Genomic DNA, 40,533 nt, shown 5'->3' on the forward strand with positions numbered 1-40,533 from the left:
CGCAAGCGGGTGCATGTCGTTCCTTCTCCCGCATGCGGGTGCATGTCGTCCCTTCTCCGCAGCGCCGGATGAGGGCGCGTTCGCACGCCTGCGGCGTGCCCCCCATCCGCCTTCGGCACCTTCCCCCGCTTGCGGGGGAAGGAAAAGAGAGGATGCCCCCCGCTTGCGGGGGAAGGGAAAGCAAGATGCTCCCCGCTTGCGGAGGCGGGCCAAAGACAGCGTGTCTCCAAGAGCGGGCCTTTCGCGCGCTGAATAATGTCTATACAGCCTAGAACTCCGCGCCGTAGCGGTCGAGGCCCTCGCGCAGCAGGTAGCGCGTGGCGAGCGCGCGCTGCTCCAGCGGGAAGTCCTGCATCACGTCCACCAGCTGGCGGAACGAACGGCAGCGCGCGGCGCGGCTGGCGGCGTCGTCGCCGGTGGCCGACATGCCGATCATGAAACCGTCGTGCAGCAGCATGGCGCTCACGCCGGCCTGGCGCAGCACCTGCTCGGCCGCGGCGGCGTCGTAGGGACGCGGCACGCCCTGGCTGCCCGAGACCGCCAGCGCCAGCACCGCATCGACGAAACGCTGGCGGCTGTCCGGGCCCAGCGCATTGGCGGCGCGCTGCAGCCCGAGCAGGCTGCGATCGGCATCGGCGTCGAACAGCGCGCACAGGGCCTCGGCCTCGCGCTCGTCGCGTGAGGCGGCGTGCACCGCCTGGTAGACGCCGTCGATGTCGCGGTCGGGCGCGCGCAGGATCACGTCGCCCACGCCCTGGATCACCAGCGCGGGATCGATCGCGGACAGGTCGATGGCCGGGCCCTGCTGCGCGGCCAGCGGCGCGGCCGGCACGGCGAGACAGGCGGCGAGCCACCAGGTGGAGGGGCGGAAGGGTCGGCTGGGCATCGGCGCGGCTCCGGGTCGGACGGCGGGAGTCTAGGCGGCGCGGGCTGAATCCCGCGTGCGCGCCGCGGCCTCAGCTGGCGCGCCGCCGGACCGGGATGCCGTGGGCGGGGAAGCGCGCGACCTCGGCGCCGCCCTCGCGGATCGGCGCGCCGTGCTCGGGCGCCCAGGCCAGCGCGGTGAGGACTTCCCAGGTGACCGGCAGCGGCGCGCCGGGCGCGGGCCGCAGGGCGTCGTAGGCGCGCGCGGCGCGGGCGAAGCGACCGCGCCCGGTCAGGGAGCGGCGGCGCTCGGCCAGCGCATTCGTCGCGCCCATCGCGCGCAGCGCGCGCATCAGCGCGGGCAGGTCGGGCTGGTCCTGGCGCAGCGCCTCGCGGTCGAGCACCGGATCGCGGAAGCCGGCCTGCATCAGCGCGTCGCCGAGCCCGGCGATGCCGACGAAGGGGCTGACGTGCGGGCGTTCGTCGGCCTCGGCGAAGGCCGCGCGCAGCTCGCCCAGGGTGCCTTCGCCGAAGGTGGACAGCAGCAGCATGCCGCCGGGCCGCAGCACCCGGCGGAAGCCGGCGAAGACCGCCGGCAGGTCGTCCACCCACTGCAGGCACAGGTTGGAAAACAGCAGATCGACGCTGTCGTCGGCCAGCGGCAACGCGCGCGCGTCGGCGCAGACGCGATCGACCGCGCGCCGCAGCCCGAGCCCGGCGCGCAGGCCGCGCCCGCGCGGCGCCTGCGCCTGCAGCATCGGCAGGGCGAGATCGAGCGCGAGCACGCGGGCGCGCGGCCAACGCGCGCGCATGGCCTGCGCCGCCCGGCCCGGTCCGCTGCCCAGGTCCACCACCGTGGCCGGCACGCGGTCGTCGAGGTACATCAGCGATTCCAGCAGCCAGTCCTCGACCTCGCGCTGCAGCGCGGAGGCATCGGCGTAGCTCGCCGCGGCCCGGCCGAAGGCCTGGCGGACATGGCGGGGATCGAACACGCTCATGCCGCGCCCCCGTCGTCGGCCAGCGTCGCCTCGAACGCGCGCAGCGCCGCCGCCACTTCTTCGGCGTGGGTCAGGAACGGGGCGTGGCCGGCGTGCGCGAGCACCTCCACGCGCGCGCGCGGCGCCAGCGCGCCGGCCGCCTGCAATGCGCGCGGATCGACCAGGCGGTCGCGGCGCCCGCCCAGCCACAGGCTCGGCATCGCCAGATCGGGCAGCACGGCGCGCAGGTCGCTGCGCTCGAGCAGGTCGAGGCCGTCGGCGAGCGCGCGCGCCGCCGGCTCGCCGCGCGCGAACAGCGCCTCGCGCAGGGTGCGCATCTCGTCGCGGGCGGCATCGGAACCGAACGCCTCCAGGGCGACGAAGCGCTCCAGGGTGCCACGGTAGTCCGCGCCGAGACCCTGGGCGAAGTCGCGGAAGACCTGCGCGGCCATGCCGTGCGGCCAGTCGTCGGCGCGCACGAAGCGCGGGCTGGCGGCCAGCATCGACAGGCCGCGCACGCGCCCGGGGTGGGCAGACGCCGCCTGCAGCGCGAACAGGCCGCCGAGCGACCAGCCCAGCCACAGCGCGCGCGGCAGCCGCGCGGCCAGCGCGTCGGCCACCGGCGCCAGCGCAAGCGGCAACGCCGATGCGCGGCTGTGGCCGTGGCCCGGCAGGTCCACCAGGTGCAGGGTGTGGTCGCCGCGCAGCGCCTCGACCAGCGGCGCGAACACGCCGCCGTGCATGGCCCAGCCGTGCAGCAGCACCACATCGGGGCCCTGCCCCAGGGTTTGGATGTGCAACTCGCTCATGCGCCCTTGTCCGTTCTCAGCGCCCGGGTCTTCGCTTCGCTGCCGGCGGCCGGTCGCGCCACCACCCAGGCGAAGGCGACGATGCCCGCGATCACCACGACCGCGCCCGCCAGCGCCGCGCCGCTCGGCCAGTCCTCGCCCAGCAGCAGCACGCCCAGCAGCACCGCGAACACCACCTCGGCGCCCTGCATCGCCTCGGCCGCGCCCAGCGCCAGCGGTTGGTCGCGCACCATGCCGGTGGCCTGGAAGAACAGGATGGTCGCGATCACCCCGGCGAACAGCGCCACGCCCGCGGCCAGCCAGACGTGGGCCATCGCCGGCGCCCCGGCGCGCGCGCCGGCGTAGATCGCGACCAGCAGCCACAGCGGCTGGCTGGCCAGGGTCAGGCCGAACACCCGCTGGGTGGCGTTGAGCGGCTCGCCGCTGCGCTCCAGGTGCAGCAGCAGCAGGCGGTTGCCGAGCGGGTAGCTGATCGCCGCCACCAGCACGCAGCCCAGCGCGATCCAGCCGGCGCGATCGAGCCCGCCGGCCTGCTCCGCGCGGGCGTGGCCGAACTGCATCAGCAGCACGCCGGCCAGGATCATGGCCGCCACCGCCAGCCCGGCCGGCGGGATGCGCCGGCGCGCGTCGCGATAGAGCAGCGGCGCGCACAGCATGCCGGCGATCACGGTGAACTGGAACGAGCCCGCCACCAGCCAGGACGGTCCGCTGGCGGCGGCGTAGCTGAGCATGCAGTAGAACAGCACGAAGCCGATCCCCGCGCAGCGCAGCCATGCCCAGGGGTGCGCCGCGATCGCCCGCAGCACCGGCCGCGCGCCGCCCTGGAAGCGCATCAGCGGCAGCATCAGCGGCAGGGTGATCAGGTAGCGCAGCGAGGCCATCCACGCCCAGTGCCCGCCTTCCGAGGCGCTGGCGCGGTTGAGCACGTAGGTCATGGTGAAGAACAGCGCCGAGGCCAGCGCGATGCCCACCGCGGCCAGGGCGAGGCCGTTGCGCGGCGGCGCGCTCATGCGCGGGGGCCGGCGGCGGGCGCGAGGCGATCGCGCGCGGCGGCCAGGGCCTCGACCAGCGCGTCCACCTCGGCATCGGCATGCGCCGCGCTCAGGGCGATGCGCAGGCGCGCGCGGCCCTCGGGCACGGTCGGCGGGCGGATCGCGGCGACCCAGAAGCCGGCCGCTTCCAGCGCCTGCGACCAGGCCAGCGCGGTGGCGTCGTCGCCGCACACGAGCGGCTGGATCGGAGTCTCGGAGGGCAGCAGGTCGAAGCCGTGGCGGGCGGCGCCGGCGCGCAGCCGCGCGATCAAGGCCTGCAGGCGCTCGCGGCGCCAGTGCTCGCGCCGCGCCAGCCGCACCGCGGCGAGCGCCGCGGCGGCCAGCGCCGGCGGCAAGGCGGTGGTGTAGACGTAGGGCCGGGCGGTGCCGGCCAGATGCTCGATCAGGTCCTCGTCGCCGGCCACGATCGCACCGTAGCCGCCCAGCGCCTTGCCCAGGGTGACCAGTTGCAGCGGCCGCGCGAGGCGGTCCAGCCGCGCGGCGGCCACGCTGCCGCGCCCTTCGGGGCCGAGCACGCCGATGCCGTGGGCGTCGTCCACGTACAGCAGCGCGTGCTGCGCGTGCGCGGCCAGCGCCAGCGCGCGCAGCGGGGCGAGGTCGCCGTCCATGCTGAAGACCCCGTCGGTGGCCAGCACCGCGGCGCCGCCGGGCGCGGCGCGCAGCTGCCGCAGCGCGCCTTCGGGATCGGCATGCGGATACCGGCGCAACCGGCAACCGGCCAAGCGCGCGGCGTCGATCAGGCTGGCGTGGTTGAGCCGGTCCTGCACGCACACGTCGCCCTCGCCCAGCAGCGCCTGCAGCACCGCGAGGTTGGCGGCGTAGCCGCTGCCCAACAGCAGCGCGCGCGGCACCTGCAGCCAGTCGGCGACCTCGCGCTCGAGCGCGGCGTGGTGGGCGTGGTGGCCACAGACCAGGTGCGAGGCGCCGCCGCCCACGCCCTCGCGCGCGGCGGCGTCCTGCAGGGCGTTGCCGACCTGGAAGTGCTGCGCCAGGCCGAGGTAGTCGTTGCCGCAGAAGTTCAGCAGCCAGCGGCCGTCGACCTCGGCGCGCACGCCGTCGCGGCGGGCGACGGTGCGGCGCGTGCGCAGGCGCGACTGCGCGCGCAGCCGCTCGCGCTGCGCGGCGATGCGCGCACCCAGGCGTTCCCGCTCAGGCATGCTGCTGGGTCCAGACCGCCATCGCGCCCCAGCCGATCGCCGGCAGCAGCAGCAGGCGGGTCAGGCCCAGCCACGGCGGCGGCGCCGCGGTCCCCGGCGCGGGCGCGCGCGCGGCGTGCGCGTCCTCGACCGACTTGCGCGCGATCAGCAACGCCGACAGGAACAGCGCCAGCATGTACAGCGTGCCGGCACCGCTGCCGCGGTAGAACAGCACCACGCCGGCGCCGATCACCGCCACCGCCGCGAGCCGCAGCACGGCGCGCGGGCGGTGGCCGCCGGCGCGCCACTCGACGACGAAGTGCAGCACGCCGATCGCCGCGACCAGCAGCAGGTACAGCGCGGCGCCCCAGGGCATCACGCCGCGCGGCTCCTCGCGCATTCGACGATGTCCGCGTGCACGGTGCCGCCGCCTCCATGGGCGATGCCGTCGTGGCCGTCGGCATCCACCGTCACCTGCATCGGCTTCAGGCCCAGGCGCGCGAACAGCGCCAGGTCGCGCTCGGTATCGGGGTTGCCGGTGGTCAGCAGCTTCTCGCCGTAGAAGATCGAGTTGGCGCCGGCGAGGAAGCACAGCGCCTGCAGCTCGTCGCTCATCTCCTCGCGCCCGGCCGACAGCCGCACCATCGATTTCGGCATCAGGATGCGCGCCACCGCGATCGTGCGCACGAACTCGAACGGGTCCAGCTCCGCGACCGTGTCGCGCTCGGCCAGCGGCGTGCCGGCGACCTGCACCAAGCGGTTGATCGGCACCGAATCCGGGTGCGCCGGCAACGTGGCCAGGGTGTGCAGCAGGCCGGCGCGCTGGGCGCGCGACTCGCCCATGCCGACGATGCCGCCGCAGCAGGTCTTCATGCCGGCGTCGCGCACGCGGGCCAGGGTGTCGAGCCGGTCCTGGATCTCGCGGGTGCGCACGATCGAGTCGTAGTACTCGGGATCGGTGTCGATGTTGTGGTTGTAGTAGTCCAGGCCGGCCGCCTTCAGCGCCTGCGCCTGCTCGCCGCTGAGCATGCCCAGGGTGGCGCAGGTCTCCAGGCCCAGCGCCTTGACCTCGCGGATCATCGCCGCGACCTTGGGGATGTCGCGGTCCTTCGGCGAGCGCCAGGCCGCGCCCATGCAGAAGCGCGAGGCGCCGGCCGCCTTGGCCTGGCGCGCCTTCTCCAGCACCGCCTCGGTCGACATCAGCTTGGTCGCCTGCACGCCGGTGTGGTAGCGCTGCGCCTGCGGGCAGTAGGCGCAGTCCTCGGGGCAGCCGCCGGTCTTCACCGACAGCAGGGTGCTGACCTGGACCTCGGCCGGGTCGAAGTGCGCCCGATGCACGGTGGCCGCGCGGTGCAGCAGCTCGGGGAAGGGCAGCGCGAACAGCGCCTCGACCTCGCGCCGGCTCCAGTCGTAGCGGGGGGCGTGGGCCGCGGCTTCGGCCTGCGGCCGGGTTGGGCTGACGGCGGACATGGGCGTTTTCCGACGGACGCTGGGAAGCGGACCCGGCAGTCTGGAAACCATGCCCGCCCCTGTCAACTCGATCCGCCCCCGTGCGGTTGACGGCTGGCCCGCCCGGCTGGCGCGATCGCTGTGGCGGGCGCGCTGCCCGCTCTGCCGCGAGCCGGCCGCCGGCGACGGCCTGTGCGCGCCCTGCGCGCGGGCGCTGCCCTGGCTGGGCCCAGCCTGCCCGCGCTGCGCCGCGCCGCTGGCGCCCGGGGACGGCACCGGCCCGGCCTGCGGCGCCTGCCTGCGGCGGCCGCCGCCGTTCGGGCTGGCGCTGGCCGCGTTCCGCTACGGCTTCCCGCTCGACCGCCTGCTGCCGCGCTTCAAGTTCCACCGCGACCTGGCCTGCGGGCGCCTGCTGGCGCAGTGGATGCTGCCGGCCTGCGCGCAGGCGCCGCGCCCGGACGCGCTGGTGCCGCTGCCGCTGCACCCGGCGCGCCTGCGCGAACGCGGCTACGACCAGGCGCTGGAACTGGCCCGCCCGCTGGCCCGCGGCCTCGCCCTGCCGCTGCGCGCCGACCTGCTGCGGCGCGTGCGCGCGACCGCGCCGCAATCGCGCCTGGACGCCCCCGCGCGGCGGCGCAACGTCCGCGGCGCGTTCCGCGCGGCCGGCACGGGCGCCATGCCACGCCACGTCGCGCTGGTGGACGACGTGATGACCACCGGCGCCACCCTGGCCGAAGCGGCACGGGCGCTGCGGCGCGCCGGCGCCGACCGCGTGGATGCGTGGGTCTGCGCGCGCGTGCCTTGACCCTGTCGCGGGGCGGGCGTATCCAGGGGTGTCCCCGCGCGCAAGGAACCGTCCATGACCGCCCCGCCCCTCGTCCACGCGCTGCACCGCAGCTGGTGGGTGTTCCTGCTGTACGGCCTGGTCGCCATCGCCTTCGGCGCGGCCATGCTGCTGTGGCCGGATCTTTCCGTGATCGCGCTGGTGCTGACCTTCGGCGCGCTGTCGCTGGCCGACGGCGCGGTCAGCCTGCTCAGCATCGCTCGCCGCGACCTGGCGCTGCCGCGCTGGCTGCTGGCGCTCTACGCGCTGGTCTCGATCGGCTTCGGCGCGCTGGCGCTGCTACGGCCGGCGGAGATGGCCACGGCGCTGCTGTGGGTACTGGCGCTGTGGCTGATCGTCGCCGGCGTGGCCCGGATCGTGTTCGCGATCCAGATACGCAAGCTGGTGCGGGGCGAATGGCTGCTGGCGCTCAGCGGCGCGCTGGCGATCGCGCTGGGCATCCTGTTCTTCGCCCGGCCCGGCATCGGGCTGATCGCCATCGCGGTGTGGATCGCGATCGGCGCGCTGTTCTACGGCGCGCTGCAGGTGGCGGTGGCGCTGCGGCTGCGCAGGCGCGCGCGGCCGATGTGAGCGGCGGCAGCCCTGGCTGTACCGGCATCCGGCGCGCAGTGCCCGCCTGCGGGGGGAACGCTGCCTTTTCCTTCCCCCGCAAGCGGGGGGCATCCTGTCTTTCCCTTCCCCCGCAAGCGGGGGAAGGTGCCGAAGGCGGATGGGGGCACGCCGCAGGCGTCCGAAGCGGCCCTCATCCCTTGCGGGAGAAGGGACAATATGCCCCCGCTTGCGGGAGAAGGGACAATATGCCCCCGCTCGCGGGAGAAGGGACAGCATGGGCCCGCTTGCGGGAGATGGGACGACTTGGCTCTGCTTGCGGGAACAGGCACAGCTTCGGCGTTGCGGGTCGTAACGCCGATACGCGCTGGCGCCTAGCGCAGCGCCAGGTCGATGGCGAGGCCGGCGAAGACGGCGGTGCCGACCCAGTGGTTGTGCAGGAAGGCGCGGAAGCAGGCGGCGCGCTCGCGGCCGCGCGCGATGGCGAATTCCCACACCACCAGCGCCGCGGCCGCCGCCAGACCCGCCCAGTACCAGGCGCCCAGCGCGGCGAGCCGGCCGACCACGGCCAGGCCGGCGAAGAACAGCGCGTACAGCACGCCCTGGATCGCCAGGTCGTGGCGGCCGAACAGGATCGCGGTGGACTTGGCGCCGGCGCGCAGGTCGTCCTCGCGATCGACCATCGCGTACCAGGTGTCGTAGCCGACGGTCCAGAACAGGTTGGCCGCGTAGAGCACCCAGGCCAGCGGCGGTATCGCGCCCTGCACCGCGGCGAAGGCCATCGGGATGCCCCAGCCGAAGGCGAGCCCCAGGTACGCCTGCGGCAGGTGGGTGTAGCGCTTGAGGTAGGGATAGGTCGCCGCGAGCGCGACGCCGACGAAGCTCAGCAGCACGGTCAGGCGGTTCAGCGTGAGCACCAGCGCGAACGCGGCCAGCATCAGCGCGGCGAACAGCGCCAGCGCCTCGCGCCCGGAGACCCGCCCGCTGGCCAGCGGGCGGTCGCGGGTGCGCTCGACCTGCGGGTCGAGCCAGCGGTCGGCGTAGTCGTTGATGACGCAGCCGGCCGCGCGCGTGAGCCAGACGCCGGCGGTGAACACGAACAGGACCCACGCCGGCGGCAGCCCGCCGGCGGCCAGCCACAGCGCCCACCACGTCGGCCACAGCAGCAGCAGCCAGCCGATCGGCCGGTCGCCGCGGGTCAGCTTCCAGTACTGGCGGAGGCGCTCGCGCCAGCGCGGCGCGGCGGGCGGGGCATGGCGGGCGGGTTCGGTGTTCAACGGCCTCGGGTTCCTGCGCGGGGGGACGCCGGCGACGTCGGGCGGGGCGGACTCGCGCGAAACGCCGCGATGATGGACAATACCCCGCTACGCGCCTGTAGCTCAGCCGGATAGAGTAGCGGCTTCCGAAGCCGTTGGTCGGGGGTTCGAATCCCTCCAGGCGCGCCATCCCTTCGTCGCGCACGCGACCGGGAGATGCCCGGCGCGGCCCGTCGGTCGCGCTGCGGTTCCGCTCCGGGACGCGGCCGCCCTCCCGCCACGGCTTCACAGGGACTTGATCCGGCCCAGACGGAAATGCGCGGGCCATCCCGTCGGCGCGCGCGCCCGGCGTCGCGCCGCCGCCGCCCGTCCCGCCCTGGATCGGTTGGTACGGCACGCGGACGCCTCCGCGCGCCATGCCGGGATCGACACTGCCCGACATGCGCATCAAGGACCCGTGCCGTGCCCCACTACGCGATCGCAGAGGAGCGCCGAGCGAGCGAACTGAGGTTCGTCGAACGCATCTACCGGATGCGCATGCTCGGCACGGCGCTGTCCATGCTGCCGATCGCCTCGGTCCTGGACGAACGCGCGGCCCCGGCCTGGGCCTGGGGCCTGTTGCTGCTCAACGCCTTCGCCTGGCCGCAGCTGGCGGTCCGGCTGGGCCGGCGCGCGCGCCGGCCGGCGGCGACGGAGTTCCGTTGCCTGGCGCTCGATTCCTGCTTCGGCGGCGCGTGGATCGCGGCGATGGCGGTCAGCGCCGTGCCCTCGGCGGTGCTGGTCACGGCCCTGACCGCGGACAAGATCGCGGCCGGCGGCGCGGCGTTGCTGGGCCGGACGTGCCTGGCCCTGCTGGCCGGCTTCGCCATCGCCTGGTGGGCGCTCGGCTTCCCGTTCGAGCCGGCGACCTCGCCGCGCACGCTGGCCGCGACGCTGCCGTTCCTGTTCCTCTACAGCGTGGCGCTGAGCCTGCTCAACCACCGCCTGGGCCGGCGGATCGCCGACCAGAACCGCGCGCTGGAACGGCTCAACCGCACCGACCCGCACATCCAGCTGCCCAACCGCCGGCATTTCGAGGCGCGCGCGCAGCACGAGTTCCTGCGCTACCGGCGCACCGGGCGGCCGATCACGCTGGTGCTGATCGACGTCGATCGCTTCAAGGAGGTCAACGACCGCTACGGCCACGGCATGGGCGACCGGGTGCTGGAACGGGTGGCGCGCATCCTCGAAGGGACGGTGCGCGACATCGACATGCCGGCGCGCTACGGCGGCGACGAGTTCGCGATGCTGCTGGTGGACACCAGCGGCGCGGCCGCCGCCCGGATCGTCGAGCGCGCGCGCGACCTGGTGCGGGCGATGCGCTTCGACGAGCACCCGGACCTGTGCTGCTCGCTGAGCATCGGCATCGCCGAGCTGACCGACGACGTGCGCACGCTGGAGCAGTGGATGGGCGCCGCCGACGCGGCGCTGTACCGGGCCAAGGCCGCCGGCCGCGACCGCATCGAGCTGGCCTGAGCCGCGGCGGGCGCGCCGTTACGGAGACGCCGCGGCGGGCGGCTTCGCGGGATGCCGCGCGAACGGCGCGGAAGCGCCGTCGGCGGCGATCAGCTCGACGGTGAAGGCCTCGCGGCTGCCGTCGGGCATTTCCATGCCCGGCGAGCCCATCGGCATGCCCGGCAGGGCCAGGCCGCGCGCGTTCGGGCGCTCGGCCAGCAGCCGCTGGATGTCCTCGGCCGGCACGTGGCCCTCGATGAAGTAGCCGCCGATCTCCGCGGTGTGGCAGGAGCCCTTGCCGTAGGGAATGCCCAGGCGCGACTTCACCTCGCCCAGTTCCGCGTGGTCGATGGTCTCGACCTCGAACCCGGCCGCGCGCACGTGCTCGACCCAGGCGCCGCAGCAGCCGCAGGTGGCGGTCTTGTGCACGACCATCCGCGGCCAGGTGGCCGGCGCGGCGACGGGCGCGCCGGCGGCCGCGGCCTGCGGCGCGGGGCGCGCGTCCATCGCGGCCGCGGACGCCGCGACGGGCTCGGGCGCCGGCGTCGCCGCCGGCTCCGCGCAGGCGGCCAGCGCGATCGGCGCGAGGCCGGCGAGCAGGGAAAGACACCATCGGGTCATGGTCGGCTCCTGTGCGGCGCGCGCCGCGTTCAGATCTTGAAGTCGTCGAAGGCGATCCGGTCGTCTTGCACCCCCAGCCGCTGCAGCAGCTGGCGGGTGGCGGCCAGCATCGCCGGCGGGCCGCAGAGGTAGAAGTCGCAATCGTGCAACGACGGGTGCGTCGCGAGCAAACCGGCGCCGGCGGCCTCGTGCACCAGGCCGCGCTGCAGGCCGTCGCCGCACTCCGCCGCCTCCGATAGCACCAAGTGCCAGCTGAAGTTCGCGTGCTCCCGCGCGAGCCGGCGCATCTCGTCCACGTAGGGCGCCTCGCGCAGGTCGCGCGCGCCGTACCAGAAATGGATGCGCTCGCTCGCCCCGGCGCCCAGCAGCGCGCGGATCATCGCCCGCAGCGGCGCCATGCCCGCGCCGCCGCCGATGAACACCTTCTCGCGCCCGCCGGGCTTGAGCGCGAAGTCGCCGAAGGGGCCGCTGTAGCGCACTCGGTCGCCCGGCTTGAGCGTGTAGACCCAGGCCGAGCCCTTGCCGGGCGGGTGGCGGCCGCCGCGCGCGCCGCCGGGGCTGAATCGCACCAGCAGGCCGAGACGGCCGCCGTCGGCCGCGGGCGCCAGCGACAGCGAGTAGGCCCGCCGCACCGGCTCGCGGTTGCGCAGCGTGGCCGGGAGCGCGAGCGCTTCGAAGTCGGCGCGATGCGCGTCCGGGTAGGCGATCGCCTCGCGCGGCAGTTCGTAGGCCGGCACGTGCACCTGCAGGTAGGCGCCGGGCTGGTAGTCCGGCCCGGGCGCAACGTCGGGGCGCAGCACGATCTCGCGCAGGAACGGCGCGACCGCCTCGACCCGCTCGACGGTGGCGGCCGATTCGGTCCACAGCCCGGCGCCGCCGGCCACCTCCACCTCGGCGTCGGCGTCCAGCGGCAGGTTGCAGGCCAAGCGGTAGCCCATGCGCAGGCGGCCAGCCGGCAGGTGCGCGCGATCGGCCGCGGTCGGTTCCGGCGCGCGGCCGCGCACGCGCACTTCGCACAGGCCGCAGCTCTGCCCGCCGCCGCAGTTGGACGGCAGTTGCAGGCCGTGGCGGGCCAGTGCGACGTAAACGGTCTCGCCGGCGGCCGCCGGCACGGTGCGCAGCAGGGCGCCGTCGGGCGCGAACACCGACAGTGCGCGCCGCGGGCGCCAGCGCCGCGGCACGAACTCCGGCAGCCGGAAGCTCACCACCAGCAGCCAGACGCCGCTGAGCGACATCCACAGCCCGCCGATGCCGGCCATCACCACCAGCGGGTTGTTGAAGTCGCTGCGGCCGGTGTAGTCCATGATGTGCAGCATCCAGAAGATGTCGAAAAGCCGCCACGTGCGGTTGCGGTGCACGAGCACCCGCCCGGTCTGCGCGGACAGGTAGACGGTGGTGTCCTCGGCGTCGCTGAAGTCCACGCGCCAGAACGGACCCTGGTGACCCCGCGCCTCGAGCGTGCGCTCCACCAGCTGCGGCGTGCCCGGCAGCCCCGGCCCGGTGTAGGAGGCTTGCGCGAGCCGCGCCACGCGCTCGGAATCGAGCGCCAGCGGCAGGCCGCTGCGCGCGTCCACCAGCCGCGTGCCGGCGGCGTCGCTCACCTCGTACACGGGCGTGGCGCCGAGCCAGGCCGAAGCCACGCCGCGCACGTCGCCGCCGGCGGCGAGCACCTGCGCTGCGGGCAGCGCGTCGCGCGGCCACGCAGCGGGCTCGGCCGGGTGCGCGCGCCAGGTGTGGCCCTGCACGCGGTCGTGGTCGAGCCAGGCCATCATCAGTCCGCTGACCATCCACAGCACGAACTGCGCGGCGACCAGCAGCCCGATCCACTTGTGCAGGCGGCGCATCCAGGGCGTCATGCCGGCGTCCTCCGGCGGAAGCCGTAGAACAGCAGCCAGACGCCGCTGAGCGCGAACAGCAGCCCGACCGCGGAGGCGACGCGCAGCAGTGTGTTGTTGACGTCGCTGCGGGCGTCGTAGTCCATGATGTGGAACATCCACAGAAAGTCGAACCAGCGCCACAGCCTGTGCCGGCGGGCGAGCAGCTCGCCGGTATCGGGCGAGAGGTACAGCGTGGTGGCGCCGCGGTCGGCGAAGTGCACCGCCCACATCGGCACCGGCCGAGTCGAGACCTCCTGCGGCGCCTGCGTCACCCAATCGGCACGCTCCACCTGCGCCTCGCCCTGGTACAGCGAACGCGCCAGCGCGATCGCGTCCGCCTCGGGCAGCGGGGTCAGCCGCTCGCCGCTGCGTGCGTCGGCCAGCAGGGCGCCCTCGGCGGTGCGCAGCTCGAACACGTCGCGGCCGAGCAGTCGCTTGAGCGCGATGCCCCGGGCGTCGGGATAGCGCGCCAGCAGCGCGTCCTGGGCGATGTAGCCGCCCTCGGGCGCCAGCGGCTCGCGGTGCGCGTGGGCGAGATGGTCGCCGTGGATGATGTCGAGCGAGATCACCGTCATGTAGACGCCGCTCACCGTCCACAGCAAGGCCTGGACGCCCACGACCAGGCCGATCCACTTGTGGGCGCGGCGCGCCCAGAACGCAGGTTTCATGCGTACCCCCGATGCGATGTCGGACATGCGCGGGGGGACCGGCGGGCCGGCCCCCCGCCCGCGTCACCAGCGATAGCTCAGCTTGGCGTTCCAGCGGCGGCCGAGCAGGTCGTAGGTCATCGTGTCGGTGTTGGCGTCGGTGTAGCTCTGGATGAAGGGCGCCTGCTTGTCGAACAGGTTGTCTACGCCCAGGGCGATGTCGAAGGCCTGGCTCACCGCGTACTGCAGCTGCAGGTTGTGGTAGGTCAGGCTGCCGGCATGGTCGCCGATGTCGCCGGGCGAGGCGTTGATGTCGTCGGCGCCGCCGATGTACTGCACGCTCCACGAGCCCGACCACGGGCCCTGCGCCAGCACCAGCGAGCCGAACGAGCGCCACTTGGCGAAGCTGCCGCGGCCGCCGGTGATCCTGCCGGCGTACTCGATGGTGTTGCCGCCCGGGAACGGGGTCAGGTCGTAGCGGTCGAGGTAGGAGACGTCGAGGTCGAAGGTGGCGTCGAGCCCCGCGAACGCGAATTCGTAGAGCATGCCGAGGTCGAGGCCCGAGATCCGCTCGCTGGCAGCGTTGACCGGCTGCGAGGAGAGGAAGTCGAGCTCGCCGGTGACCGGGTTGCGGGTGAAGTTGCTGTCGCTGCAGAACGGGTGCGACAGGCCGTCGCTGTTGTAGCACAGCGACAGCTTGGTGGAGCCGGCCACGCTCTGGATCGCGTTCTCGATACGGATGTCGAACCAGTCGACGGTCAGGGTCAGGCCGGGCGCGAAGGTGGGGGTCCACGCCGTGCCGATGGTGAAGGTCTTGGCGTCCTCGGGCTGCAGCTCGATGTTGCCGCCGGTGCGGGTCAGCACGGTATTGCCGAGCTGGGTGTAGCCTGCCGGCACGCCATCGGCCTGGCAGTTGCGGTAGATGTTGGAGGACGGGTCCGCGCCGCTCCAGCCGCTGCACGGGTCGGTGGTGGTGAGGTTGCCCTCGCTGACGCCGCCGAACAGTTCCGGGATGTTCGGGATGCGGAAGGCGGTGGCGTAGGTGGCGCGAACCTTCAGCGCGGGCGTCGCCTGCCAGTCGAGGCCGAGCTTGTAGTTGGTGTCGCCGCCGAACAGGTCGTAGTCGGAGTAGCGCAACGCGGCGTTGAAGGTGAGCAGCTCGGCGCCCGGGCGGCCCTCCAGCAGCGGCACGGAGACCTCCGCGAACGCCTCGCGCGCGTCGTACTCGCCGTCGATGCGCTGTTGCGCATTGCTGTTGGCGATGCCCAGCTGGGTCAGGATGTCCGGGTCGCGCCAGCCGCGGTCGGTGCGCAGCTCGACGCCGGCGGCGAAGCCCATCCAGCCGGCCGGCAGCTCGAACGGCTGGCCGCTGACGTTGGCGGTGAAGCTGCGCTGCTCGTTGCCGCCGCTGTCGCGGGTAGTGAACATGATGTAGTCGATCACGGCGGGGGTGAGGTCGCCGTAACCCAGGTAGTCGCCGCAGGGGATCGCCGCGCCCGGCGCGTCGCTGCACAGGGCGGTGTCGAGCGTCTGGTCGACGCGATCCAGGTTGGCGACGTTGGTGGAGCCGTCGATGCCGGTGTTGCGGCCGTAGTTGATCGCCGCGCTCCAGTTCCAGCCGTTGCCGAAGTGCCCGTCCAGCCCGGCCACCACGCGCCAGGTGTCGACGTCCTGGTAGAACTCGCGCGGGCCCGCTTCCTCCAGCCGGCGCCGCACCAGGGTCAGGTCCTGCCCGGTCGGGTTGGTCGGGTGGTCGGCGGCGATGCGGATCGGCCGGTACTGCCCGACCGAGCCGGCCGTGGCGAGCTGGTTGGAACGGCGGTTGGTGAACATCAGCTCGGTGAACAGGTCGACGCTGTCGTTGAGCGCCAGGTCGCCGAACACGCTAAAGCTGGTGCGCTTGATCGGATTGACCGCGTTGAGCGTCGGATTGCCGTTGTAGTTGTGGCGGCTGGCGTAGGGCTCGTAGAAATCGCCGTCGCCGCCCGGCTCCTGATTGAAGTTCACCATGCGGCCGTCGGCCAGCAGCGCGCGGCCGCCGATAGTGGCGGAGCTGCCCACGCACTGCAGTTCGCCGTTCACCTCGCCCAGGCCGCAGGGCGCGCGGCTGGCCATGTTGACCGCCTTGCCCTCGGAATAGTTCAGCGCCGCCATCAGCGAGCCGCGCTCGCTGGTGGTGCCCCACACGAGGTCGGCGGCCTGGTCGGCGCCGTCGCCCTGGAAGGTCTTGCCGTAGCGCAGACTCAGCTCCGCGCCCTCGAGGCCGCGCTTGGTGATGATGTTGACCACGCCGGCCACGGCGTCGGCACCGTAGATGGCCGACGCGCCGTCCTTGAGCACCTCGATGCGCTCGATGATCGCCACCGGGACGACGTTGAGGTCGACCGAGCTGTTGGCGCCGGTGCCGCCGTTGACGATGCGGCGGCCGTTGAGCAGTACCAGGGTACGGTTGATGCCGATGCCGCGCAGGTTGACCTGGGTGGTGCCGTAGCCGTTGCCGGTCCAGTAGGCGTTGCCCTGGTTGCCGGCGAAGCCGGCCGAGGCCGGCAGGCGCTGCAGCAGCGACTCCACCGAGGTGGCGCCGGAGCGGGCGATGGTTTCGGCGTCGACCACGCTGACCGGGCCCACGCCCGACAGCTGCGCGCCCTTGATGTGGGTGCCGGTGACGGTCACCGCGTCGAGCGTGGCGGCGGATTCGTCCTGCGCCGCGCTCGACTGCGCGGCGGCGGGCCCGGCGGCCAGCAGAGCGCTGATCGCCAGGGCGAGGTGATGGCGTTGGAACGGCATGGGAGGTTCTCCGGAAGACAGCTGGAATCGATCTGGCGTGGCGGGCATGCGCGAGGCGCGCGACGCGCGCGTCGCGGCAGGCATGCCGGGAGAGAGACGCAGATCAGCTGATCGGAGGTCGGAAGATCTTGCCGCTGCCCCGTTGCGGGGCGAGGATCTCGACGTGCAGCGGCGGCTCGCTGCGCAGGGCGTGGCGGCCGGCGAACGGCACCGTGACGTCAATGGTGCCCGCGGGATAGGCGCAGTTGCAGGCGCAACCGGCGATCATGCCGGCGCCGCAGTCGCAGCGCTCGCCGTCGGCGTGGCGATGGTCGTCGGCGGTCGCGGCGTCCGCCGCGGACGCCAGGCACGCGGCCGGATCGGACCCGGCGCAGGCGACAGGGGCGCCGTGGTCGCCATGGGACGCGCCGGTCGCCTGGTCCGCGCCGGCGTGGTCGGCCAGGTGTCCCGGCGCCAGCGCCATCCCCGCCGACGCCCACAGCGCCGTGCTGCCGTTGAGGCAGAGCAGCAGGCTCAGCAGGACGCGCAGGAGGGCGGGCTTGGCGTGCATTTCGGGCGCTGAATGGGCCGTGGCTATTTGTATATACCAACGCGGTCACAGTTATCACGCGCGTCGCGCCGGTGTCAACGCTTTCTTCACGGGAAGGGTGTATGCGCGCGAGTTCAGCCGGGGCCGGCGCCCGCCACCAGTTCGTAGCGCCCGCCGAGGAACAGCTGCTCGACGAAAGTCACGCATTCCGCGCCGCGCCAGGTCTGGCGCTCGATGCGCAGGCAGGCACTGCCGACCGGCGCCTGCAGCGCCGCGGCCTGCGCCTCGTCGGCGGCCACCGCGCCGATGCGGTGGCGCGCGCGCGTCCACGGGACCGTGCGCAGCAGCCAGCTGCCCGGGGCGGTGGCGGAGAAGTCCATCGTCAGCGCGCCGGGCACCGCGTCCGGATTGAGCAACCGCGTCTCCAGCGCGAACGGCCGGCCGTCGGCCAGGTGCACGCCGCGCAGTTCCAGCACCCGGCCCTGCGCGTCGGCCAGCGCCATCTCGTGCGGCGTGCGGCGCCGGGCCGCGCGCCGGCGCCGCGACAGCAGCCGGAAGCGGTAGGCGTGCCCGCGCTCGGCCACCTCCATGGGAATGTCCGGGATCTGCAGCGCCACCGATTCGAACCGCGGATCCGGCGCGCGCACGAAGCTGCCCGACCTGCGCCGGCGCACCACCAGGCCGGCCTGCGCCAGCGCGGTGAGCGCGCGGTTGACCGTCATCCGCGAGCAGCCGTATTCGGCCATCAGCTCGTGCTCGGGCGGGACCCGGTGTCCGGGCGGCCACTCGCCGCTGCGGATGCGCCGCTCGATGTCCTCCCGGATGCGCTGGTTGAGGGGAACGGCGACGGCGGTCTCCATGCGCGGGAGGCTTTCCGAAGGTGGGGACGAGCGCCGGCGCGGGGCGTCTGGACGGCGGCGAGGTCGCGCCATTATTGTATAGACATAAATCGCAGGCCAGGGAGATCGCCTTGAACGCACCGCTGCTGCTCCGCCCCGGCGCCGTGCCGCTGGCGCACTGGCGCGCCGTCCTCGGCGGCGCCTCCGTCGCGATCGATCCCGCCACCGCCGAGGCCGTGCGCCGCAGCGCGGAGACGGTGGAGGCGATCGTGTCCCGCGGCGCGCCGGTCTACGGCATCAACACCGGCTTCGGCAAGCTCGCCAGCGTGCGCATCGATGCCGCCGACCTGGCCGCGCTCCAGCGCAACATCGTGCTCTCGCACGCCGCCGGCGTCGGCGAGCCGCTGCCGGCGCCGGAGGTGCGGCTGATGCTGGCGCTGAAGCTCGCCAGCCTCGCGCACGGCGCCTCGGGCGTGCGCCCGGAAACGCTCGCCCTGCTGGAAGCCATGCTGCAGCGCGACGTGCTGCCGCTGGTGCCGGCGCAGGGTTCGGTCGGCGCCTCCGGCGACCTCGCGCCGCTGGCGCACATGGCGGCGACCATGCTGGGCGTGGGCGAGGCCTTCCACGCCGGCGAGCGCATGCCCGCGGCCGACGCGCTGCGCCGCGCCGGGCTGGCGCCGGTGGAACTGGCCGCCAAGGAGGGCCTGGCCCTGCTCAACGGCACCCAGTTCTCCACCGCCTGCGCGCTGGCCGGGCTGTTCGCGATCGAGGACGTGTTCCGCGCCGCGCTGGTGGCCGGGGCGCTCTCCACCGAGGCCGCGCGCGGCGCCGACACCCCGTTCGACCCGCGCATCCACGCCCTGCGCCGCCATCGCGGCCAGCAGGAAGTGGCCGCGGCGCTGCGCGCGCTGATGCACGGCTCGGCGATCCGCGCCTCGCACCTGGAACACGACGAGCGCGTGCAGGATCCGTACTGCCTGCGCTGCCAGCCGCAGGTCATGGGTGCGGCGCTCGACGTGATGCGGCAGGCCGCGCACACCCTGGCCGACGAGGCCAACGGCGTCTCCGACAACCCGCTGGTGTTCGCCGATACCGGCGAGGCGCTGTCGGGCGGCAACTTCCATGCCGAGCCGGTGGCCTTCGCCGCCGACATGCTGGCGATGGCGGTCTGCGAGATCGGCTCCCTCTCCGAGCGCCGCACGGCCATGCTGGTGGACCCGGCGCTGTCCGGCCTGCCGGCGTTCCTGGTGCCGCGGCCGGGCCTCAACTCCGGCTTCATGATCCCGCAGGTGACCGCCGCGGCGCTGGTGTCGGAGAACAAGCAGCGCGCGTTCCCGGCGAGCGTGGACTCCATCCCCACCTCGGCCAACCAGGAGGACCACGTGTCCATGGCCGCGCACGGCGCGCGCCGGCTGCGGCGCATGGCCGCCAACGCCGCCCACGTGGTCGGCATCGAACTGCTGGCCGCCGCGCAGGGCTGCGACTTCCATGCGCCGCTGCGCTCCAGCCAGGCGCTGGAGACCGTGCGCGCGCGCCTGCGCGACGCGGTGCCGGCGATGGACGAGGACCGCTACGTGCACCCCGACCTGCAGGCCGCCACCGCCCTGGTGACCGGCGGCGGCGCGGTGGCCGCCGCCGGCCTCGCGCTGCCCGGCCTCGACGACTGACCCCGCGCCCCGGAGGCCCCGATGACCCGACACGACCCCGCCCGCCGCATCCGCGCCCCGCGCGGCACGGCGCTGACCTGCCGGTCCTGGCTGACCGAAGCGCCGTTCCGGATGCTGCAGAACAACCTCGACCCGGAGGTGGCCGAGCGCCCGGAAGACCTGGTGGTCTACGGCGGCATCGGCCGCGCCGCGCGCGACTGGGCCTGCTTCGACGCCATCCTGGACACGCTCAAGACCCTCGGCGACGACGAGACGCTGCTGGTGCAGTCGGGCAAGCCGGTCGGCGTGTTCCGCACCCACCCCGACGCGCCGCGCGTGCTGATCGCCAACTCCAATCTGGTGCCGCACTGGGCGACCTGGGAGCACTTCGACGCGCTCGACCGCCAGGGCCTGATGATGTACGGCCAGATGACCGCCGGCTCGTGGATCTACATCGGCAGCCAGGGCATCGTGCAGGGCACCTACGAGACCTTCGTGGAGATGGGCCGGCAGCACTACGGCGGCGACCTGACCGGCCGCTGGATCCTGACCGCGGGCCTGGGCGGCATGGGCGGCGCGCAGCCGCTGGCCGCCTCGCTGGCCGGCGCCTGCAGCCTGACCGTGGAGTGCCAGCAGAGCCGCATCGATTTCCGCCTCAAGACCCGCTACGTGGACGAGCAGGCGGTCGATCTGGACGACGCGCTGGCGCGGATCGAACGCTACACCCGCGCCGGCGAGGCGAAATCCGTCGCTTTGCTCGGCAACGCCGCCGAGGTGCTGCCCGAGCTGGTGCGCCGCGGCGTGCGCCCGGATTGCGTCACCGACCAGACCAGCGCCCACGACCCGCTGCACGGCTACCTGCCGATCGGCTGGACGGTGGAGGAATGGCAGGCGGCGCAGGCGACCGACCCGCAGCGCGTGCGCGACGCGGCCAAGCGTTCGATGCGCGTGCACGTCGAGGCGATGCTCGCCTTCCATGCGCAGGGCATCCCCACCGTCGACTACGGCAACAACATCCGCCAGATGGCCAAGGACGAGGGGCTACAGAATGCCTTCGACTTCCCCGGCTTCGTGCCCGCCTACGTGCGCCCGCTGTTCTGCCGCGGCATCGGCCCGTTCCGCTGGGTGGCGCTGTCGGGCGACCCGGAGGACATCGCCAGGACCGATGCCAAGGTCAAGGCACTCATTCCCGACGACCCGCACCTGCACCGCTGGCTGGACATGGCCGGCGAGCGCATCGCCTTCCAGGGCCTGCCGGCGCGCATCTGCTGGGTGGGCCTGGGCCAGCGCCACAGGCTCGGCCTGGCCTTCAACGAGATGGTGCGCAACGGCGAGCTGAAGGCGCCGATCGTGATCGGCCGCGACCATCTCGACTCGGGCAGCGTCGCCTCCCCCAACCGCGAGACCGAGGCCATGCGCGACGGCAGCGACGCGGTCAGCGACTGGCCGCTGCTCAACGCGATGCTCAACGTCGCCGGCGGCGCGACCTGGGTCAGCCTGCACCACGGCGGCGGCGTGGGCATGGGCTACAGCCAGCACTCGGGCGTGGTGATCGTGTGCGACGGCAGCGAGGCCGCCGACCGCCGCATCGAGCGCGTACTTTGGAACGACCCCGCCACCGGCGTGATGCGGCATGCCGACGCCGGCTACGAGATCGCCAGGGACTGCGCGCGCGAGCAGGGGCTGAAGCTGCCGATGGCCTGATTCCGGGAACTGGCCGCCGCAGGCTGCTCGATCGAACGGCGAGGCCATTGGGGCGGTGGCTGGCCGGGGACTATTCGCCCATGCGGCATTACGTCGCCCTGGCCTGGCGGAACGGTCAGGATTGACCGGAATCGCCGTTCACCGCGCCAGCTTCAGGTGCCCGTACTTGCTGCTGCCGGTACGCAACTTGCGCTCGAGCCCGTCGATGGGCTGACCGGTCTCGATGGCGGTGGAGCTGGCCACGGACCGGACGATGGCGTCCTTGAGGCGCTGGCCCGATGGGCGCTCGCCGACTGGGCGGCTGGGCGTTTTCATGGCGGATATTCTACCTCGGATCGCCCCAGGACCAGCCTCCGACCCGCGTGCGCACCGCATGACGTGCGATGGGCGGGAAAGCGCCCGCCTCCGGTCCCGGCGGGTTCCGGCCGATCCGGAGGGTCGCATGGAGTCGCCCCCGCGGACGCCGAGCGCCGCGCGCCCGTGCCGCTACGGCGCACCGGCCTCGACGAACACCGGATTGGAATAGAACCACAGGTCCTGCCAGGGATCCTCGCCGGGCGCGTCGGGCAGCGGCTCGGCTTCGGTCGTGCTGCTGCCGCGGGCGCGGACGTAGCCGCCGCGGGCGGGCGCGGGCAGGTCCAGGGAGACCGACCACCAGTCGCCGTCGCGATGCATGCGTTCGCGGTCGAAGCGATGCACGCGCGTGCGCACGCCGCCGTCGGCGGCCGGCTCGCCGACGATCAACGCCATCTGTTCCAGCCGCGGGCGCTGGCCGTGCGCGTTCGGCGAGGCGGGCTGGCGCACGCGCAGCTCGACGCGCAACGGCTCGCCCGGACGCGCGGCCAGCCGGCCGCCCATCGCGGCGGCCCGCGATGCGTCGCCCTCTGCGCGCACGGTGAGCTCCAGGGCGTCGATCAGGTCGCCGGTGACCGCGAACATGCGCCCTGCGCGCAGGCCGTCGAAGATGTCGCCGGCCTCCGGGCGCGCCCAGACCCAGGTCTTGCTGTACTCGCCGGGATCGAAGTCGCGGCCGCCGTCGCGCAGGTTCTGGTGCGAGTCGGAGCTGGCGGTGATCCAGAAGCGCCGGCCCTCGGCCAGCATCGCGTCCCACGCGCCGCCGACGATGGCGGTCATCTGGTCGAAGCCGCCGAAGGTCGGGGCGGCGGCGTTGCGGTACAGGCCGCGCTCGCTGCGCGTGGCCTGGTGGCCGGGGGCGCCTTCCATGCCGATCGCCACCGCGGGCGCGGCGTCGTGCCAGGCGCGCAGCTCGCGCGGCTCGACCTCGCCCCAGGCGCCCACGCCGGTGGCGGTGCGCGAGGGGTGGTTGACGATGAGCAGCGGCGGCGCGGGCAGCGCGCGCATGTACGCCAGCGCGTCGAGCATCAGCGATTCGTCGTCGCGCGTGCCGTCCTGCAGCGGTTCCCTGCGGCTGTAGCGGCGCTCGATCTCCACCAGCTGGTCGCGCTCGTCCGGCCCCGGCGCGACGATCAGCGAGGCGTGCTCGGCGGCCGGCACGTCGAACTCCATGCCGTTGAACTGGATCAGCGCCGGCACCGCCCGCCTGGCCTGCTGCAGCGCCGGCCAGGCGTGGTCGCGGGTGACCGCCGAATGGCCCGGCCCGCCGTGATCGGTGTGCACCATCCAGCGCAGGCCGTAGGCCAGCGCCTGCCGGGCGTTGCGGGTGCGGGTGTAGGGCGAATCGCCGCCCGGGACCGGGCGCGGCGGCGAGACCGCGCGGTCCCAGCCCACGCTCCACTCGCTGTGGACGTGGTGATCGCCGGCCAGCCACGCGCGGCCGGCGTCGGGATCGGCGGCATGGGCGCAACCGCCGCAGGCGAGGACGAGCGCGAGCAGCGCCCGGGATACGGGTCGAGACATGGGGAGACTCCTGGTTGCGTGCGTCGCCGCAGGCGACGCGCCTGCGGCGACGCGGTCGGGGCGCTCAGAAATCGGCGCGCAGGCCGAGGCTGATGCGCTTGCCCGACAGTTCGTACATCGTCGGGAACGACGGGTCCATGGTGTAGCCGGTGGTGGCCTCGTCGGTGAGGTTGATGCCCTTCAGGCTGATCTTCACCCGGTCGCTGATGCGGTAGCCGATCGAGGCGTCGAGCTGGCCGTAGGCGTCGCGCCAGATCGGGTACATGTTGTAGCCGATGCTCTCGACGTACTCGTCCTTGTGGTTGTAGGACAGGCGGGCGTCGAAGCGGTCGTTCTCGTAGTACAGGGTGAGGTTGTAGGTCTTCTCCGACAGCCCCGGCATCGGCGTGGCGATGCCGAGGTCGGACTCGCCGGCCAGCGAGCTGTCGAGCATCGTGTAGTTGGCGTTGATGCCGAAGCCTTCCAGCGCGGGATGCAGCATCGAGAACGGCAATTGCGCGATCAGCTCGACGCCGTCCACCTCGTAGCTGCCGTCGGCGTTGACCGGCTGGTAGACGTCGAAATCGTAGATGCCGTTGAGGGTGCCGTTGGCGTTGTAGACCGGCACGTCCTCGACCACGCCGGTCAGCGCGTTGACGACCACGCCCTCGATGGTCTTGCGGAAGTAGGACGCCGCCAGCAGGCCGCCGTTGTCGAGATACTTCTCCAGGCCGATCTCCCACTGCCGGGCGCGGGTCGGCTGCAGGTCCGGGTTGCCGTCGGTGAAGCGGAACGAGCTCCAGCTCGCGGTGCGCTTGTAGGCGATGTCGGTCAGCGCCGGGCGCATCAGCGTCTCGGAGGCGGCGGCGCGCAGCAGCAGGCCGTCGGCCAGCTCCGCGGTGGCGTTGAAGCTGGGCAGCAGGTCGGTGTAGCCGCCGTCGCGCGAGACCGGCGCGTCGGTGTAGCCGGTGCTGCCGTCGTCGTGCTGCACCGGGTGGTAGCCGGAGGAGGTCACCGCGGTATCGACCCAGCGCGCGCCGGCATTGGCCGAGACCGGCACCCGGCCCAGGTCGAAGGCCAGCTCGGCCATCGCGTAGACGCTGGTCACGTCCTCGTCGACGCGGTAGTACTGGCCGTCCTCGAACGGGGTGACGAAGCCGGGGTAGCGGAACGCGCCGCGCGCGTATTCGTTCGAGACCTGGCGCCAGGCAAGGTCCTTGGTGCGGTACTCACCGCCGGGCACGATGTCGCCGATCCACTCCAGCGGGCTGTCGGCCAGGGTGCGGGTGTTGGCCCAGGAGCTGTCGCCGGCGCCGGGCCCGGCGATCTTGGCCTCGCCGTATTCGCGCTCCTTCGACTTGTCGGTGCGGCGCGCGCCGAAGCGCACGGTGTGCAGCGCGGGCAGGAAGGCGAGGTCCATGGCTCGCGAGAAGTTCGCCTGGGCGGCGTACTTGTCGTCGCTGACCCGCTCCAGGGTGGTCTCGTAGGCCTCGAACAGGTAGCGCTCCGGCGCGTCGTACATGTCGATCGTGTCCGGGTTGTCGCTGGGAATCGTCTCGCCGCTGCGGCCGGTCCAGCGGGTGCGCGAGGGCGCGTAGGCGACGTGCTTGAGGTTGGCGTAGTCGAGCGTCTTCTCCGCGCCCGAGTAGCCGGCCATCGCGTCGATCCGCCACAGATCGCCGCGCCAGTCCATCGCCACGCTGTACTGGCGGTAGTCGGTCTCGGAAATGCGTTCCTTGCTCAGGAACTCGTGCTGGGTCGCGGTGTAGGAGACGTCGCGCAGCACCACGATGCCGTGCCGGGCCAGCGTCTCGGCGTCGTAGTCGTGGATGGTCTCCAGCGTGCTGCGGCTGGAGGCGGAGTAGGCCGCGGCGTCGTACTCGTCCTCGGTGGTGTCGTAGCCGCCGAGCATGGCGTCGAAGGTCAGGCTGAAGTTCGCGCTCGGCCGGTACTGCAGCGAGGCGGTGGCGCCCCACTTCTCCTGCTCGTTGAGATAGACGCGGTCGCCGACCTTGTCCTGGAACACGATCAGGTTGCTCTCGTCGGTGTCGGTGCGGTCGTCGATGACCACGCCGGCGTCGCGCTCCAGCACCGCCTCGGCCTGCTCGCCGCGCACGCCGGAGGCGCCCAGGAAGCGCGACATCGGGCGGAAGTTGATGCCGGAGGTGGAATCCGTGCGGTTGGTGCGCTCGGCGTGCGAGAACGAGGCCAGCGCGCCCCAGTCGCCCCAGGTGTCGCTGGCCAGGAAGGAGAACTTCGGATCGTTCTCGCCGGAGATGGAGTTGCGCGCGCCTTCGACGGAGGCGACCAGCTTGCGCCCCGCGTAGTCGAACGGCCGCGCGGTCGAGATCTGCACCGAGCCCGCGATGCCGCCTTCCTCGTCGGCGGCGGTCGGCGACTTCTGCACGGTCACCTGCTGGATGATCTCGGAGGCGAAGATGTCGAACTCGACGTCGCGGCCGCCGCTGCCCGAGGCGGTGGCCAGGTCGTTGATCGCCACGTGGGTGTAGTCCGAGGGCAGGCCGCGGATGTTGACGCGGCTGCCCAGGCCCTTGTTGCGCTCGATGGTCACGCCCGGCATGCGCTGCAGCGCCTCGGCCAGGTTCTGCTCCGGGAAGTCGGCGACGTCGGTGGCGACGATCGAATCGGAGAACGCCAGGTTGGCGCGCTTGATGTCCACCGCGCGCTCCAGGCTGCGGCTGTAGCTGCCGACCACTTCGACCTTCTCCAGTTGCAGCGGCGCCTGCGCGCCGAGGGCCGCGCCCGTGGTGGCCGGCGATGCGCTCGGCGCCGTCGCCGGTCCGGCCGCCGCCGGCGGCGCGGCGGCGCCGTCATCGGGCTCGATGGTCACGGTGCTGGCGTTGAGCCGACGATGGCGCAGGCCGGTGCCGGCGAGCATCCGCGTCAATCCTTCCTCGATCGGCAGGCCGGCATCGACGGCGTGCGTGCGCGGATTGCCCGCGGCCTCGGCGTTGTAGACGAACTGCAGGCCGGTCCGGCGCGACAGCGCGTCGAGCGCGCGATCCAGCGGCTGCGCCGGAATGGCGGGGGTGGCGGTCGCGCCCGCGTCCTGGGCGAGGACGGGCGCGGCCGTCTGCAGGGCGAGGGCGATCGAAAGAACGAGAAGTCGGCGCATCGTGGGGTCCGGTGAGGGTTGGCGGGGCGCGTGCGGCAGCGCGCGCGTACCGGACCTACGAGTGCGCGGGGCGGAAGTCGGGCACCGTTTTTCGATGAATTTTTTTTGACACCGGCGGCGCCCGCGCTCAGTGTCGGGCGGCCACGCGGACGAGATCGCCTTCGACAGTGGTGGCCAGCCCGGGCTGCCCGTCCAGGAACGCGCGCAGCGACGCCACGTCGCCGCCGCGCAGGCTGCCGGTCAGGCGCAATCTTCCCGCCGCCGCGTCTTCCACCTGGATGCGCACGCGATTGAGCCGGTTGAACTGGTCGGCCACCTCCTGCAGCGGCTCGTCGCGGAACACGATCCGGCCGTGCCACCACGCCGTCATCGCGGCGACATCCTCGCGGCTCACGCTGACGGCGCGGTCGCGATGGGCGATGCGCGCGCGCTGCCCCGCGCCCAGGTCGGCCAGCAGCCGGCCGTCGGCGACCACGTGCACGCGCCCCTCGACCACGTCCACGCGCGCCTGCTCGCGCCGCAGCGAGACGTCGAAGGTGGTGCCGATGTCGCGGATGCGCAGGCCGGCGGCCTCCACCGCGAACGGGCGGCGTTCGGCCGCGACCACGAAGCTCGCCTGCCCGCGGGTCAGTTCCACCCGGCGGGCGAAGGCGTTGAAGCGCGCGGCCAGCGCGCTCTGCGCATTGAGATGGACGAGCGTGCCGTCGGGCAGTTCGATCCGGCGCGGCGCGCCGTGCGCGGTGGCGTATTCGATGGTGCGCGGCCAGCCCAGGTGCGCCGCGATGCCCAGCCCCAGCACCAGGACCGCGGCCGCCGCGAACCGGGCGCCGCGCAGGCGCGACCGCGGTGCGGGCGCGGCGACCGCCCTGCGCGCGGGCAGCGGCAGCGCGACCACGTTGCCGCGCGGCGGCGCGTCGCCGGTCTCGGCCGGCATCGCGCGGATCGCCTCGCCCAGCTCGCCGGCGATGCGCGCGATCGCCAGGTACTCGCGCAGATGCCCGGGCGAGGCGGTGAGCCAGGCCATGAAGCGATCCCGTTCTGCCGCGTCCAGGGCGCCCTCGCGCTGCCGCGCGTGCCACTGCGCCGCCGCCAGGGTGGCGTCCGCCTCCATGCGATCGGGCCGCGTCATTCCGCCTCCGCATCGTCTCGCTGCGCCTGCCGGCACAGGAACAGGCCGCGGACCACGTGCTTCTTGACCATGTGCGGCGACACGCCGAGGCGCTCGGCGATCTGCCGGTAGCTCAGCCCGTCGCGATGCTGCATCACCAGCACCGCGCGCGTGCGCTCGGGCAGCGTGGCCAGCACCGCCTGCAGCCGCCGGCGCCGCTGCGCACGCTCGGCCGCGCGCTCGGCGCCGTCCTCCTCGGCCAGTTGCGCGGCGACGTGCTCCAGCTCCTCGATCGGCACCGGCATCCGGCGCCGGCGCGCGGCCTGCTCGCGCGCCAGGTTCGTCGCCACGGTGAAGAGATAGGCCTCGGGATTGGCGATCGCCTCGCCCCGCGCCTGGTGGGCGCGCAACAGGCGCAGGTAGGTCTCCTGCACGAGATCGTCGGCCTCGTCGTGCGCGCCGCGGCGGGCGAAGAACCCGCGCAGCACCGGCCGGTGTTCCGCGAACATGCGCGCAAAGCGCCGTTTTGCCTGCTCGGCCAATGCGTCGGTCCGCCCCTGGAGTGCGCGGCACCTTAGGCGCCGATCATGACGAAGCGGTGACCGCTTCATGCGCGCTGGCGCCCAAGGGCCAGAGATGCTCGATCCGGAAGGCCGCAGGCGATGGCGGGTGGCGGAGCTGCCGGGGTCGCGAACCGCACCTCGTCGCCGGTATTCTGCGACTCCTGGGCGTTCCGACCTGTCCGACACGACGCGGCGCAGGCGCCGTCCGGCAAGAGACGAGGATGGAAAGCGAGACCGCTTCAAGGATGATCGTGCCGGCCTATTGGGCCGAGGCGCGGCTGCAATCCCGCCTCGGCGGGCGCCGCGCGACCGTGCGGCGCTTCGGTTGGTCCGACGAGAGCCAGGCGGCGGCACAGGCGCATGCGCAGGCCCGTGCACAGGAGGCATTGGATCGCATCGCCGCGGGCGAGGCCCTGCCACGGCGAGAGCGGCGCTCGAACTACGGCGTGCATGGCGTGCCGATCCGCGAGCAGATCGTTGCGCGCTACCCCGATGGTGCCGCCGTCACGCGCAACAGCTACGGCGCACGATGCCTCAACTCGCCCAACGTCCTGTTCACCGACGTCGACTTCGCGCGTCGAGGGTCGGGCGCTCAGATCGCGATCGCATTGCTCGGAGCGTCTGTCGGGCTGGCGATTGGCATCTGGATCCAGGACTGGATCTGGCCGATCGTTCCCGCGTTCGCCGGATTGATTCTTTCCATCTGGCTGGCGGAACTCGTCCGCAGGTACCGTACGCACGAGGATCGCGCATTGGCGCGGTCCTTGAGGCGCGCCGAGGCGTTTTCGGTCGCCCATCCGGACTGGCATCTGCGCGTGTATCGCTCGCCTGGCGGTCTGCGCGTGATGGCGCTGCACCGCACGTTCGACCCCCTGGACCCCGAGGTGGCTGCGTGCTTCGACGCGCTGGGCACCGATCCCCTGTACGCGGTGCTGTGCAAAGCGCAACACTGCTTTCGTGCCCGGCTGACCGCCAAGCCGTGGCGTGCGGGCATCCGCCGGCGCATCCGCCCCCCGTCGGCGGCTTGGTCGCCGGAGCAGGCCGCCCTTCCTGGTCGGTTGGCCTGGATCGAACGCTACGAACGCGCCGCCTCCCGTTTCGCCGCCTGCCGCTTCCTGTATGCGCTGGGGAATACCGCATCCGTCGACCCTGTGGCCGATCGCATCCGCGCGTTGCACGACGATGAGACCGGTGCGCTGACCGCGCGACCGCTGGCCTAGGCCGCTTCATTCACGGGAATCGCTCATGCGCCACCGAACGTCCGCGCACGCGAGCGCGCTGCACCGCGATGGCGTCCTTCGCCCTCGCGCAGGCGCCCGCGCTCCTTCGCATTCTGTCGGGGTCCGGCTTCCGCACCCGCTACACTCCCGACTCCCCGTCTCCCGAATACCCGCATGTACCGAATCCTCGCGCCCCTGTGCCTGGCCGCCCTGCTGACCGCCTGCAGCGTTCCCGCCGAGCGCGGCGCCGGGGGCGCGTCGGCCGGTACCGCCTCGCGCTGCCAGGAGCGCGGCGGCGAATGGAAGGCGATGGGCCGGGCGGGGGTGGAGCAATGCGTGCTGCCGACCGCCGACGGCGGCAAGGCCTGCACCGACAATGCGCAGTGCGAAGGCGTCTGCCTGGCGCCGGAAGGGGCCACCGACGGCAGCCGCGCGACCGGTACCTGCAGCGCGAACAACGACGTCTTCGGCTGCCGCCAGCACGTCAGCCGGGGCACCGTGGTCGCGATCTGCGTGGACTAGGCGGGGCGACAGGCGCATCCCGGCCGGGGAGCTGCGCCCGTCCGACGCAGGCCCGCAGACGAGATCAGTTCATGTGGAATTTGATATAAGTCTCACAGGAAGGATCCGATGAAGCTGGAATGGCACGAACGGGCGCTGCGGGACCTGGAAGAGTATGCACAGCAGGGGCGTGCGCAGGCTCGGGAAGTCGGAAGGGTCTGGTGGCTGCTCGACCGGGCCGAATCCGCTGGATGGACCCGTTTCGACCCAGTTCCACCCCAACTGACCGAGGGCAAGGCGATGCGGTGGTTCGAGGCGGGGCGCTTGTGCGTGTTCCTGCGGGTCACACCGCCTATCGTGCGCGTCGCCGCGATGGGGATCGAGATCGAGGCAGGCACCGCTCGATTCGCGCATATCGCCGCCGTGGCGGCATCGAGGGTATGACCATGAGCAAGGATTGGATCGGACACGACGAAGCGACCGCACGGTTGCGCACGATCGCCGGCGTCGATGAAGGCGCCGCCCTGCAGCAGCGGATTTCCCGCCTGGGCGACCTGCTGCGGCAGGTTCGCGAAGCGCACTTGAAGCTGCCGCAGACCGAGGCGGCACGCCTGATCGGCATTCCGCAATCGGAGCTGAGCCGGCTCGAGGCAGGCACCGGTGCCCGCGGGCCGACCTTCGCCACGCTGACCGCCATCGTCGACAGCTACGAACGGTACCTGGCGCCGTCGGGCGTGACCCTCGACCTGACGCTCAACGTCACCGTCGATCAGGAAGAGTCCGCCCACTACCCGCTCGCCGGGCACCTGCTCCGCGCAGGCTGAAGATGGGGCCTGCATGGCTGCCGGACGCGGTGGGCACCCTTGCCGGCATCCTGCTGGCGCTGCCGGCTTGGCGAGCCGGCGCCATCCTGAAGGAAATCGATGCCATCGAGCGGCGAGCGAATGTGCGCCAGGCCGCCGCGACCCGGCCGGACTACGTCGACGACGCGACTGCCTCGCGCAAGATCGCCGATACCATGCTCGGCGTCGTCCGTAGATGGAGCCGCGTGGACGACCTCATGCTGAAGTCGGGCGTCGTCCTGCTGGCGGTTTCCTTCGCCATCCGGCTGTTCTAATCCGCCCAGCCAGGCATGCGCGGCGAGCGCCCACGGCCGCGGCGGCGCGCGATCGCCTGGCGCGATTTCGGTATGCTGCGGCGTCCCCTCGCTGCCGCGTTGCGCCGCCCGTGCCCCAGGCCCTGCTCCGACTGCTGCTCTGCGCCAGCCTGCTGATCAACGGCCTCGGTTCGGCGGTGGCATCGGCGCACGTGGCCCTGGCGTCGGAGGCGCTGGCGCGCTCCGCGGCCACCGCCGACGCCCACGCGCCCGCCGGGACGGACTGTCCGCACGCCGCGGCCGCCGCCGACGCCCCCGCCGATCCCGGCGGCCCTGCCGGGGCCGGCGAGGTGGACTGCATCGAGCGGTGCCTGGATCTCTGCCTGCAACACGCGCCGCTGGCGCCGGCGCCGCCACGCGCCGGCCCGCTGCCGCCGGCGTCCACGCTACGCGGGCAGGACCGCCCCGCGCCCGCGTCCCGGGCGCCGTTCCCGCCGACCCGGCCTCCCATCGCCGCCTGACGCCGGGGCGCCCGCGCCCTGCCCGCGTTCGCGCGCGCCGCCCGAGCGGCGCGTCCTTCGATGTCGACGACGCCCCGCCCGTGCCGGCGGGCCGTCGCCAGGAGTCCGCCATGCATCACGATCCTTCCCGCCCCGGGCACTGGGCGCGCGCGCCGCTGTCGCGCCGCCGCTTCGTCCAGGGCCTGGCCCTGGGCGGCGTCGCCCTCGGCGCCGCGGGCCTGCGCCTGCCGGCGTTCGCCGCCGAAACCGACGCGCGCTCCGGCCCGCAGGTCCTGCGCGGCAGCGAGTTCGACCTGTCGATCGGCGCCTCGCCGGTCGACTTCACCGGCCGCACCCGCCCCGCGGTCACCGTCAACGGCCGCCTGCCGGCGCCGATCCTGCGCTGGCGCCAGGGCGACACCGTCACCCTGCGCGTGACCAACCGCCTGCCCGACCTGCCGACCTCGATCCACTGGCACGGCATCCTGCTGCCGGCGAACATGGACGGCGTGCCGGGCCTGAGCTTCGACGGCATCCGCCCCGGCGAGACCTTCGTCTACCGCTTCCGGGTGCGGCAGTCGGGCACCTACTGGTACCACAGCCATTCGCTGTTCCAGGAACAGGCTGGCCTGTACGGCGCGCTGATCGTGGACCCGATCGAGCCGCTGCCCTACGCCTACGACCGCGAGCACGTGGTGCTGCTGTCGGACTGGACCGACCTCGACCCGGGCCGGCTGTTCCGCCGGCTGAAGCAGTACGCCGAGTACGACAACGTCTACAAGCCGACCGTGGGCGACTTCATCCGCGACGTGCGCCAGCAAGGCTGGGCCGCCACCGTGGCCGACCGCCGCGCGTGGGGGCGGATGCGGATGACCCCGACCGACCTCTCCGACGTCAACGCGCACACCTACACCTACCTCGTGAACGGCACGGCGCCGGCGGGCAACTGGACCGGCCTGTTCCGCGCCGGCGAGAAGGTGCTGCTGCGCTTCATCAACGGCTCGGCGATGACCTACTTCGACGTGCGCATCCCGGGGCTGAAGATGACCGTGGTCGCCGCCGACGGCCAGCCGATCCACCCGGTGACGGTGGACGAGTTCCGCATCGCGGTGGCGGAGACCTTCGACGTGATCGTCGAGCCCTCGGGCCAGGACGCCTACACCATCTTCGCCCAGGACATGGGCCGCACCGGCTACGCGCGCGGCACCCTGGCCGCGCAGGCGGGCCTGGAGGCGCCGATACCGGCGGTCGATCCGCGCCCGCTGCTGACCCTGGACGACATGGGCCATGGCGGCCATGCCGGCCACGGCGCGCACGCCGGCCACGGCGGCGCCGGCATGCAGGCGCACCCGGCCAGCGAGTCGCGCAACCCGCTGGTGGACATGCAGACCATGACGCCCGCGCCGAGGCTGGACGACCCCGGCATCGGCCTGCGCGGCAACGGCCGCCGCGTGCTGACCTACGCCGACCTGCGCAGCGTGGCCGGCGACGAGGACGGCCGCGACCCGGGCCGCGCGCTGGAGCTGCACCTGACCGGCCACATGGAGAAGTTCTCCTGGTCGTTCGACGGCATCCCGTTCTCCGGCGCCGAGCCGCTGCGGCTCGACTACGGCGAGCGCATGCGCATCGTGCTGGTCAACGACACGATGATGGCCCACCCCATCCACCTGCACGGCATGTGGAGCGACGTGGAAGACGCCGACGGCGCCTTCATGGTGCGCAAGCACACCATCGACATGCCGCCCGGCACCCGGCGCAGCTACCGCGTGCGCGCCGATGCCCTTGGCCGCTGGGCCTACCACTGCCACCTGCTCTACCACATGGAAGCCGGCATGTTCCGCGAAGTGCGGGTGGAGGAATGAACATGCGGACCCGCCCATTCCTGCCGTTCCTCGCATCCCCTGCACCGCTGGCGCTCGCCGTGCTGCTGGCGCTGCCGCAGCTCGCGCCCGCGCAGCACGAAGGCCATGCGGGCCATGCCCGGCACGATGCGCCGACGCCGGCCCCTGCGTCCGGCGCGCAGGACCCGCACGCCGGCCATGCCCACGGCGCGCACGGCGCACGGGCGCAGTCCGGCCCGGACGTGCCGGCGCGCGACGACGCGGCCCCTGCGAGCGCGCACGACCAGGCCGGCCACGGCGCGCACGAAGGCCATGCGGACCATGCCGGGCACGATGCGCCGACGCCGGTCCCCGCGTCCGGCACGCAGGGCCCGCACGCTGGCCATGCCCACGACGCGCACGGCGCACGGGCGCAGTCCGGGCACGCCGGGCAGGCCGAGCCGGCGCCGCAGACCGGTCATGCAGGTCACGCCGGCCACGACGCGCACGCGACGCAGCCCGGCGCGCACGACGCCCATGCCGCGCACGGCACCGCGCCGACGCAGCCGCGCACGCCGATCCCGCCGCTCACCGCGGCCGACATCGCCTCCGGCTTCCCGGTGCTCGACCACGGCGCCATGGAACACGCCTCGCCCACCACCACGATGGTGCGGTTCGACCGCCTGGAGGCCTGGGACGCCGACCACGGCGCCGGCCAGGCCTGGGAAGCCGCCGCCTGGATCGGCGGCGACCTCCACCGGTTGTGGCTGCGCAGCGAAGGCGAGCGCAGCGGCGGGCGCACGGCGTCGTCCGATCTCGAAGCGTTGTACGGCCGCAGCGTGAGCCCGTGGTGGGACGTGGTGGCCGGCGTGCGCCACGACGTCCGCCCGGACGCGCGCACCTGGGCCGCGTTCGGCGTGCAGGGCCTGGCGCCGTACCTGTTCGAGGTCTCCGCCACCGCCTACGTCGGCGACGGCGGCCAGGTGCAGGCCAAGGCGGAGGCCGAGTACGACGTGCGCTTCACCAACCGGCTGATCCTGCAGCCGTGGGTGGAGGCCACCGCCTCGCTGAAGGACGAGCCCGAGGCCGGCATCGGCTCCGGCCTCGGGAAGATCGAGGCCGGCCTGCGCCTGCGCTACGAGATCAGCCGCCGCTTCGCGCCCTACGTGGGCCTGGTGCACGAGCGCGCGTTCGGCGCGTCCGCCGATCTCGCCGAGGCCGCCGGCGGCCACGCACGCGACACTCGCGTGGTCGCCGGCGTCCGGCTCTGGTTCTGATCCCCGCGCCGTTCCGACTCCCTTTCCCCATACCTTCCGGAGACACCTGCCATGCGTACCACGACCTTCGCCACGCTCGCCCTGCTGATCGCCGCCACCGCACCCGCCGCCGCGCAGAACCACGACCATGCCGACCACGAGCCCGCACCCGCGGCGGCGCCGGCGGCCGGCGAGTTCGAGCGCCTCGACGCCAACCGCGACGGCTTCCTGCAGCGCGCCGAGCTGCCGGCCGACCACCCGCTGCTGCCGCACTTCGAGATGTCCGACCGAGACCGCAACGGCCGCCTCGACCGCCGCGAGTTCGACGCCGCGCAGCGGATGCGCTGACCGGCGGGCCGGCGCTCAGAACATCCGCAGGTAGCCCACGACGGCGTGCGTCCGCACGCCGTCGCCGCCCAACGGACCGGCGCGCAGGGACGCGCCGGCGCGTTCGGCGCCGAGATCGAGGAAGACCGCGTCGGCAGGGCCGAGCCGGCGGGCCAGGTGCAGGCCGACGCCCAGCGACACCGACGCGCCCGGCGCGTAGGCGGGCCGGCCCGTGCGCGCTTCCTCCGCGCGCACGCCGTGGTAGTAGCCGGCGGCGCGCGCATCGAGCCGCGTCGCGACCGCGCGCGGCGCCAGCCGCCAGCGGCCCAGATCGAACGCCCGCTGCGCGCGCAGCGCGGCGCGGCGGCCGTCGCTGTGGCCGGAAACGTCGGCGGTCCATTCCAGCGCCGCCTCGAACGCGCCGCGCCGCCAACGCAGCGAGGCGCCCGCCCACAGGGGAGCGCCGCGCTCGGCCATGCCGGCCAGCACCGGCGCATCGTCCGGCGCGTAGCCGTCCTGCGCGAGCGACGCCACCGCCGCCAGCGCGAACGCCTCGCCGGCGGCGAGATCGAACGAGGCGGCGTCGCCGTGCAAATGCAGTCGCCGGCCTTCGTAGACCGCGAACGGCCTCCAGCGCGTGCGCGCGGAGGCACCGCGGTAGGGCCGCTCGGCGTGCGCGATCGCCAGCCCGAGTCCCGTGCGCAACGGCCCGGCGGCAGGCTCGGCCGCCGCGGCGGCCAGCGACAGCGCGAGTGAGAGCGCGACGGCCGCTGCGCGACGGCGCATGCTCATTGCAGGCGGTCGAGCAGCGCCTGCGCGCCCTTGTCGATGCCGGTCCTGGCCGCGTCCAGCGCGCCGAGGCTGGCCCTGACGTTCATCGCGTTGGGATACTGCTTCTCAACGTAGGCCATCAGCAGTTGTCCGCTGGAGGCGTCGAGGATCTCCACCGCATAGCTGACCGAGCCCGACATCAGCCCCTCGCGCCCGCGCAGCGCCTGCACCGCGTTGTAGGGCCCGCCGCCGAGGTCGAACTTGGTGAAGGTGCTCAGGACCGGCGTGTTGGCCTTCGCGCCGGTGAGCGTGAGCCGTACCAGCAGCGCGTCGGCATTCGCGCGCGGCGGGATGTCGTAACGGCGGCGCAGGACGTCGATGAAGCGCCCGTGCATGTGCAGGGCCAGCTCGCGCCTGCGCTCGCGGTCCATGTCGCCGAACTGGTGGTCGGCCTGGTCGTAGAGGGAGACCGGCTCGACGATCGCGCCCGAGTAGCGGCCCCAGTCCACGCCCGGCGCACGGTAGAGGAAGGGCGTGCGGCCGTCCTCGTCGGCGGCGTTGGGCCGCATCAGCGTGGCGGACTCGACGCCCTGGTAGCGGACCGGCTGCGTCGTCGCGCAGCCGGCCAGGGCGAGGCAGGCGGCGGCGAGCGCCGCCGCGGGAGCGGGAATTCTGGACATGGGCTTGACCTCGGGGAAGGGCGACGGGCGCCTAAAGAGAACCGTACCGTACGGTCCATTATTGAACCGGCATTCCGCCGCCGTCAATAAAAATGTACAGTCCGGTCCTCTTTTGGGGAGAAAGGCGATGAAGGTCCGCACCGAGGCCAGGCGGGAGGCGATCGTCGACGCGGCCGCCGAGCTGTTCGGCGAGCTGGGTTACCAGGCCGCCTCGATGAACGAGCTGGCGCGGCGCCTGGGCGGGTCGAAGACCACGCTCTACGGCTACTTCCCCTCGAAGGAGGCCCTGTTCAGCGCGGTGGTACGCCAGCACGCCACCTCGCACATGTCCGAGGCGGCCGCGGAGCTGCAGGCCGGGGTCGAGGACGCGACTGGCCTGGAGGCGGCGCTGCACCGCTTCGGCGAGCGCATGCTGTTCGTGCTGACCAACGACCGCCGCGCGCTGACGGTCTACCGCATGGTGGTCGGCGAGGCCGGGCGCTCGGAGCTGGGCGAGCTGTTCTACGCCGCCGGTCCGAGCGAGGGCATCGCGGCGCTGGCGCGGCTGTTCTCCGCGGCGATGGCGCGCGGCTGGCTGCACAAGGCCGATCCGAAGACGCGCGCGCTGCAGTTCCTGGCCCTGATCACCGCAGAGATCAACGCGCGCGTGTACCAGCGCGACCCGGCGCCGCTGTCGCTGGCGCGCATCCGCGCGATGGTCGGGCGCGCGGTGGCCATGTTCCTGCACGGCGCCGCGGCGCGCGGCTAGGCGGCGCCCTCTCGCGACGCGCATCGGGCGAGGCTACAGTCTCCGCATGTTTCCGCTCTGGGTCCCCGCCCTCATCCTCGCGCTCGTCCTGGCCGCGCTCGTCTCGCTGGTGGCGGTCGCGGTCCAGTTGCTGCGCCTGCTGCATTGGGCGCTGCGCGCCGACGAGCGCACGCCGCAGACGCGGCCGCGCCTCGCCGGCCCGCTCCTGGCGCTCGCGTTCTCGGGCCTGGCCGTCGTCGACATGCCGCTTTTCGGGCCGCTGGAGATGCTGTCCGAGTTCCTCCCGATCTCCCGCTACTGGCGCGCGCAGGACGAGTACTCCGTGGCCCTGCTGGTCCTGACGGTGCTGTCCTGGATCTACGGGAACCGGGCCATGGACTGGGCGTGGCGGCGGATCCGCGGCCGGCGCGCGGACGGCGTGGCCGGCTAGCGCGCGTCGTGCCGGCGCTCGCGACGGCGCCGGACCGGCATCGGTGCCCGGTCCGCCGCGGCGGACGTGCGGGGTCCTCTACTCCGGGGCCGGGCCGGCGATCTGCTGCAGCTCGCCCAGCCCGCCGGGGGCGAGGTCGCGCAGCAGGTCCTCGAAGCCGCGGCCGACCAGGCGCTGCGCGCGGCGCAGCAGGATCGGCACCGGGCTCGAGGGTTCCTGGCGGGCGTAGTACTCGCACAGCTCCTCGATGCGCTCGACCACGTCGGCCGGGCCGGCGATGCGCCCGGGCGCCCGCGCCGCGGGCGCCGCGGCGCCGCCGGCATCCTCGGCCGCGCCGTCGCCGTCGGCCTGCGCGTCGTCGGCGGCAACGCCGGAACGCGCGGCCCACTGCGCCTGCAGGAAGCGGTCGAGCTCGTACAGGTCGGCCAGCAGCGGCTTGAGTTCGGGCGCGCGAATGGACAGCCGCTCGGCGAGCAGCGCGTCGATCGCGCGCGCATGCGCCAGCGCCTCGCGCGCGGCCTGGGCCGACGCCGCCAGGTGCGCCTCGGGGCAGTCCAGGCAGCAGGCCTCGATGTCGGCGAGCGAAGGCGGCGCGTCGCCGTCGCCGCCTGCGGGCTTCAGGCTGCCGCCGGCGATGCGCAGGTCGCGCAACGAGTACGGCCCCAGCCGGGGCGACTGCACGAACGGCGCGGCGCGCAGGTCGCGCAGCGCGCCGAGCGGGTCGGCCAGCGGCATCAGCGCGTTGACGCGTGCGGTCGGGTCGTCGTCGTCCTCGGCGTCGAGCTGCGGGTGCACCGGCCCCCACAGCCCGTCCAGCAACGCATGCACCAGCGCCAGGCCGTCGCACCAGCCGGGCAGGCCGCGCAGCCGCAGCCAGGCCGTGCACAGCACGATGGCCACGCGCAGGTCGCGGGTGCGCTCGAACAACGCCAGCGCCGACAGCGCCACCTTGTCCCAGTCCGGCTCCTCGGCCGCGACCACGCTGTCGCCGAACACGCGTTCCTCGCGCGGGGCGGCGGCGCGCTCCAGGACCATGAAGTCGGCGTCGTACTCCAGGTCGGGGCCGGCCGGCGCGTCCGCGTCGAGCGGCGCGGCCAGCGCGGCGATGTCCACGGCGGCGTTCATGGGCATTGCTCCGGCAGCGTGCGGTTCATGTCATGGGGCCTGCAGGCATTCGGGCGCCGGGAAGTCCGGATCGCACTCGGGCTGCTGGTCCTCCGGCAGGCGGATGCCCGCGCCGATCACGCCGTAGGGGCGGTAGTTGGAGGCATCGGCGCCGACATCGACGTAGCCGACGTCGCGGCGGCTGCTGCTCTGGATGCGCCCGGCCCAGATCGAGGCCGGCACGTTCACCGCAAAGGCGCCGATCACCGGCAGCACCGAGCCGTCGGCGCGCACCGCGTAGAAGTACGCCGGCGGCAGGCCGATCGCCTCCACCCGCTGCGGATCGACGCCGACCACGCGGATCGGCGCGTCCTGCGCGCCGATGCGCCCGCTCGCGGCCCAGGTGCCGGCGCCGTTGCGCAGGGAGACCTCGCCGGACTGCAGCAGATCGCCCTCCACCCGCAGGTAGGTCGCGGCGGTACCGGCGTCCACGGTGTAGGCGCTGCCGCCCAGCGAGGTCAGGGTCAGCGAGCGGCCGTTGGTCAGGCTGAAGCCGGCGCGGGCGACGAAGTCGCCGAGCGCATCGACCTGGTTGTCCATGAACCGCCCGCCGTCGCCCAGCGCCACCGCGCCACCGGCCTGGCCGCTGAGCGTCCGCGCATCGATGGCGCCGCCCGCGCCGCCGGCGATGCCGCCGCCGGCCTCCAGCCGCACGTCGGTGGCAGCGAGCCGGCCCTCGATCGTCAGGTCGCCGGCGACCGTCAGCATCGCGCGCGCGCCGCCCTCGACCGGGCCCGCGATCCGCAGCGGACCGGCGACGGCCAGTTCCAGGCCCTGCGCGGCGTACGCGCCGAGGGTGCCGATGCGGTTGGCGCCGCCCAGACGCGTCGAGCCGACGGAATCGCCGGTCAGCGTGCCCGCGGCCAGCGCGCCGCCGGTCTGCGCGATGTCGCCGCCGCTCGACAGCGACAGCGTGCCGCCCGCCTCCACGTCGTGGCCGAGGCCGAGGCCGGCGGCACCGGCCAGCGACACCTCGGCGCCGCGCAGCGCGCCGGCGGTGTCCAGGCGGCCGCCGAGCGAGGCCAGGCGCAACGCGCCCGCGCCGGTCTCGATGGTCTGCGCGGGCAGCGACAGCGTGCCGCCGGCGACCAGGCGCACGTCGCGGTCGGCGCCGGAGGCGAGGCCGGCGACGACGAGATCGCCGGCGTCGCGCACCGACACTGCGCCGCCGGCGAGCGAGACCGCGCCGGCGAAGTCGTTGCCGGCGTGGTCGAGCACGATGTCGCCGGCGCCGGCGTCGATCCGGCTGGCGCCGCCCACGGCCAGCGCGCCGGACTGGCCGATGCCGCCGCCGGCGCGCGCGTCCAGCTCGCCGCCGATGCGCCCCTCGCCGAGCGAGAGCGCGCCGCCGCTGGCGACCCGCAGCCCGTCCACCGCCAGCGTGCCGAGCGCGAGCGCGTTCGCGTCGCGGATCGCGGCCGCGCCGCCGGCCAGGTGCACGGTGCCGGCGAAGTCGTTGCCGGCCTGATCCAGCGCGATGGCGCCGCCGCCGGCATCGAGCGCGGCGTCGCCGCCGACCGAGAGCGCGCCGGACTGGCCGATGGCGCCGCCGCCGCTCGACGCCGTCAGCGCGCCGCCGATGCGGCCGGCGCCGAGGCCGAGTTCGCCCGCGGCGACGACCGCCAGCGCCCCGGCCACGTCCACCGCGCCGAGCGAGAGCGCATTGGCATCGCGGATCGAGACCGAACCGGCGCGCAGATCGACCGGCCCGGCGAAGTCGTTGCCGGCCTGCGCCAGCGTCGCCTCGCCTGCGCCCGCGTCCACCGTGGTGCGGCCGGCAGCGACGATGCGGCCGCCGCCCTGCGCGATCGCGGCATCGCGCGCGGCGAGGCCCAGCGCACCGCGCGCATCGACGTCGTGGCCCAGCGCCAGGCCGTCGCGGCCGGTCAGGGTCACGTCGCCTCCCGCCAGCGCGCCGGCGGTGGCCAGCGCGCCGCCCTGCGAGGCCAGCGTCAGCGCACCGCTGCCGGTATCGATCGCTTGCGCCGGCAGCGACAGCGTGCCGCCGGCGACGAGGCTCACGTCGCGGTCGGGCCCGGAGACCAGCGACGCCACCGTCAGATCGTTGGCGTCGCGCACGGCCACCGCGCCGCCGCGCAGCTGCACCGCGCCGGCGAAGTCGTTGCCGGCATGGTCCAGTGCGATGTCGCCGGCGCCGGCATCCAGCGCCGCGGTCCCGACCCGCCATGCCGCCGACTGCGCGATCCCGCCCTCGGCCACCGCGACCCGCAGGTCCTGCGCGGCCAGCGTCGAGTCCGCCGAGAACGCGTTCGCGT

General features: G+C 73.8%; 38 protein-coding genes, 1 tRNA gene and 1 pseudogene. 17 read left to right on the forward strand and 23 right to left on the reverse strand.

Translation table 11 applies throughout. The features are described 5' to 3' along the window. Window positions 1–268 precede the first annotated feature (268 nt). The 7 genes from Z164_RS0117500 to bioB all read right to left on the reverse strand — a co-directional run bounded on the left by Z164_RS0117500 (window position 269) and on the right by bioB (window position 6,308). Window positions 269–886: a hypothetical protein gene (locus Z164_RS0117500; protein ID WP_024891975.1), complete on the reverse strand. Its 618-nt coding sequence runs from the start codon at window positions 884–886 to the stop codon at window positions 269–271. 70 nt (window positions 887–956) lie between these two features. Beyond that, complete coding sequence (bioC, locus tag Z164_RS0117505) at window positions 957–1,862, reverse strand: malonyl-ACP O-methyltransferase BioC (RefSeq protein ID WP_024891976.1); 906 nt, start codon at window positions 1,860–1,862, stop codon at window positions 957–959. Beyond that, complete coding sequence (bioH, locus tag Z164_RS0117510; RefSeq protein WP_024891977.1) at window positions 1,859–2,641, reverse strand: pimeloyl-ACP methyl ester esterase BioH; 783 nt, start codon at window positions 2,639–2,641, stop codon at window positions 1,859–1,861. The genes bioC and bioH overlap by 4 nt, the downstream gene beginning before the upstream one ends. 5 nt (window positions 2,642–2,646) lie before the next feature. Beyond that, entirely contained in the window at window positions 2,647–3,660 is a 1,014-nt protein-coding gene (locus tag Z164_RS0117515) for a multidrug resistance efflux transporter family protein (protein WP_052338512.1), read from the reverse strand. Beyond that, a complete protein-coding gene (gene bioF / locus Z164_RS0117520; RefSeq protein ID WP_024891979.1) occupies window positions 3,657–4,859 on the reverse strand; it encodes an 8-amino-7-oxononanoate synthase in 1,203 nt (400 codons plus the stop codon). Before bioF ends, Z164_RS0117515 begins: the two co-directional genes overlap by 4 nt. After that, window positions 4,852–5,238, reverse strand: a complete 387-nt coding sequence (locus tag Z164_RS0117525; protein ID WP_024891980.1) for a hypothetical protein — start codon at window positions 5,236–5,238, stop codon at window positions 4,852–4,854. Before Z164_RS0117525 ends, bioF begins: the two co-directional genes overlap by 8 nt. Continuing rightward, window positions 5,214–6,308 carry a biotin synthase BioB gene (gene bioB, locus Z164_RS0117530; RefSeq protein WP_024891981.1) on the reverse strand — a complete coding sequence of 365 codons (1,095 nt, stop codon included), beginning with the start codon at window positions 6,306–6,308 and terminating at the stop codon, window positions 5,214–5,216. The genes Z164_RS0117525 and bioB overlap by 25 nt, the downstream gene beginning before the upstream one ends. A gap of 49 nt (window positions 6,309–6,357) precedes the next feature. Between bioB and Z164_RS0117535 the strand changes: the two genes are divergently transcribed. Both Z164_RS0117535 and Z164_RS0117540 read left to right on the forward strand, forming a co-directional pair. Further along, entirely contained in the window at window positions 6,358–7,092 is a 735-nt protein-coding gene (locus Z164_RS0117535; RefSeq protein ID WP_024891982.1) for a ComF family protein, read from the forward strand. A gap of 54 nt (window positions 7,093–7,146) precedes the next feature. Continuing rightward, window positions 7,147–7,701, forward strand: coding sequence for an HdeD family acid-resistance protein (locus Z164_RS0117540; RefSeq protein ID WP_024891983.1), 555 nt, complete (start codon window positions 7,147–7,149; stop codon window positions 7,699–7,701). A gap of 353 nt (window positions 7,702–8,054) precedes the next feature. On the opposite strand, the gene ubiA is transcribed toward Z164_RS0117540, so the two are convergent. Further along, window positions 8,055–8,957, reverse strand: a complete 903-nt coding sequence (gene ubiA, locus Z164_RS0117545) for a 4-hydroxybenzoate octaprenyltransferase (RefSeq protein ID WP_024891984.1) — start codon at window positions 8,955–8,957, stop codon at window positions 8,055–8,057. A 91-nt stretch (window positions 8,958–9,048) separates the two neighbouring features. Here ubiA and Z164_RS0117550 point away from each other — a divergent pair. Together Z164_RS0117550 and Z164_RS0117555 are read left to right on the forward strand one after the other, a co-directional pair. Next, window positions 9,049–9,125 (forward strand) — tRNA-Arg (locus tag Z164_RS0117550). A 273-nt stretch (window positions 9,126–9,398) separates the two neighbouring features. Then, a complete protein-coding gene (locus tag Z164_RS0117555) occupies window positions 9,399–10,451 on the forward strand; it encodes a diguanylate cyclase (RefSeq protein WP_024891985.1) in 1,053 nt (350 codons plus the stop codon). 18 nt (window positions 10,452–10,469) lie between these two features. Here Z164_RS0117555 and Z164_RS20935 read toward each other — a convergent pair whose 3' ends face one another. From Z164_RS20935 to hutC, 6 genes are all read right to left on the reverse strand, one after another. Continuing rightward, entirely contained in the window at window positions 10,470–11,051 is a 582-nt protein-coding gene (locus Z164_RS20935; RefSeq protein WP_024891986.1) for a DUF411 domain-containing protein, read from the reverse strand. 29 nt (window positions 11,052–11,080) lie between these two features. After that, window positions 11,081–12,907: a 2Fe-2S iron-sulfur cluster binding domain-containing protein gene (locus Z164_RS20940; protein ID WP_024891987.1), complete on the reverse strand. Its 1,827-nt coding sequence runs from the start codon at window positions 12,905–12,907 to the stop codon at window positions 11,081–11,083. Then, window positions 12,904–13,596: a PepSY domain-containing protein gene (locus Z164_RS0117570; protein ID WP_024891988.1), complete on the reverse strand. Its 693-nt coding sequence runs from the start codon at window positions 13,594–13,596 to the stop codon at window positions 12,904–12,906. Before Z164_RS0117570 ends, Z164_RS20940 begins: the two co-directional genes overlap by 4 nt. Before the next feature lie 63 nt (window positions 13,597–13,659). Beyond that, window positions 13,660–16,362 (reverse strand): TonB-dependent receptor domain-containing protein, encoded by a 2,703-nt coding sequence (locus tag Z164_RS0117575; protein ID WP_024891989.1) that lies wholly within the window; start codon window positions 16,360–16,362, stop codon window positions 13,660–13,662. A gap of 103 nt (window positions 16,363–16,465) precedes the next feature. Beyond that, window positions 16,466–16,912 carry a CopL family metal-binding regulatory protein gene (locus tag Z164_RS0117580; protein ID WP_024891990.1) on the reverse strand — a complete coding sequence of 149 codons (447 nt, stop codon included), beginning with the start codon at window positions 16,910–16,912 and terminating at the stop codon, window positions 16,466–16,468. Between the two features lie 113 nt (window positions 16,913–17,025). Continuing rightward, window positions 17,026–17,751 (reverse strand): histidine utilization transcriptional repressor HutC, encoded by a 726-nt coding sequence (gene hutC, locus Z164_RS0117585; RefSeq protein WP_024891991.1) that lies wholly within the window; start codon window positions 17,749–17,751, stop codon window positions 17,026–17,028. 110 nt (window positions 17,752–17,861) lie between these two features. Between hutC and hutH the strand changes: the two genes are divergently transcribed. After that, window positions 17,862–19,397, forward strand: a complete 1,536-nt coding sequence (hutH, locus tag Z164_RS0117590; protein ID WP_024891992.1) for a histidine ammonia-lyase — start codon at window positions 17,862–17,864, stop codon at window positions 19,395–19,397. Window positions 19,398–19,418: 21 nt separating this feature from the next. Next, window positions 19,419–21,080, forward strand: coding sequence for a urocanate hydratase (gene hutU / locus Z164_RS0117595; RefSeq protein ID WP_024891993.1), 1,662 nt, complete (start codon window positions 19,419–19,421; stop codon window positions 21,078–21,080). Window positions 21,081–21,218: 138 nt separating this feature from the next. Here hutU and Z164_RS22995 read toward each other — a convergent pair whose 3' ends face one another. From Z164_RS22995 to Z164_RS0117620, 5 genes are all read right to left on the reverse strand, one after another. After that, window positions 21,219–21,395 (reverse strand): hypothetical protein, encoded by a 177-nt coding sequence (locus Z164_RS22995; RefSeq protein ID WP_169735577.1) that lies wholly within the window; start codon window positions 21,393–21,395, stop codon window positions 21,219–21,221. Window positions 21,396–21,566: 171 nt separating this feature from the next. Then, on the reverse strand, window positions 21,567–22,958 hold the full coding sequence (locus Z164_RS0117605) for a CehA/McbA family metallohydrolase domain-containing protein (RefSeq protein ID WP_024891994.1): 1,392 nt from the start codon (window positions 22,956–22,958) through the stop codon (window positions 21,567–21,569). A 64-nt stretch (window positions 22,959–23,022) separates the two neighbouring features. Continuing rightward, entirely contained in the window at window positions 23,023–26,073 is a 3,051-nt protein-coding gene (locus Z164_RS0117610; RefSeq protein ID WP_024891995.1) for a TonB-dependent receptor, read from the reverse strand. A 127-nt stretch (window positions 26,074–26,200) separates the two neighbouring features. Next, window positions 26,201–27,202 (reverse strand): FecR family protein, encoded by a 1,002-nt coding sequence (locus tag Z164_RS0117615; RefSeq protein WP_024891996.1) that lies wholly within the window; start codon window positions 27,200–27,202, stop codon window positions 26,201–26,203. After that, window positions 27,199–27,690 carry an RNA polymerase sigma factor gene (locus Z164_RS0117620; RefSeq protein WP_081770252.1) on the reverse strand — a complete coding sequence of 164 codons (492 nt, stop codon included), beginning with the start codon at window positions 27,688–27,690 and terminating at the stop codon, window positions 27,199–27,201. The genes Z164_RS0117615 and Z164_RS0117620 overlap by 4 nt, the downstream gene beginning before the upstream one ends. A gap of 275 nt (window positions 27,691–27,965) precedes the next feature. On the opposite strand from Z164_RS0117620, the gene Z164_RS0117625 reads away from it, so the two are divergent. The 9 genes from Z164_RS0117625 to Z164_RS0117665 all read left to right on the forward strand — a co-directional run bounded on the left by Z164_RS0117625 (window position 27,966) and on the right by Z164_RS0117665 (window position 34,485). After that, the gene (locus tag Z164_RS0117625) at window positions 27,966–28,964 is read left to right on the forward strand and encodes a hypothetical protein (RefSeq protein WP_236621828.1); all 999 of its coding nucleotides are present in this window, start codon (window positions 27,966–27,968) and stop codon (window positions 28,962–28,964) included. A 174-nt stretch (window positions 28,965–29,138) separates the two neighbouring features. Continuing rightward, a complete protein-coding gene (locus tag Z164_RS0117630; RefSeq protein ID WP_024891999.1) occupies window positions 29,139–29,486 on the forward strand; it encodes a hypothetical protein in 348 nt (115 codons plus the stop codon). Between the two features lie 108 nt (window positions 29,487–29,594). Next, complete coding sequence (locus Z164_RS22865) at window positions 29,595–29,909, forward strand: hypothetical protein (protein WP_024892000.1); 315 nt, start codon at window positions 29,595–29,597, stop codon at window positions 29,907–29,909. A gap of 2 nt (window positions 29,910–29,911) precedes the next feature. Continuing rightward, window positions 29,912–30,289, forward strand: coding sequence for a helix-turn-helix domain-containing protein (locus Z164_RS22870; RefSeq protein WP_043690765.1), 378 nt, complete (start codon window positions 29,912–29,914; stop codon window positions 30,287–30,289). 2 nt (window positions 30,290–30,291) lie between these two features. Beyond that, window positions 30,292–30,582, forward strand: a complete 291-nt coding sequence (locus Z164_RS0117645; protein ID WP_024892002.1) for a hypothetical protein — start codon at window positions 30,292–30,294, stop codon at window positions 30,580–30,582. 110 nt (window positions 30,583–30,692) lie between these two features. Then, a complete protein-coding gene (locus tag Z164_RS22665) occupies window positions 30,693–31,082 on the forward strand; it encodes a CopL family metal-binding regulatory protein (protein WP_024892003.1) in 390 nt (129 codons plus the stop codon). A 110-nt stretch (window positions 31,083–31,192) separates the two neighbouring features. Further along, entirely contained in the window at window positions 31,193–32,923 is a 1,731-nt protein-coding gene (locus Z164_RS0117655; RefSeq protein WP_024892004.1) for a copper resistance system multicopper oxidase, read from the forward strand. 2 nt (window positions 32,924–32,925) lie between these two features. Continuing rightward, a complete protein-coding gene (locus Z164_RS0117660) occupies window positions 32,926–34,158 on the forward strand; it encodes a copper resistance protein B (RefSeq protein WP_043690768.1) in 1,233 nt (410 codons plus the stop codon). Between the two features lie 51 nt (window positions 34,159–34,209). Continuing rightward, on the forward strand, window positions 34,210–34,485 hold the full coding sequence (locus Z164_RS0117665; RefSeq protein WP_024892006.1) for a hypothetical protein: 276 nt from the start codon (window positions 34,210–34,212) through the stop codon (window positions 34,483–34,485). Window positions 34,486–34,500: 15 nt separating this feature from the next. Here the strand turns inward: Z164_RS0117665 and Z164_RS21535 are convergent, their stop codons facing one another. Both Z164_RS21535 and Z164_RS0117675 read right to left on the reverse strand, forming a co-directional pair. Beyond that, window positions 34,501–35,256, reverse strand: a complete 756-nt coding sequence (locus Z164_RS21535) for a MipA/OmpV family protein (protein WP_024892007.1) — start codon at window positions 35,254–35,256, stop codon at window positions 34,501–34,503. Further along, complete coding sequence (locus Z164_RS0117675; protein ID WP_024892008.1) at window positions 35,253–35,915, reverse strand: DUF3313 domain-containing protein; 663 nt, start codon at window positions 35,913–35,915, stop codon at window positions 35,253–35,255. Before Z164_RS0117675 ends, Z164_RS21535 begins: the two co-directional genes overlap by 4 nt. 127 nt (window positions 35,916–36,042) lie before the next feature. Here Z164_RS0117675 and Z164_RS0117680 point away from each other — a divergent pair, with 127 nt between their 5' ends. Together Z164_RS0117680 and Z164_RS0117685 are read left to right on the forward strand one after the other, a co-directional pair. Continuing rightward, window positions 36,043–36,663, forward strand: coding sequence for a TetR/AcrR family transcriptional regulator (locus tag Z164_RS0117680; protein ID WP_024892009.1), 621 nt, complete (start codon window positions 36,043–36,045; stop codon window positions 36,661–36,663). A 46-nt stretch (window positions 36,664–36,709) separates the two neighbouring features. Further along, entirely contained in the window at window positions 36,710–37,093 is a 384-nt protein-coding gene (locus tag Z164_RS0117685; protein WP_024892010.1) for a hypothetical protein, read from the forward strand. Between the two features lie 78 nt (window positions 37,094–37,171). Here Z164_RS0117685 and tssA read toward each other — a convergent pair whose 3' ends face one another. Beyond that, window positions 37,172–38,218 carry a type VI secretion system protein TssA gene (gene tssA, locus Z164_RS0117690; RefSeq protein WP_024892011.1) on the reverse strand — a complete coding sequence of 349 codons (1,047 nt, stop codon included), beginning with the start codon at window positions 38,216–38,218 and terminating at the stop codon, window positions 37,172–37,174. 30 nt (window positions 38,219–38,248) lie between these two features. Beyond that, window positions 38,249–40,533: pseudogene (locus tag Z164_RS22875) on the reverse strand (filamentous hemagglutinin N-terminal domain-containing protein); the annotation flags it as partial.

The organism is Luteimonas huabeiensis HB2, from assembly GCF_000559025.1.
Lineage (GTDB): Bacteria > Pseudomonadota > Gammaproteobacteria > Xanthomonadales > Xanthomonadaceae > Luteimonas > Luteimonas huabeiensis.

Excerpts from the sequence above, each read along its gene's own strand:
- bioC (WP_024891976.1), bottom strand. The coding sequence starts at position 1,862 with ATGAGCGTGTTCGATCCCCGCCATGTCCGCCAGGCCTTCGGCCGGGCC.
- Z164_RS0117570 (WP_024891988.1), bottom strand. The coding sequence starts at position 13,596 with ATGAAACCTGCGTTCTGGGCGCGCCGCGCCCACAAGTGGATCGGCCTG.
- Z164_RS0117675 (WP_024892008.1), bottom strand. The coding sequence starts at position 35,915 with ATGTCCAGAATTCCCGCTCCCGCGGCGGCGCTCGCCGCCGCCTGCCTC.
- Z164_RS0117665 (WP_024892006.1), top strand. The coding sequence starts at position 34,210 with ATGCGTACCACGACCTTCGCCACGCTCGCCCTGCTGATCGCCGCCACC.
- Z164_RS22870 (WP_043690765.1), top strand. The coding sequence starts at position 29,912 with ATGAGCAAGGATTGGATCGGACACGACGAAGCGACCGCACGGTTGCGC.
- bioF (WP_024891979.1), bottom strand. The coding sequence starts at position 4,859 with ATGCCTGAGCGGGAACGCCTGGGTGCGCGCATCGCCGCGCAGCGCGAG.
- hutU (WP_024891993.1), top strand. The coding sequence starts at position 19,419 with ATGACCCGACACGACCCCGCCCGCCGCATCCGCGCCCCGCGCGGCACG.
- Z164_RS0117500 (WP_024891975.1), bottom strand. The coding sequence starts at position 886 with ATGCCCAGCCGACCCTTCCGCCCCTCCACCTGGTGGCTCGCCGCCTGT.
- Z164_RS0117685 (WP_024892010.1), top strand. The coding sequence starts at position 36,710 with ATGTTTCCGCTCTGGGTCCCCGCCCTCATCCTCGCGCTCGTCCTGGCC.
- Z164_RS0117515 (WP_052338512.1), bottom strand. The coding sequence starts at position 3,660 with ATGAGCGCGCCGCCGCGCAACGGCCTCGCCCTGGCCGCGGTGGGCATC.
- Z164_RS20940 (WP_024891987.1), bottom strand. The coding sequence starts at position 12,907 with ATGACGCCCTGGATGCGCCGCCTGCACAAGTGGATCGGGCTGCTGGTC.
- Z164_RS0117680 (WP_024892009.1), top strand. The coding sequence starts at position 36,043 with ATGAAGGTCCGCACCGAGGCCAGGCGGGAGGCGATCGTCGACGCGGCC.
- Z164_RS0117615 (WP_024891996.1), bottom strand. The coding sequence starts at position 27,202 with ATGACGCGGCCCGATCGCATGGAGGCGGACGCCACCCTGGCGGCGGCG.
- Z164_RS0117645 (WP_024892002.1), top strand. The coding sequence starts at position 30,292 with ATGGGGCCTGCATGGCTGCCGGACGCGGTGGGCACCCTTGCCGGCATC.
- tssA (WP_024892011.1), bottom strand. The coding sequence starts at position 38,218 with ATGAACGCCGCCGTGGACATCGCCGCGCTGGCCGCGCCGCTCGACGCG.
- bioB (WP_024891981.1), bottom strand. The coding sequence starts at position 6,308 with ATGTCCGCCGTCAGCCCAACCCGGCCGCAGGCCGAAGCCGCGGCCCAC.
- Z164_RS22865 (WP_024892000.1), top strand. The coding sequence starts at position 29,595 with ATGAAGCTGGAATGGCACGAACGGGCGCTGCGGGACCTGGAAGAGTAT.
- Z164_RS0117655 (WP_024892004.1), top strand. The coding sequence starts at position 31,193 with ATGCATCACGATCCTTCCCGCCCCGGGCACTGGGCGCGCGCGCCGCTG.
- Z164_RS0117660 (WP_043690768.1), top strand. The coding sequence starts at position 32,926 with ATGCGGACCCGCCCATTCCTGCCGTTCCTCGCATCCCCTGCACCGCTG.
- Z164_RS20935 (WP_024891986.1), bottom strand. The coding sequence starts at position 11,051 with ATGACCCGATGGTGTCTTTCCCTGCTCGCCGGCCTCGCGCCGATCGCG.
- Z164_RS0117535 (WP_024891982.1), top strand. The coding sequence starts at position 6,358 with ATGCCCGCCCCTGTCAACTCGATCCGCCCCCGTGCGGTTGACGGCTGG.
- Z164_RS0117630 (WP_024891999.1), top strand. The coding sequence starts at position 29,139 with ATGTACCGAATCCTCGCGCCCCTGTGCCTGGCCGCCCTGCTGACCGCC.
- hutC (WP_024891991.1), bottom strand. The coding sequence starts at position 17,751 with ATGGAGACCGCCGTCGCCGTTCCCCTCAACCAGCGCATCCGGGAGGAC.
- Z164_RS0117610 (WP_024891995.1), bottom strand. The coding sequence starts at position 26,073 with ATGCGCCGACTTCTCGTTCTTTCGATCGCCCTCGCCCTGCAGACGGCC.
- Z164_RS22995 (WP_169735577.1), bottom strand. The coding sequence starts at position 21,395 with ATGAAAACGCCCAGCCGCCCAGTCGGCGAGCGCCCATCGGGCCAGCGC.
- Z164_RS0117575 (WP_024891989.1), bottom strand. The coding sequence starts at position 16,362 with ATGCCGTTCCAACGCCATCACCTCGCCCTGGCGATCAGCGCTCTGCTG.
- Z164_RS0117580 (WP_024891990.1), bottom strand. The coding sequence starts at position 16,912 with ATGCACGCCAAGCCCGCCCTCCTGCGCGTCCTGCTGAGCCTGCTGCTC.
- Z164_RS21535 (WP_024892007.1), bottom strand. The coding sequence starts at position 35,256 with ATGAGCATGCGCCGTCGCGCAGCGGCCGTCGCGCTCTCACTCGCGCTG.
- Z164_RS0117540 (WP_024891983.1), top strand. The coding sequence starts at position 7,147 with ATGACCGCCCCGCCCCTCGTCCACGCGCTGCACCGCAGCTGGTGGGTG.
- Z164_RS0117625 (WP_236621828.1), top strand. The coding sequence starts at position 27,966 with ATGGAAAGCGAGACCGCTTCAAGGATGATCGTGCCGGCCTATTGGGCC.
- Z164_RS0117620 (WP_081770252.1), bottom strand. The coding sequence starts at position 27,690 with ATGTTCGCGGAACACCGGCCGGTGCTGCGCGGGTTCTTCGCCCGCCGC.
- Z164_RS0117525 (WP_024891980.1), bottom strand. The coding sequence starts at position 5,238 with ATGCGCGAGGAGCCGCGCGGCGTGATGCCCTGGGGCGCCGCGCTGTAC.
- Z164_RS0117605 (WP_024891994.1), bottom strand. The coding sequence starts at position 22,958 with ATGTCTCGACCCGTATCCCGGGCGCTGCTCGCGCTCGTCCTCGCCTGC.